General features: G+C 49.9%; 58 protein-coding genes, 1 tRNA gene and 3 pseudogenes (1 of these 62 only partly in view). 49 read left to right on the top strand and 13 right to left on the bottom strand.

The genetic code is table 11. The annotated features are described in order from the left end of the window. On the bottom strand, nucleotides 1-1183 hold the 5' portion of the coding sequence (gene mtaB, locus DW937_RS04225) for a tRNA (N(6)-L-threonylcarbamoyladenosine(37)-C(2))-methylthiotransferase MtaB (protein WP_120120223.1). The gene continues 113 nt to the left of window position 1, outside the view; 1183 of the gene's 1296 nt are visible here — the first part of the coding sequence; its start codon is at nucleotides 1181-1183; the stop codon falls past the left edge of the window. A gap of 177 nt (nucleotides 1184-1360) precedes the next feature. After that, complete coding sequence (locus DW937_RS04220; RefSeq protein ID WP_120120222.1) at nucleotides 1361-1714, bottom strand: twin-arginine translocation signal domain-containing protein; 354 nt, start codon at nucleotides 1712-1714, stop codon at nucleotides 1361-1363. 215 nt (nucleotides 1715-1929) lie between these two features. On the opposite strand from DW937_RS04220, the gene DW937_RS04215 reads away from it, so the two are divergent. The 8 genes from DW937_RS04215 to plsY all read left to right on the top strand — a co-directional run bounded on the left by DW937_RS04215 (nucleotide 1930) and on the right by plsY (nucleotide 9518). Next, nucleotides 1930-3168, top strand: coding sequence for a D-alanyl-D-alanine carboxypeptidase family protein (locus DW937_RS04215; protein WP_120120221.1), 1239 nt, complete (start codon nucleotides 1930-1932; stop codon nucleotides 3166-3168). 213 nt (nucleotides 3169-3381) lie between these two features. After that, nucleotides 3382-4713 carry a glucose-6-phosphate isomerase gene (locus DW937_RS04210; protein ID WP_097775285.1) on the top strand — a complete coding sequence of 444 codons (1332 nt, stop codon included), beginning with the start codon at nucleotides 3382-3384 and terminating at the stop codon, nucleotides 4711-4713. Between the two features lie 63 nt (nucleotides 4714-4776). Then, on the top strand, nucleotides 4777-5181 hold the full coding sequence (locus DW937_RS04205; RefSeq protein ID WP_005944262.1) for a hypothetical protein: 405 nt from the start codon (nucleotides 4777-4779) through the stop codon (nucleotides 5179-5181). 141 nt (nucleotides 5182-5322) lie between these two features. Further along, complete coding sequence (locus DW937_RS04200) at nucleotides 5323-5823, top strand: YceD family protein (RefSeq protein WP_005944260.1); 501 nt, start codon at nucleotides 5323-5325, stop codon at nucleotides 5821-5823. A gap of 26 nt (nucleotides 5824-5849) precedes the next feature. Continuing rightward, nucleotides 5850-6029 (top strand): 50S ribosomal protein L32, encoded by a 180-nt coding sequence (gene rpmF / locus DW937_RS04195; protein WP_005920250.1) that lies wholly within the window; start codon nucleotides 5850-5852, stop codon nucleotides 6027-6029. Between the two features lie 93 nt (nucleotides 6030-6122). After that, complete coding sequence (locus tag DW937_RS04190; protein WP_165852884.1) at nucleotides 6123-7454, top strand: DUF512 domain-containing protein; 1332 nt, start codon at nucleotides 6123-6125, stop codon at nucleotides 7452-7454. Between the two features lie 30 nt (nucleotides 7455-7484). Beyond that, nucleotides 7485-8828: a ribosome biogenesis GTPase Der gene (gene der, locus DW937_RS04185; protein WP_005944256.1), complete on the top strand. Its 1344-nt coding sequence runs from the start codon at nucleotides 7485-7487 to the stop codon at nucleotides 8826-8828. A gap of 27 nt (nucleotides 8829-8855) precedes the next feature. Further along, nucleotides 8856-9518, top strand: a complete 663-nt coding sequence (gene plsY / locus DW937_RS04180) for a glycerol-3-phosphate 1-O-acyltransferase PlsY (RefSeq protein WP_097776575.1) — start codon at nucleotides 8856-8858, stop codon at nucleotides 9516-9518. Nucleotides 9519-9584: 66 nt separating this feature from the next. Here plsY and DW937_RS04175 read toward each other — a convergent pair whose 3' ends face one another. From DW937_RS04175 to DW937_RS04160, 4 genes are all read right to left on the bottom strand, one after another. Next, entirely contained in the window at nucleotides 9585-10190 is a 606-nt protein-coding gene (locus DW937_RS04175; protein WP_242959133.1) for a transporter, read from the bottom strand. A gap of 95 nt (nucleotides 10191-10285) precedes the next feature. Next, nucleotides 10286-11284, bottom strand: a complete 999-nt coding sequence (locus tag DW937_RS04170; RefSeq protein WP_120120219.1) for a substrate-binding domain-containing protein — start codon at nucleotides 11282-11284, stop codon at nucleotides 10286-10288. Nucleotides 11285-11307: 23 nt separating this feature from the next. Further along, entirely contained in the window at nucleotides 11308-12927 is a 1620-nt protein-coding gene (locus tag DW937_RS04165; RefSeq protein ID WP_120120218.1) for a DUF5046 domain-containing protein, read from the bottom strand. A 141-nt stretch (nucleotides 12928-13068) separates the two neighbouring features. Beyond that, a complete protein-coding gene (locus tag DW937_RS04160) occupies nucleotides 13069-14451 on the bottom strand; it encodes an MATE family efflux transporter (protein WP_120120217.1) in 1383 nt (460 codons plus the stop codon). Nucleotides 14452-14824: 373 nt separating this feature from the next. Between DW937_RS04160 and DW937_RS04155 the strand changes: the two genes are divergently transcribed. After that, a complete protein-coding gene (locus DW937_RS04155) occupies nucleotides 14825-15619 on the top strand; it encodes an RICIN domain-containing protein (RefSeq protein ID WP_120120216.1) in 795 nt (264 codons plus the stop codon). Nucleotides 15620-15690: 71 nt separating this feature from the next. On the opposite strand, the gene DW937_RS04150 is transcribed toward DW937_RS04155, so the two are convergent. After that, nucleotides 15691-16341 (bottom strand): Crp/Fnr family transcriptional regulator, encoded by a 651-nt coding sequence (locus DW937_RS04150; protein WP_120120215.1) that lies wholly within the window; start codon nucleotides 16339-16341, stop codon nucleotides 15691-15693. An 86-nt stretch (nucleotides 16342-16427) separates the two neighbouring features. On the opposite strand from DW937_RS04150, the gene DW937_RS04145 reads away from it, so the two are divergent. Beyond that, nucleotides 16428-17156: a 4Fe-4S dicluster domain-containing protein gene (locus DW937_RS04145; protein WP_097775294.1), complete on the top strand. Its 729-nt coding sequence runs from the start codon at nucleotides 16428-16430 to the stop codon at nucleotides 17154-17156. Between the two features lie 63 nt (nucleotides 17157-17219). Here DW937_RS04145 and DW937_RS04140 read toward each other — a convergent pair whose 3' ends face one another. Next, complete coding sequence (locus DW937_RS04140) at nucleotides 17220-18095, bottom strand: hypothetical protein (protein WP_165852883.1); 876 nt, start codon at nucleotides 18093-18095, stop codon at nucleotides 17220-17222. 117 nt (nucleotides 18096-18212) lie between these two features. After that, nucleotides 18213-18304, bottom strand: a tRNA-Ser gene (locus DW937_RS04135). 258 nt (nucleotides 18305-18562) lie between these two features. Here DW937_RS04135 and DW937_RS04130 point away from each other — a divergent pair. Next, entirely contained in the window at nucleotides 18563-19582 is a 1020-nt protein-coding gene (locus DW937_RS04130) for an alpha-hydroxy-acid oxidizing protein (RefSeq protein ID WP_120120213.1), read from the top strand. Between the two features lie 53 nt (nucleotides 19583-19635). Here the strand turns inward: DW937_RS04130 and spoIID are convergent, their stop codons facing one another. After that, complete coding sequence (gene spoIID, locus DW937_RS04125) at nucleotides 19636-20640, bottom strand: stage II sporulation protein D (RefSeq protein ID WP_120120212.1); 1005 nt, start codon at nucleotides 20638-20640, stop codon at nucleotides 19636-19638. Between the two features lie 245 nt (nucleotides 20641-20885). Here spoIID and DW937_RS04120 point away from each other — a divergent pair, with 245 nt between their 5' ends. The 24 genes and pseudogenes from DW937_RS04120 to DW937_RS04005 all read left to right on the top strand — a co-directional run bounded on the left by DW937_RS04120 (nucleotide 20886) and on the right by DW937_RS04005 (nucleotide 45168). After that, the gene (locus DW937_RS04120; RefSeq protein WP_118526256.1) at nucleotides 20886-22256 is read left to right on the top strand and encodes a citrate synthase; all 1371 of its coding nucleotides are present in this window, start codon (nucleotides 20886-20888) and stop codon (nucleotides 22254-22256) included. Continuing rightward, entirely contained in the window at nucleotides 22256-23041 is a 786-nt protein-coding gene (locus DW937_RS04115) for a hypothetical protein (protein WP_118526254.1), read from the top strand. The genes DW937_RS04120 and DW937_RS04115 overlap by 1 nt, the downstream gene beginning before the upstream one ends. A 198-nt stretch (nucleotides 23042-23239) precedes the next feature. After that, complete coding sequence (gap, locus tag DW937_RS04110) at nucleotides 23240-24271, top strand: type I glyceraldehyde-3-phosphate dehydrogenase (RefSeq protein ID WP_005945602.1); 1032 nt, start codon at nucleotides 23240-23242, stop codon at nucleotides 24269-24271. A gap of 502 nt (nucleotides 24272-24773) precedes the next feature. Next, entirely contained in the window at nucleotides 24774-25172 is a 399-nt protein-coding gene (locus DW937_RS15465) for a hypothetical protein (RefSeq protein WP_207666631.1), read from the top strand. 127 nt (nucleotides 25173-25299) lie between these two features. Continuing rightward, nucleotides 25300-26076, top strand: a pseudogene (locus DW937_RS04100) (nucleotide sugar dehydrogenase); the annotation flags it as partial. Between the two features lie 378 nt (nucleotides 26077-26454). Continuing rightward, the gene (locus DW937_RS04095; protein WP_120020564.1) at nucleotides 26455-27585 is read left to right on the top strand and encodes a glycosyltransferase family 4 protein; all 1131 of its coding nucleotides are present in this window, start codon (nucleotides 26455-26457) and stop codon (nucleotides 27583-27585) included. Beyond that, nucleotides 27582-28787 carry a glycosyltransferase gene (locus DW937_RS04090; protein ID WP_120120211.1) on the top strand — a complete coding sequence of 402 codons (1206 nt, stop codon included), beginning with the start codon at nucleotides 27582-27584 and terminating at the stop codon, nucleotides 28785-28787. The genes DW937_RS04095 and DW937_RS04090 overlap by 4 nt, the downstream gene beginning before the upstream one ends. A gap of 20 nt (nucleotides 28788-28807) precedes the next feature. Further along, nucleotides 28808-29311: a glycosyltransferase gene (locus DW937_RS04085; RefSeq protein WP_347561883.1), complete on the top strand. Its 504-nt coding sequence runs from the start codon at nucleotides 28808-28810 to the stop codon at nucleotides 29309-29311. Continuing rightward, nucleotides 29308-30276, top strand: coding sequence for a glycosyltransferase (locus tag DW937_RS04080; RefSeq protein WP_120120210.1), 969 nt, complete (start codon nucleotides 29308-29310; stop codon nucleotides 30274-30276). The genes DW937_RS04085 and DW937_RS04080 overlap by 4 nt, the downstream gene beginning before the upstream one ends. Next, nucleotides 30273-31136, top strand: a complete 864-nt coding sequence (locus DW937_RS04075; protein WP_243111422.1) for an acyltransferase family protein — start codon at nucleotides 30273-30275, stop codon at nucleotides 31134-31136. Before DW937_RS04080 ends, DW937_RS04075 begins: the two co-directional genes overlap by 4 nt. 174 nt (nucleotides 31137-31310) lie before the next feature. Continuing rightward, entirely contained in the window at nucleotides 31311-32492 is a 1182-nt protein-coding gene (locus DW937_RS04070) for a radical SAM protein (protein ID WP_120020562.1), read from the top strand. After that, nucleotides 32492-33502 carry an acyltransferase gene (locus DW937_RS04065; protein WP_120120209.1) on the top strand — a complete coding sequence of 337 codons (1011 nt, stop codon included), beginning with the start codon at nucleotides 32492-32494 and terminating at the stop codon, nucleotides 33500-33502. Before DW937_RS04070 ends, DW937_RS04065 begins: the two co-directional genes overlap by 1 nt. 184 nt (nucleotides 33503-33686) lie before the next feature. Next, nucleotides 33687-34037, top strand: a complete 351-nt coding sequence (locus DW937_RS04060) for an acyltransferase (protein WP_165852890.1) — start codon at nucleotides 33687-33689, stop codon at nucleotides 34035-34037. Between the two features lie 19 nt (nucleotides 34038-34056). Then, the gene (locus DW937_RS04055; protein WP_120120208.1) at nucleotides 34057-35088 is read left to right on the top strand and encodes a glycosyltransferase family 2 protein; all 1032 of its coding nucleotides are present in this window, start codon (nucleotides 34057-34059) and stop codon (nucleotides 35086-35088) included. Between the two features lie 16 nt (nucleotides 35089-35104). Beyond that, the gene (locus DW937_RS04050; protein WP_120020557.1) at nucleotides 35105-36367 is read left to right on the top strand and encodes an O-antigen ligase family protein; all 1263 of its coding nucleotides are present in this window, start codon (nucleotides 35105-35107) and stop codon (nucleotides 36365-36367) included. Further along, nucleotides 36357-37055 (top strand): acyltransferase, encoded by a 699-nt coding sequence (locus DW937_RS15395; protein WP_120020556.1) that lies wholly within the window; start codon nucleotides 36357-36359, stop codon nucleotides 37053-37055. Before DW937_RS04050 ends, DW937_RS15395 begins: the two co-directional genes overlap by 11 nt. Nucleotides 37056-37065: 10 nt before the next feature. Beyond that, nucleotides 37066-38466 (top strand): oligosaccharide flippase family protein, encoded by a 1401-nt coding sequence (locus DW937_RS04040; RefSeq protein ID WP_120120207.1) that lies wholly within the window; start codon nucleotides 37066-37068, stop codon nucleotides 38464-38466. A 13-nt stretch (nucleotides 38467-38479) separates the two neighbouring features. Next, nucleotides 38480-39184, top strand: a complete 705-nt coding sequence (locus tag DW937_RS04035; protein ID WP_165852882.1) for a LicD family protein — start codon at nucleotides 38480-38482, stop codon at nucleotides 39182-39184. A 39-nt stretch (nucleotides 39185-39223) separates the two neighbouring features. Then, complete coding sequence (locus DW937_RS04030) at nucleotides 39224-39934, top strand: IspD/TarI family cytidylyltransferase (protein WP_120020553.1); 711 nt, start codon at nucleotides 39224-39226, stop codon at nucleotides 39932-39934. Nucleotides 39935-39945: 11 nt separating this feature from the next. Further along, the gene (locus tag DW937_RS04025) at nucleotides 39946-40989 is read left to right on the top strand and encodes an NAD-dependent epimerase/dehydratase family protein (protein WP_120120206.1); all 1044 of its coding nucleotides are present in this window, start codon (nucleotides 39946-39948) and stop codon (nucleotides 40987-40989) included. Nucleotides 40990-40992: 3 nt separating this feature from the next. Next, entirely contained in the window at nucleotides 40993-41688 is a 696-nt protein-coding gene (locus tag DW937_RS04020; RefSeq protein WP_120020551.1) for an L-ribulose-5-phosphate 4-epimerase, read from the top strand. A 144-nt stretch (nucleotides 41689-41832) separates the two neighbouring features. Further along, on the top strand, nucleotides 41833-43218 hold the full coding sequence (gene glmM / locus DW937_RS04015; protein WP_120120205.1) for a phosphoglucosamine mutase: 1386 nt from the start codon (nucleotides 41833-41835) through the stop codon (nucleotides 43216-43218). A 327-nt stretch (nucleotides 43219-43545) separates the two neighbouring features. After that, nucleotides 43546-44523 (top strand): alpha/beta hydrolase, encoded by a 978-nt coding sequence (locus tag DW937_RS04010; RefSeq protein WP_165852881.1) that lies wholly within the window; start codon nucleotides 43546-43548, stop codon nucleotides 44521-44523. A 315-nt stretch (nucleotides 44524-44838) separates the two neighbouring features. Further along, complete coding sequence (locus DW937_RS04005) at nucleotides 44839-45168, top strand: hypothetical protein (protein ID WP_120120204.1); 330 nt, start codon at nucleotides 44839-44841, stop codon at nucleotides 45166-45168. 71 nt (nucleotides 45169-45239) lie between these two features. On the opposite strand, the gene DW937_RS04000 is transcribed toward DW937_RS04005, so the two are convergent. Beyond that, complete coding sequence (locus tag DW937_RS04000; protein ID WP_120120203.1) at nucleotides 45240-45794, bottom strand: ImmA/IrrE family metallo-endopeptidase; 555 nt, start codon at nucleotides 45792-45794, stop codon at nucleotides 45240-45242. 45 nt (nucleotides 45795-45839) lie between these two features. Further along, the gene (locus DW937_RS03995) at nucleotides 45840-46241 is read right to left on the bottom strand and encodes a helix-turn-helix transcriptional regulator (RefSeq protein WP_055185268.1); all 402 of its coding nucleotides are present in this window, start codon (nucleotides 46239-46241) and stop codon (nucleotides 45840-45842) included. Nucleotides 46242-46525: 284 nt separating this feature from the next. Between DW937_RS03995 and DW937_RS03990 the strand changes: the two genes are divergently transcribed. The 11 genes and pseudogenes from DW937_RS03990 to DW937_RS03950 all read left to right on the top strand — a co-directional run bounded on the left by DW937_RS03990 (nucleotide 46526) and on the right by DW937_RS03950 (nucleotide 54342). Then, nucleotides 46526-46732 (top strand): hypothetical protein, encoded by a 207-nt coding sequence (locus DW937_RS03990; protein WP_120120202.1) that lies wholly within the window; start codon nucleotides 46526-46528, stop codon nucleotides 46730-46732. Nucleotides 46733-47130: 398 nt separating this feature from the next. Next, nucleotides 47131-47793, top strand: coding sequence for a sigma-70 family RNA polymerase sigma factor (locus tag DW937_RS03985; protein WP_120120201.1), 663 nt, complete (start codon nucleotides 47131-47133; stop codon nucleotides 47791-47793). After that, entirely contained in the window at nucleotides 47790-47963 is a 174-nt protein-coding gene (locus tag DW937_RS14870; protein ID WP_165852880.1) for a hypothetical protein, read from the top strand. Before DW937_RS03985 ends, DW937_RS14870 begins: the two co-directional genes overlap by 4 nt. A gap of 372 nt (nucleotides 47964-48335) precedes the next feature. Then, nucleotides 48336-49217: a DUF6017 domain-containing protein gene (locus DW937_RS03980; protein WP_120120200.1), complete on the top strand. Its 882-nt coding sequence runs from the start codon at nucleotides 48336-48338 to the stop codon at nucleotides 49215-49217. Nucleotides 49218-49229: 12 nt separating this feature from the next. Beyond that, a complete protein-coding gene (locus DW937_RS03975; RefSeq protein WP_120120199.1) occupies nucleotides 49230-49892 on the top strand; it encodes a phage antirepressor KilAC domain-containing protein in 663 nt (220 codons plus the stop codon). 4 nt (nucleotides 49893-49896) lie between these two features. Beyond that, entirely contained in the window at nucleotides 49897-50082 is a 186-nt protein-coding gene (locus DW937_RS03970) for a hypothetical protein (protein ID WP_120120198.1), read from the top strand. 31 nt (nucleotides 50083-50113) lie between these two features. Continuing rightward, entirely contained in the window at nucleotides 50114-50611 is a 498-nt protein-coding gene (locus DW937_RS03965) for a PcfB family protein (RefSeq protein ID WP_120120197.1), read from the top strand. A 101-nt stretch (nucleotides 50612-50712) separates the two neighbouring features. Then, nucleotides 50713-51675: pseudogene (locus DW937_RS15165) on the top strand (type IV secretory system conjugative DNA transfer family protein); the annotation flags it as partial. A 90-nt stretch (nucleotides 51676-51765) separates the two neighbouring features. Next, entirely contained in the window at nucleotides 51766-53646 is a 1881-nt protein-coding gene (locus DW937_RS15160) for a DUF4368 domain-containing protein (RefSeq protein ID WP_243030884.1), read from the top strand. 26 nt (nucleotides 53647-53672) lie between these two features. Continuing rightward, entirely contained in the window at nucleotides 53673-54026 is a 354-nt protein-coding gene (locus DW937_RS03955; protein WP_035394338.1) for a TnpV protein, read from the top strand. A gap of 16 nt (nucleotides 54027-54042) precedes the next feature. Continuing rightward, nucleotides 54043-54342: a hypothetical protein gene (locus DW937_RS03950; RefSeq protein WP_005933668.1), complete on the top strand. Its 300-nt coding sequence runs from the start codon at nucleotides 54043-54045 to the stop codon at nucleotides 54340-54342. 27 nt (nucleotides 54343-54369) lie between these two features. On the opposite strand, the gene DW937_RS03945 is transcribed toward DW937_RS03950, so the two are convergent. Next, the gene (locus tag DW937_RS03945; protein WP_005933665.1) at nucleotides 54370-54738 is read right to left on the bottom strand and encodes a helix-turn-helix transcriptional regulator; all 369 of its coding nucleotides are present in this window, start codon (nucleotides 54736-54738) and stop codon (nucleotides 54370-54372) included. Nucleotides 54739-54882: 144 nt separating this feature from the next. Here DW937_RS03945 and DW937_RS03940 point away from each other — a divergent pair, with 144 nt between their 5' ends. From DW937_RS03940 to DW937_RS15155, 3 genes and pseudogenes are all read left to right on the top strand, one after another. Further along, on the top strand, nucleotides 54883-55071 hold the full coding sequence (locus DW937_RS03940; RefSeq protein WP_005933662.1) for a helix-turn-helix domain-containing protein: 189 nt from the start codon (nucleotides 54883-54885) through the stop codon (nucleotides 55069-55071). Continuing rightward, nucleotides 55064-55756: a response regulator transcription factor gene (locus tag DW937_RS03935; protein WP_007037412.1), complete on the top strand. Its 693-nt coding sequence runs from the start codon at nucleotides 55064-55066 to the stop codon at nucleotides 55754-55756. Before DW937_RS03940 ends, DW937_RS03935 begins: the two co-directional genes overlap by 8 nt. 5 nt (nucleotides 55757-55761) lie before the next feature. Beyond that, nucleotides 55762-55969 (top strand): annotated as a pseudogene (locus DW937_RS15155) (sensor histidine kinase); the annotation flags it as partial.

Raw genomic sequence — 55969 nt, 5'->3', positions numbered from 1 at the left:
TGTAGCCAGTGAACAGCGTGCCGGAAAGCGGGGTCTCCAGCAGCACATCATCCTCGGTGCCAACATAGGCGGCCAGCACTTCGCGGCGTACCTCCTCAGCAATGGCGTTCATCACGCGGCTGCGCTCCTGCTTTTCCCGCTCGTGCACCTGCTCCGGAAAATCGTAGGCCGGGGTGCCGCTGCGGCGGGAGTAGGGGAACACATGTACCTTGAGAAAGCCGATTTTCTTGAGGAATTCGCAGCTCTCTTCAAAATCGGCCTGCGTCTCGCCGGGGAAGCCACAGATGCAGTCGGTGGTAAAGCTGACCGGGCGCTCCCCGTAGGCGGCGCGCAGCTGGTCCACCACCTGTGCATACTGCTCGGCAGTGTAAACGCGGCGCATCCGGCGCAGGGTGGCAGTGCAGCCGCTCTGCAGGCTCAGGTGGAACTGCGGGCAGAGCTTTTCCACAGCGGCAAGGCGGGTGATGAACTCCGGCGTGAGCATATCCGGGTCCAGACTGCCCAGACGGATGCGCTGGATGCCCTCCACCTGAGCGCAGTGCTCCACCAGCTCCACAAGGTTGGTGCCGGTGTCCAGACCATAGCTGGGCAGGGAGATGGCACTGAGCACCACCTCGCGGTAGCCGGAAGCCGCCAGCTGGCGCAGTTCGGCAAGGATGCTGGCTTCGTCGCGGCTGCGCACCGGGCCGCGGGCCCGGGGGATGACGCAGTAGGCGCACTGACGGTTGCAGCCGTCCTCTACCTTGATAAAGGCGCGGGTGTGGGTCTCGAACCGCTCCACGGGCAGCTCTTCAAACTTTTCGCCGCGCTGGTGGGGCGTGATGGCCACAATGCGCTCGTGGCCGTCCAGCAGCTTGAGAACGTTATCTAAAATGGCCTTGCGGTCGCCGTTGCCGCATACAAGGTCGGCCTCGGTGAACTGGGCGGCTTCCTCCGGGAAAGCCTGCGGGTAGCAGCCGGTAAGCACCGTGACCGCGCCGGGGTTCTCGCGCTTTTTGCGGCGCAGCCACTTGCGGCTTTTCTGGTCGCCAAAGTTGGTCACGGTGCAGCTGTTCACAATAAAAACATCCGCAGGCTCGTTCTCCTGCGCAATGGTAAAGCCGTTGGCGCGGAACATCTGTTCCAACGCGCCGGTCTCATTCAGGTTGACCTTACAGCCAAGGGTATAAAAACAAACTCGCATGAGGGGATATCCTTTCGACAAAAAACGGGGTGGTGTTTGCATTGCTCTTTATTATATATCACAGCGGCGGTGCGGCGCAAGAGCGGATACACAGCAGCAGGCACTTTTTTGCTGGAAAGCGGGCAAAACAAAAAGAGACGGGCAAACGCCCGTCTCTCGTATGGAACTTCTGGGTAATCAGGATGCAGCCTTGACGTAAACGACCAGCTTGCCCTTGTTTTCGCCCTCGGTGGCAACCTTGTAAGTGGTCTTGCCCTCGTCGGTATCAACGACCAGACCGGTGCCCTTCAGGTAGCTGCTAACAAAGCCCTTTGCGTAGTCGGTGCTGGACATGAACGGGATGTACGTGGTCTTGGTCTTGTCCTTGTTCAGGTTTTCGACCTTGGTCTTGATGCCGGCGTCAGTGCCCTCATAGATGTAAACGATGGTAACGGGCTTCAGGCTGCCGCAGCCGGTGAACATGGAAGCACTTGCAGCAGCAACGGTAGTCAGACCAGCGAGCTTCAGGAAAGAACGACGAGAAATATTCATAATAGTATCCTCCTAAAAAAATAATTCCACAAATGAAGCAATACGGCCTTTTTGGGCCATCTCCAATTTACACGATAGGGTGGGCAAAAGTCAAGCCCTTTTGTAGAAAAAGACAAAATAAAAAATGCGGGCTGCGGTGCGGGCGCAGGATATTCTAAACAAAAAGGCCCCTGCATACTCTCTCAGCAAGAGACATTGCGCAGGGAGGGACCGAAATGGAGCGGAAAAACTTGGCGCTTTTGTGTGCAGGGGTGGTGTGCTTCTGGCTGTTTGCGCTGGCCTTTGGCACGGCGCAGGGCAATGGGCTGCGGCAGCAAAACCCGGCGGTGCAGGCGGCTGCAGACCAGACCCAGCCGGTGCAGCCCGCGGCGGCACAGCCTGCCTTGGAGCTGCCCTGCCGCGCCGCCTGCCTGATCGACCAGCAGACGGGCACTATATTATATGAAAAGAACGCCGACCAGCAGATGCCCATTGCATCCATTACCAAGGTGATGACCCTGCTGCTCACCTTTGAAGCCGTGCACGACGGCCGCATTGCCATGGACACGCTGGTGCCGGTAAGTGAACACGCCTACCACATGGGCGGCAGTCAGATCTGGCTGGAGCCGGGGGAGCAGTTCACGCTGGACGAGATGATCAAAGCCATTTGTGTGTCCTCTGCCAATGATGCCGCTGTGGCTGTGGCAGAGCTGGTGGGCGGCAGCGAGCCGGGCTTTGTGCAGATGATGAACGCCCGCGCCGCAGAGCTGGGCATGGTGAACACCACCTTCCACAATGCCTGCGGGCTGGACACCGAAGGGCATCTTTCCACCGCCCACGATGTTGCCATCATGAGCCGCGAGATTTTGAACACCTGCCCGGAGGTGCTGCACTATACCGGCATCTGGACGGATACCCTGCGCGGCGGTGCCACCCAGCTGGTGAACACCAACAAGCTGCTCAAGCGCTACAACGGCATCACCGGCCTGAAAACCGGCACCACCAGCGGCGCGGGCGTGTGCATCAGCGCCAGCGCCACCCGCGACGGGCTGGACCTGATCGCCGTGGTGCTGGGGTCGCTCTCCAGCTCGGAGCGGTTCACAGCGGCCACCACCCTGCTGGACTACGGCTTTGCGGCCTACGCTGCCGTGCCGCTGCCCGCCATGGAGGACCGGCCTCTTCTTATAAAAATAAAGGGCAGTGCAGAGGAAAGCGTACCGCTGGACTACACCGCTCTGCCCGAAACGCTGCTGATGCCCAAGGAAAACGCCGCCGCCCTCACCGCGCAGCTGGATCTGCCGCAGGAGCTGGAAGCACCGGTGCAGCTGGGCCAGACCGTTGGCACGGTGCGCATCCTGAGCGGGGAGACCCAGCTGGGCGAGTACGAGGTGCGCGCCGCTGCCGATGCTGAAAAAATGGACTTTGGCACCGCATTCGGCCTGTTGTGGGACGCTTTGACTGGCTGCGAAAGCTGAATGCACGCTTCAGCGTACAAAAGCGCGCTGCGGTAAGCTGCGTGGAACTGTCTGTGTGAACAATTCTGGATGAAGAAACAAAAAAACACTATTAAAATTGTATGAAATCCAAGGATTTTGACCTTGACTTTGCCCGGAGGGAACGGTACACTTATACCAAGATATTTCCTCGCAGGGCAAGGGCCCGGCAAATCGTTTGGAGGTTATAATAAAATGAGTGTCGCACTGAACACAAAACACCTCTCCAGCTTTATCAGCGAAGAGGAATATGCAGCCATCTATCCGCAGGTGGAAGCTGCCCATAACCAGCTGGAAGCAAAGTCCGGCCCGGGCAATGATTTCCTCGGCTGGATGTATCTGCCCCGTGATTATGATAAGGAAGAGTTCGCCCGCATCAAGGAAGCCGCCGCAAAGATCCGCGAGGATTCCGATGTGCTGGTGGTGGCCGGCATTGGCGGCAGCTATCTGGGCGCACGCGCTGTCATCGAGGCCGTCAAGGGCCAGTTCCACAACGAGCTGGAAAATGGCCCCAAGATCTACTTCTGCGGCAACAGCATCAGCCCCACCTACCTGAACAACATCATCAGCCTGTGCAAGGGCAAGCGCTTCTCCATCAACGTCATTTCCAAGTCCGGCACTACCACCGAGACTTCTCTGGCATTCCGCGTGCTGCGTGAACTGCTGGAAAAGGAGATGGGCGTGGAAGAAGCCAACAAGCGCATCTACGCCACCACCGACCGTGCCAAGGGCACCCTGAAGCAGCTGGCCGACGCACAGGGCTGGCCCACCTTCGTGGTCCCCGACGACGTGGGCGGCCGCTACTCCGTGCTGAGCGCTGTGGGCCTGCTGCCCATTGCTGCTGCCGGTATCAGCATCGACGACCTGATGAAGGGCGCTGCCGATTCCATGGAGCGCTTCTCCGTTCTGAGCAAGGACAACGACGCTTACAAGTATGCTGCCATCCGCAACATCCTGTACCGCAAGGGCAAGAGCGTTGAAATTCTGGAGTGCTACGAGCCGGACTTCGCCCTGATGAACGAGTGGTACAAGCAGCTGTTCGGCGAGAGCGAGGGCAAGGACAACAAGGGCCTGTTCCCTGCAAGCTGCATCTTCTCCACCGATCTGCACTCCATGGGTCAGTTCATTCAGGAAGGCTCCCGCACCATGTTCGAGACCATCGTGGACGTGAAGAAGCCTGCACAGGATCTGTTCATCGACCCGCTGGAAGGCAATTTTGACGGCCTGAACTTCCTGGCAAACCAGAACATGAGCGTTGTCAACCGCAAGGCCATGGAGGGTACCATCCTCGCCCACACCGACGGCGGCGTGCCCGAAGTGCTGATCGAGGTGGACGACCTGACCGCTTACAATGTGGGCTACCTGATCTACTTCTTCTGGCGTGCATGTGCCTGCAGCGGTTATCTGCTCAGCGTTAATCCCTTCAACCAGCCGGGCGTTGAGAGCTATAAAAAGAATATGTTTGCTCTGCTGGGCAAGCCGGGCTACGAAGGCCTGACCGCCGAGCTGGAAGCAAAGCTGAAGTAAATAAAGAAGTAAATAAAAATGATCTCCCGCCGCAAGGCGTGGAAAATACAGGAGGACTGAACTATGATTAAACTGATTGTTGGTACCAAGGGCTCCGGCAAGACCAAGGCTATGATCGACCAGATCAATGATGCGGTCAAGACCTCCAAGGGCAACGTGGTCGTCGTTGAAAAGGGCATGAAGCTCACCTACGACATCGCTCCTGCTGCACGTCTGATCGACCTGGACGAGTACAAGATCTCCGGCGGCGAAATGCTGTACGGCTTTGTTGCCGGCCTGATGGCAAGCAACTACGATATCACCGACCTGTACATCGACGGCATCCTGAAGGTGCTGGATCACGACATCAACCGTCTGGGCGTTGTGCTGGACGAGATGGCAGCCATTGCAGGCGACAGCGTGAAGGTGACCGTTACCGTCAGCGCTGACGAGGCTGCACTGCCCCACGATGTGAAGAAGTACCTGTAATTCCGGAAAATCGGGATCTGAACCACTTTGAACAGGCAGAGAACCGGGAAATTTAAATTTTTTCGGTTTTCTGCCTGTTTTGGTGTTGACAAAGGGCTGCGTTGGCGCTATACTAACAAAGCAGCCTTTTAGAGGTGTACTATGCAATTTGACCTGAGAAAGTTTATCGCCACCGGCAGACAACCCTATCATGCAGAGTTTCAGTGTGATTTATCTGCACATGATTATGCCGGGGCAAGGATCCCGCAGCCGGTCACCGTTGTTTTTGAAGCGGAGACGGACGGCGACGAGGTCCGGATGACACTGCGGGCAAACGCATCGGTGCACGGAGAGTGCGCCCGCTGTCTGGACCCGGTCATTCGGGAGGAGACGGTCGATACGGAGTGGACGGTAAAGGAACGGGATCTGGATGACCCGGATTTTGACCTTCCGCTGGACGAAAAAGGACATCTGGATGTAGATGAATGGCTCAATCAGGAGTTTATGTTCCAGATTCCCACGGTGCTGCTTTGCAGTGCCGACTGCGCCGGGCTTTGCCCCGTGTGCGGCAAAAAGAAGGCGGAGTGCACCTGCCAGCCGGCAGAGCATGCCGAAGCTCCCGTAGACACAAGGCTCGCAATCCTTAAATCACTGCTGAACTGATAAACCCATCAAGGAGGTGCAAAAATATGGCAGTACCTAAGAGACATCTTTCCAAGGCCCGCCGCGACAAGCGTCGCAGCAATGTTTGGAAGCTGGAGGCCCCCGCACTGGTCAAGTGCAGCAACTGCGGCTCTCTGAAGCTCCCCCACCAGGCATGTGGCAACTGCGGTTACTACAAGGGCGAGGAAGTCATCAAGAAGGCCTAATTTGCGCGTAATTGGTGGCATAATGGTGTTATGTACAGAAGGGGAGGGCGCATGCCTTCCCCTTCTTGTTCTGTCTGAAAGGAGGTGGATGCGGTGGCAATGAAGATCGCACGGGTGGAACCCGGCAGCGAAGCGGAAGCGCTGGGCCTTGGCCCGGGTGACGAGCTTTTGAGCGTGGATGAGAACGAGCTGAACGACAGCCTGGACTACGATTTCTACACCGACAGCAAAAGCTTTCACCTGAAAGCAAGGGTGGCAGACGGCATCCGCGAGTGGGACGTGCAGCGCACGGAGCACGGCTCCTTTGGCTGCGATTTCCAGACCTATCTGGGCGATCAGAAACACTCCTGCTCCAACCACTGCATGTTCTGCTTCATCGACCAGCTGCCCCCCGGTATGCGCGAGAGCCTTTACTTCAAGGACGATGACGAGCGACTTTCCTTTTTGTTCGGCAACTATATCACCATGACGAACATGCAGGACCACGAGATCGACCGCATCATCAAGATGCACATTTCGCCCATCAACATTTCAGTGCACACCACGAACCCGCAGCTCCGTGTGCGGATGCTGGCCAACAAGCGCGGCGGCGAGGTGCTCAAGTATCTGCCCCGTCTGGTGGAGGGCGGCATCGCCGTCAACTGTCAGCTGGTGCTGTGCCGCGGCATCAACGACGGCGACGAGCTGCGCCGTACCCTCTCCGACCTTTTGGAGCTGACCCCTATGGTGCAGAGCATCGCTGCGGTGCCCTGCGGTGTGACGGACTACCGCGAGAAGCTGTTCAAGCAGACACCGTATGATGCAAAAACAAGTGCCGAGGTCATCGACATCATGGAAGAATTCGGCGATGAGTGCAAGCGCCGCCACGGCAAGCGCATCATTTATCCCAGTGATGAATGGTACCTCAAGGCAGGCAGGCCCATCCCGCCGGAAGAGTTCTACGAGGACTTCGACCAGCTGGAAAACGGCGTGGGCATGATGCGCCTGTATGCCTCGGAATTTCTGGCGGAGCTGGAAAAGCCCCACCGCATCTATGGCACCAAAAAGATGGACGTGGTCACAGGCGAAATGGCTTCGCCGCTCATCCACCAGATGATGGCTGAGCTGCACCGCCAGTACCCCATGGTCGAGGTGACGGTGCACACCATCAAGAACAAATTCTTCGGCGGCAATGTGGGTGTGGCCGGGCTTGTAACGGCGACCGATATCATTGCTCAGTGCGAGGGCAAGCTGACCAGCGGCACGCTGGGCGTGCCCGCCGTGATGCTGCGGGAGGAAAAAGACACCTTTCTGGACGACATCACCACCGACCAGCTGGCCCAGCGCCTTGGCGTGAAGGTGGAGGTGCTGCCGACCTCTGGCGGCGACGAAGCCCGCGCCCTGCTGCGCAGCGGCCTGCACATTGCAAGGAGAAGAAGAGCATAAAACCTTTTGTTATAGAAAGGAGGAACCCCTATGAGCAAACCGATCGTAGCAGTGGTGGGCCGCCCTAACGTGGGCAAATCCACCCTGTTCAACAAGCTGTGCGGTCAGCGCCTTGCCATTGTGGAGGACACGCCGGGCATTACCCGTGACCGCATTTTTGCCAACTGCGAGTGGAACGGCCATGACTTCCTGCTGGTGGACACCGGCGGTATTGAGCCCAAGGCTACCGAGGGCATTCTGGCCCACATGCGAGAGCAGGCCCAGATCGCCATTGACACTGCAGACTGCATCATCATGGTGGTGGACGTGCGCGACGGCCTGACCGCCGCGGACGAGGATGTGGCCCACATGCTGCGCCGCAGCCACAAGCCCATCATTCTGGCCGTGAACAAGTGCGACAAGGTGGGCGATGCCCCCATGGAGATGTACGAGTTCTACAACCTCGGCTTTGACGAGGTGATGCCCATTTCGTCCGTGCACGGCCACGGCACCGGCGACCTGCTGGACGCTGTGTGCGCCCATCTGGACTTCAGCGAGACGGTGGTGGAAGAGGACCGCATCCCGGTTGCCATCATCGGCCGCCCGAATGTGGGCAAGTCCAGCCTGACCAACCGCATTCTGGGCGAGAACCGCATGATCGTGGCAAACGAGGCGGGCACCACCCGTGATGCCATTGACACCCCGGTGGACAACGCTTACGGCAAGTTCATCTTTACCGATACCGCCGGTCTGCGCAAGCGCAGCAACATCACCGACGGTCTGGAGCGTTATATGGTAGTGCGCGCACTGGCCGCTGTGGAGCGCAGCCGCGTGGCGCTGATCCTTGTGGATGCCACCGTCGGCTTTACCGAGCAGGACAGCAAGGTGGCCGGTTATGCCCACGATCAGGGCAAGGCGTGCATCATCGTCGTCAACAAGTGGGACGCGGTGGAAGGCAAGGAGACCAACACCATGGAGCTGCAGCGCCGCGATTATGCCGAGTGCTTCAGCTTTATGGGCTATGCTCCTATCATCTTCATCTCGGCTCAGACCGGCTACAACGTGAACAAGCTCATGCAGCTGATCCGCGATGTGGACAGCCAGAACGGTGCCCGCGTGCCCACCGGCGTGCTGAACGAGATGCTGGCCCGCGCCACAGCCCGGATGCAGCCGCCCAGCGACAAGGGCCGCCGCCTGAAGATCTTCTATCTGACTCAGGCATCCACCCGCCCGCCCACGTTCGTGGCCTTTGTGAATTCGAAGCAGCTGTTCCATTTCAGCTACCAGCGGTATCTGATCAACCAGATCCGCGAGAACTTTGGTCTGGAACACACCCCCATCCGTCTGGTGATCCGCGAGCGCGGCTCCGGCGAAGTGGGCGCAAAGGACGTGTAAGCGCCCGCAAAGGAGGCATCCGTTTCTATGATGAAAGCGATCCTGATCGCCGCAGCCACCATCCTGCAGGCGTACCTGCTGGGCAGTGTGGATACCGGCATCCTCGTCAGCAAATTCGTATATCATGACGATGTGCGCAATCATGGCAGCGGTGCGGCCGGCATGACCAACATGCTGCGCACCTTTGGCAAGAAAGCTGCCGCCATGACCGCGACAGGCGATGTGCTCAAGGGCGTGCTGGCCGTGTGCATCGGCCGGTGGCTGTTCCACATGCTGCCCGCCGATACCGGCGTTTCGCCGTATCTGGGTGTCTATCTGGCCGCTATCTTTGCAGTGCTGGGCCATCTGTACCCGCTGTACTTCGGGTTCAAAGGCGGCAAGGGCGTGCTGGTGGCAGCTGGTGCCATTCTGGCCATCCAGCCGGTGCTGCTGCCGTTTCTGGCCATTATCTTTCTGGTGTGCCTGATCCCCACCGGCATGGTGTCGCTGGGCAGCGTGGCCATGGCAGCACTCTACCCGGTGCTGACCATCATTTACGGTTCCCTGCAGGGCTATGCCGCCGGTGATATGCTGGTGTGCGCCATTGGCTCCGGCTTTATGTCCGGCATGGTGATCTATATGCACCGCGCCAATATCCAGCGCATCCGCGAGGGCAAAGAGTACCGCTTCGGAAAGCACAATAAAAAATAAAAGCATTATAAAATGCCCCGCAGCCTGCTGGTTTTCCGGCAGTGCTGCGGGGCATATTTGTTTATGTTATTTTGGTTCCGGGGCGGCCTGCTCAAAATCGTACTCGTCAAAAGTCTCTTCTTCGGAAGGAATGGCCTCGGCCGCCTCGGCCTTGGCGCGGTCTTTCAGACGGGAGATAAACTCCTCTGCCGGGATGCCGCTCTGCTTTGGAGAAAGATCCGGTGCCGGATGGCCGTCCGGCAGGTGGGCACCAAAGGCTGGCACAAAGAAGAACTTGCGCACAATAAAGATCAGGGCGATGGCTCCCACGCTGAGCAGGTTTTCCAGTGCGGAGTCGTGGCCCACTACCAGATGGCGGGCAATGGCATACAGCAAAACCTCCAGACTGCTGCCGGGGCTGTGCTTGGCCAGCATTTTGATGAACTCAATGCCGATCACGATATCAAGGCTGCGTTCCAGAAAGCTGCGGATCTCCACCTCGTTGCCGTAGAACAAAAGGCCTGGCATCCATTTGATGAGAGGCACGGCGCTGAACAGCAGACCAATGAGTACAAGGCCGGACAGCAGGATCTCCAGCAGGCTGGATGCCTGAATGATGCGGTTGCGCAGCTGGGTGCGCCAGTGGCTTTCCACATGGTTTACGGTAGAAGAGTGCTCTGCAGGGTGTTCCATACAATGGTCTTCCTTTCGGTAAACTGCTGCAAAACTTTTGACAGAAGTTTTTCTTTATTGTAGCAGAAACGCAGAAAGGTGTCAATTCAGCAGGATCAATCCACCGTGGTTCCTGTGGCGGGTGCCACCGCTACATAGCCGGATTTTTTGATGCAGTCCTGTCCGGCGGCGGTATCCAGCCAGTCGTAAAGCTGGCGTTCCGGGCTGTCGGCGGCAGCGTCCGCATGGAGAACGGCATAGAACTCGTTGCACAGCGGGTAGCTTTCGCTGGCGATGGTGTCGTTGGAAGGGGTCACGCCGTCCACGGCCAGCAGACGCAGGCCGGGCTGGGAGTACATCTGGTCGATGTAGTAGTAGACCGAGAAGCCGATGGCATTGGCGCTGTTGTTGTAGGCGGCGATGCTGTCCACCAGCTCACCCATGGCAGCGGGAGCCAGCTCGGTGGGCGGGTCCATCAGTTCGCCGCCCTGAATGAGCAGCTTGCGGAACAGGGTCTGGCTACCGGAGTCTTCGCCCCGCTGGAAGGGCACGATGGCAAGATCCTCGCCGCCCACTTCCTTCCAGTTGGTGATCTTACCGGCATAGATGTCCTTCAGCTGCTGCCGGGTCAGGCTCTTGACCGGATTGTTCTCGTTCACGATGAACACCAGTGCGTCCCGGCCAATGGGTTTCTGTTCCAGCTGGGCGTTTGCTTCTTTCAGCTCTTCCTTTACGTAGTCCGGCGCTTCGTAGACCACCAGCATCCTGGCAGTGTATTCCTCATCCGGGTACAGGCCGAAGTTTTCCCACGCATAGGCCGTGGTGCTGACCGAAATGCCGCTCTGGGCTACTTCCAGATCGATGCCGGTGGTATCGGCCATCATCTGGGCCATCAGCGGGATGCAGGCAGTGCTGCCATCCAGCTTGGGAAAATCTTCCACGGTAAACAGCCCGATGGGTTCAAGCTCGCTCACGGAAGAGGCGGGGGCTTCCGGCAAGGTGGAAGCGCTGCTGGCGGGGGTGTCATCCCCCTTGCAGGCAGTGAGAATGCCTGCGGCAGAGCAGGCGGCAAGGCCAAGCAGAAAGCTGCGGCGGGAAATTTTAGCATTTTTCATAAGGCGTTCCTCCAAAGTATGGCTCAGTAGCCCATTTCATCGTCGGCGTTTATGGAAGAGAAGATGCTTTGGCAGTAAAGCCATTTGCCGTTCGTATCCATCCAGCCGTAGTAAAAGCCGCGTTTTGCAACGAACACGTGTTCTGGCAGCTGGTTCAGGCTGTTGTCGTAGTAGCTGTAGCAGCTGCCAAGGCCATAGAACACAATGTTGCCGTTTTCATCCAGCACGTCACACATTGAGCCGTTGCTGCTGGGCGCATTGGCGTTGCCACAGTACAGCGGCCTGCCCTCCGGTGTGGTGATGAGATAGTTCAGGGCATAATACTTGTCCTGCAGATGGGTCAGGTCGGAGACAAGGCCCTCGGGGCCGTACACGCGGGTGGCGGTGGTCTCAAAGTTATCGTTATCCCGCAGCTCCAGCCAGACGTAGCCGTCACCCTTGTTATCCATCATCACGCTTTGCTGGCCCTCCACTGGCTCCACGGTGGTATCAGTGATCAAATCGCCGGTTTCGGTGTCGAACACCTTCAACCGTCCGTCCTCATAGTAAAGGGCGATGGTGTCGCTCATGACGCTGGAAGCGTACAGCGGTGTCACCTCACCGGTAACAAGGTCGTGCAGATCATAGCCGAAGCCGCCGCTCGTGCGCCATGTGACCACATAGCCCGGGAAATAATAGCTGGGCTGGTCGTCGAAGGTGCCAATAAGGGTGCGGTCCACGGTGGTGAGATCCCGCAGCTCGTAGCGGCCATCGCTGGTCTCGCAGCAGGCGGTGTCGCTGCCGCATACCTGTCGGAAGCCGGTAAAGCTTTCGCCGGTGGCGGGGTTATAGAGCGTTTCGTCCGTTGGCTCGCCGCTGGCGTGGCAGGTGTCCAGCTCTACCCAGTCGTTCAGAACGTCCGGTGCATAGGAAAGGCTTATGGCAGTAGTGGCATCTGCGCCGTAAGTCTGTGTACCGTCCTTCGTCTGTATAATGACCCAGCTGTGCAGGGCGGGTTCATCGTCCCATGCGTCCTCGGCAAGGTCTGCTGGGCGGGCATAGCAGGTGAACACCAGCCTGTCCCCGCACACGATGCAGCGGTATGCGCCATCCGGCACCGGCAGGCTCTCGCCGGTGGAAAGGTCGATCACCTGACAGGTGCCGTAATCGTCGTAGCCGTTTTCGTAGCTGCCGTTTACGGCGTGGGCTTCCTGCAGCACCAGCAGACCGTTCTGCATGGAGGCGTTCTGCTCCCCTTCAAAAGTCATGACTTCATTGCCGTTTTTGTCAAACAGTCCGCTGCGCCGTCCGCAATAAGCGTCCGGGTCGGCCCAGGTGCGGAACCAGTAGTTGGTCTCACCGGTCACGATGTCCTGCAAAAGGTTCACGTTCTCGCTGCGGAAGGACTGGTACAGCACCTTGCTGCCGCACAGAACGGTGCAGGCACTGCCGGAATTGTCGTAACCGTAAAGAATCCGCAGCTTTCCGTCGTCCAGCCGGGAGCTGTCGTAAAGCGGATCCCCATGTGCATCGGTGGGCACTGAGGAAGCAGGAGCAGCAGGCTTGCCGGAAGCGGGCGGCAGTACGCTGCAGCTGCAGCCAAGGGTAAGGCACAGGGCAGCGCATACAGCAGCGCTGCCTATGCGGCAAACGTTACGCTTCATAAAGATCACTCCTTACAGTATGGAAAGGAACAAAGTTTAAAAGAAAGCCGGAAAGGTTTTCCAGTTCAATTATAATACGAAACAGCCGCGCATTCCATTGCAGGAAAACGCGGCTGTTGATTACAGTTTTATGACAGACGTTCAGGACTGTGCTTTGGCTTTTTCAGCATCGTCCATCCGGTCCAGCTGCTTGAGGAAGGCCAGCAGGAACGGCAGGGAAACAATAAAGGTGAGCGCATCCGCAATGGGCTGGCAGATCTCTACGCCCACAAGGCCGAAAGTGCGGGGCAGAATGAGGATGAGCGGAATGAAGAACACGCCCTGACGGCAACAGGCCAGAAAGGTGGCGCGCCCGGCTTTGCCCACGCTCTGGAAGGTCATGTTTGCCACCACAATGACCGGCTGCAGCAGAATGGCAAGGCACTGATAGTGGAAGGCGGGCAGAGCCACGGCGGTAACCTCCGGGTCGTCGCGGAACAGGCGGATGAGGGCATCACTGTTGACCCAGCACAGGCTCACCAGCACCACCAGCATACAAAAGGCTGCACCCATGGTAAAAACTGCAGCTTTTTGTACCCGGCGGAATTTGCGCGCACCGTAGTTGAACGCGGCCACCGGCTGCAGGCCCTGCCCAACGCCAATGGCTACCGAGATGATGAACATGAAAATGCGGGAAACGATGCTCATGCCGGCCACAGCGGCATCGCCATAGCTGCGGGCGGCAATGTTCAGCAGCATGCCGCCGATGCTCTGCAGGCCCTGACGGCCAAAGCTGGGCGCGCCGCCCACCAGGATCATGCCGAACTCCCACGCTTCACGGGTGACGGCAGTAATACGGAACTGACTGACGGTTTTGCCCCGCAGGAACATGGACAGCAGGATGCAGAAGCTGATGCTTTGGCTGAGAGCCGTAGCAATGCCTGCACCGGCGGTGCCAAGGCCCAAGCCGAACATCAAGATGGGATCCAGCACAATGTTCAGCACGCCGCCGGTCACAAGGCCGATCATGGCAAAGTTCGCCTTGCCCTCATAGCGCAGGATGTTGTTCATCACAAGGCTGGAGATCATAAGCGGGGCTGCAATGAGGATGGGCCGTGCATAAGCGCAGGCGTGGGGCAGAATGGTCTCGGTGCTGCCCAGCAGCATCATGAAGCTGGGCAGAGTGGCAAGGCCCACAACGGCCAGCACCACGCCAGCGGCCAGAGCAGTAAAAAAGCTGGTGGAAGCAAAGCGGGTGGCGGCATCGGTGTTCCGGCTGCCAAGGCTGCGGCTGATGATGGTGCCGGAGCCGTGGCCCAGTGTAAAGCCAAGCGCCTGAATAATGGCCATCAGGCTGGAAACAATGCCCACCGCACCGGAAGCGCTGGTGGAGATCTGGCCCACAAAAAAGGTATCGGCCAAGTTGTAGATGCTGGTGATGAGCATACTTAAAATGGTAGGGGCGGCAAGACCGAGGATCAGCTTTGGAATGGGTGTCTCGGTCATTTTTTTGTATTGCTGAATGTTGAGCTCGTCTGCTGACATGAAAAAACCTCCTTTTATCATAAGGAATAGGTCAAGAAAAGCCGCCCAGCAGCAGAGCGGCGGATAATTTAAATGTGTGCACGGGATGCACGTTCCATAGTATAACGCAGCTGCGGCAAAAAGTCGAGAGCCGAACCGGCACAGAATGGTGCCTGAAATGCCCATGGAGCGGGAGAAAAACGGACGGAAAGCTTGACTGTTTTTGTCTGTTTTGCTAAAGGCTGGTCGAATTGCTTGTAGAAAATCACGATATGTGGTATCATTTACCATGAGGGAAACAAAAGAGCCTGTGCATCTGTACAGGCTGCATACAAAATACAAGCGGCAGCCGCAGGCAGAGCCGGGCGGCTGCGATCCATAGGAGGAACAAACCATGAAAACTGTTGCACAGACCGTGATCGAAGCCGATCACTTTTACACCATTGCCGCGCACACCGGCAACGTCATTCAGGCCGTGGAGGGCACCAAGGAAGCCGGTACCGTCCGTCTGGGCAAGTACGAGCATAAGCCTGAGCAGGAGTGGAGCTTTATCCGCGTGGGTGACGGCGTTTACCGCATCCGCAACCGCGCATCCGGCAAGCTGCTGGACCTGACCATGACCGGCACCGCCAACGGCACCTGGCTGCACCTGTGGGAGGATGTGGGCGGTACCTCTCAGATGTGGACCGTTCAGCCCACCCCGGAAGGAACTGTGCGCCTGCGCTCTTCCTGGGCCGGCGGCAAGTGCGTGGACACCGTTGGCATGGGCGCTGCGGTTGGCACCGTGCTGCAGATCTGGCAGGAGGTGTCCGGCGCAGATGACCAGCTGTGGACCATTGCCGAGGTGAAGGAGCGCGCAAAGCGTGCCGCAAAAAAGGCCGAGGCGCCTGCTGTGGAGGCTGCCGCTGAAGCTGCACCCGCTGCAGAAAAGGCACCGGCCAAGAAGACTGCGGCCCGCAAGCCCCGCACCACCAAAAAGGCGGCTGCCGCCAAGGCAGAAGCTGCAGAAGAGGGGAAGACAGAGACCGCAGCACCGGCAGAAAAGCCCGCAAAGCCTGCCCGTAAGACCGCCGCCAAGGCTGCCGAAAAAGCAGAGCCTGCAAAGGCAGAAGTATCTGCAGAGGAAAAGCCCGCTGCGGAGAAACCCAAGCGCAAGTGCGCACCCCGCAAGAAGAAGGAGACGGTCTGATCTCGTTCTATTGACCTGTTAAAATGAAAGCGCCCGCCGGAGGTCCAGCCCTGCCCGGCGGGCGCTTTTGGTTATTCTGGAAGCTGCTTTAAAACAAAGCGGTTTTTATCAAATTCAAGCAAACCTTCGTCCCGCATTTTGCACAGCTCTTTGGAGAGGGCGCTGCGGTCCAGATTGAGGTAGTCGGCCATCTGCTGGCGGTTGAAGGGCACCTCGAACGCCATCCTGCCGCAGCGTGCTACCTGTGCGGAAAAATAGGTCAGCAGCCGTCCGCGCACAGTCTTGGGCGTTGTGCAGAAGATGCGCTGCGAAAGGCTGAGGTTCTTGCGCATGGACACCGCCAGCAGGCGGCGCAGCAGCTTGTCCTGCAGCGCTGGCTCGATCCGCGCATCGGTAAAGGCGGCAGTGTGCAGGAACAGTATTTCGCAATGTTCGGCCGCAACAGCATCCACCATCAAGGCCTCGCCGCAAAAGGCGTAGGTCTCGGCAAAGGCCTGCCCGGCACCTGCGCTGCTCAGGATGCTTTTGGTGCCCCAGAGATCCAGATTTTCAATGTGCACGGAACCACGCAGCACAATGCCGATCTCCCGCACGCAGCTTCCGGCGCGGAAGATGACCTCGTGCTTTGCAAACTGCCGGGTGCGCAGGTGCCCGGCAGCGGCAAGGGTATCCAGCTCGGCTTCTGAAAGATCCTGAAACAGGGGCGACGCGATCTTTTTCATAAAAATCCTCTTTCTGTGGTTATAACAACCGAAAGCACGGTCTGATTATAGTATACTCAGAACATCAAAGCAAGGAGGATTTTTCCATGATCCGCAAAATCATTCATATAGACGAAGAAAAATGCAACGGCTGCGGTGCCTGCGTCACCGCCTGCCATGAGGGTGCCATCGGCCTTGTGAACGGCAAGGCTAAGCTGATGCGGGACGACTACTGCGACGGCTTTGGCGACTGCCTGCCCGGATGCCCCACCGGTGCCATCACCTTTACCGAGCGCGAAGCCGCCGCTTATGACGAGCAGGCTGTGCTGGAAAACAAGCAGAAAAAGGCCGCTGCCGCCCAGCAGCAGGCGCAGCCCGCTGCACCGGCGTTCCATGGCTGCCCGGGCAGCATGATGAAACAGTTCCACCGTGAGCAGACCGCACCTGCCGCAGCCGCAGTGCCCATGCAGTCCCAGCTGGCACAGTGGCCTTGCCAGATCAAGCTGGTGCCGGTGAACGCGCCCTACTTTGACGGTGCCAAGCTGCTGATCGCCGCCGACTGCACCGCCTATGCCTACGCCAATATCCACGAGGAGTTCATGAGGGGCCATGTGACCATCATCGGCTGCCCGAAGCTGGATGCTGTGGATTACAGCGAAAAGCTGACCGAGATCATCCGCAGCAATGATATCAAGAGCGTGACCGTGCTGCGCATGGAGGTGCCCTGCTGCGGCGGGCTGGAGCACGCTGCCATCACTGCTCTGAAGAACAGCGGCAAGTTCATCCCGTGGAATGTAGTCACCTTCTCCACCGATGGCCGCATCCTCGACCGGTAAAATGACAGAACAAAAGCCAGAAACGACTGCTGCCGTTTCTGGCTTTTGATGTTTGCGGAAAGATCAGCCCGCGTTCTGTACGCTGTTGGCAGCGGTCTGCACGAACTGCAGCACGCTCTGGATGGTATCGCGGATCTGCACCAGTGTCTGGATGTCTTCGTCCTTCATGCGGGATGTGGGCGCAGTGAGCACCACGGTCTGGGCACTCACGGTGCCAGTGAGCTGGATGCTGACCCCGTGTTCCGGGATGGTGAGCAGGATGTGCACCGGGATGGCATCCGCAAAGAACCTGCTCTTTTCCAGCCCGATAACAAGTACCGGTGCATTGGCGCTGGCATCACCGGTATCCAGCTGAAAATAAAGGTAGCCGTCCTTTGCGTTTTCCGGCTGTACGCGCTGCAGTTTTTTCTGCGGCAGCTCAAACTCGGTCATGTCCTGCAGGCTGGTGGCTGTGGCGTCCACACCCAGCAGGCTTGCCAGCTGGGCCTGCGAGATATAACTGCCAAGGCTCCAGTCCGGCAGCAGAAGGCTCGCCAACGGGTAGCTGTCGGTGATGGAAGAGCGGATATTTTTGTACAGCTGCCCGACATCGTATAAGGTCTCGCTGCTGCTGATATACACCCGAGTGAGCGGGCCTGCCGGGATAACGGCATCCGGGGCCGAGATGCTCAGCTGCAGTGCGTCCGGCGCATACAGGCCGTTGACGGTGCCCTTGGTGGAGCCTGTCTTTTGCAGGATGGTGTAAAGGGCAGGGGAATCGGCTGTGGATGTGATCTCATAATCAAAGGTAAAGGCCGCGCCTGCCTGCAGCGCTTTCACCCGGCGGGCTACCAGACTGTACCCGGTTGCAGCGGCCACGGCTGCAAGCAGTACAAGAATGAGCACTGCGATCAGGACCACATAGCCCGCGCCGTGCTTTTTCCGTTTGGAAGATGCCATAAAAAATCCTCCCTCAGATGTTTTATTCAGCATAGCGGAACGGCGGACAAAAGTCAAGGAGGAACAGAGAAGCGCTGAAAAAAACAAAAAATCCGAAACCGTAAGGTTTCGGATTTCTGGCGGAAAGATGGGGATTCGAACCCCAGAACGCTTTTGACACGTTACACGATTTCCAGTCGTGCGCCTTAGACCAACTCAGCCATCTTTCCATATTCGGTTCTGCGTTTTGGGCCGTGGCCCTCAGCGCTCCACTATAATACCTGAAAGAAGCACTTTTGTCAAGGATTTTTTTGAAAAAAATTGTATTTTTTCAAAAAGCACGTGCCTGCGTTTCTGGCCTCCGAACTTTGCACTGAAAACCGTGCAAAACCCTTGACGACGACTGAAAACCGGGCTATGATGGGGGCAGAGAGTGCTGCGGAGAGAGTTTGCCCTGCAGAAAAGGAATAAAAGGAGGATATTTTATTATGACTTATCCTGAAGTGCTGGCGAATGCGCGTGAGTGCATCGGAAAATACTGCAAGGCCTGCCCGGTGTGCAACGGCGTGGCCTGCAAAAACCAGATCCCCGGCCCCGGTGCCAAGGGCGTGGGCGATACGGCCATCCGCAATTATAATAAGTGGGCCGAGATCCGCGTGAACATGGACACCCTGTGCGAGGGCGGCACCCCGGACACCCATATTGAGCTGTTTGGCAAGAGCTTCAAGTACCCGTTCTTTGCAGGCCCGGTGGGTGCTGTGAACCTGCACTACTCCGAAGCCTATACCGATATGACCTATAATGATGTGCTGGTGCGCGCCTGTGCAGAGAACGGCATCGCTGCCTTTACCGGCGACGGCACCAACCCCACCGTTATGGAGATGGCCACCAAGGCCATTGGCGCAGCAAACGGTTGCGGCGTGCCCACCATCAAGCCCTGGAACATTGATACCATTAAGGAAAAGATGGCCGAGGCCAAGGCCAGCGGCTGCTTTGCCGTAGCAATGGATGTGGATGCAGCCGGTCTGCCCTTCCTGAAGAACATGACTCCGCCCGCAGGCAGCAAGAGCGTGGCAGAGCTTGCCGAGATCGTCAAGCTGGCCGAGCGCCCCTTCATCGTCAAGGGCGTTATGACCGTTAAAGGCGCACTGAAGGCAAAGGAAGCCGGTGCGGCTGCTATCGTGGTGTCCAACCACGGCGGCCGCGTGCTGGATCAGTGCCCGGCCACTGCCGAGGTGCTACCGGAGATCGCAGCAGCCCTCAAGGGCACCGGCGTGAAGATCCTGGTGGACGGCGGCATCCGCACCGGTGTGGATATGTTCAAAGCACTGGCACTGGGTGCAGACGGCGTGCTGATCTGCCGCCCGTTCGTCACGGCTGTGTATGGCGGCGGCGAGGAAGGTGTGAAGTGCTACATTGATAAGCTGGCCGGTGAGCTGGCTGACACCATGCAGATGTGCGGTGCGCATTCTCTGGCCGAGATCACCCCGGATATGGTGCGGGTATAAGAAAAAGAGTGAATAGAAAAGCGGTCTGTGCCTTTGCGGTGCGGGCCGCTTTTTCATCCTTGCAGCTGCGTGCCGGGGTAGTAGTGTGCCAGAATATCGGCATAGCTTTTGCCCTGCTCCGCCATGGCCTTTGTGCCCCACTGGCTCAGGCCCACACCGTGGCCGTAACCCCGGGTGACAAAGCTGAAATTCCCGCTCTGGTACTGTACCGTAAAGCATGTGCTGCGCAGGCCCAGCGCCCGGCGCAGGGTCGTGCCGGAAACGGTCTGCCCGCAGACCGTGACGGTTTTTGTGTATCCGGCGCTGGTCAGCTCTGCCGGGCCGAACCAGACCTCCGGCGCGACGAGATCGGCAGAAATGCCAAGGCCTGCAAGGGCCTGCTGCACCTGCTCTGCGGAAAAGGTGACGGTGTATTCGTAGTTGTCAGCGGAACGGTCGGTGCTGCTGTCCACTGAAATGAGGTAGGGCAGGGCGGAACCCCATACATTTTCGCTGGCCTCGGTCTGCCCATTGGAAATGGCAAAGTAGCTAGCGCAGGCAGGAACATTCTCGTAATAAAGTATCTCATCCAAGACCTCGTCCACAAGGGCGGAGAGGCGGGCGTAATTCTGCTCGTAGGCGGTGCCCCAGTAGCTGCGCAGCACCGGCTCGGTCAGGCAGCCCTGCCGCCGGGCTGGGTCGGCAGTGAGCCAGGCGCCGCTTTGCAGGGTGGTGTGGTCCCGGCAGTAGAGCGCATAGCTGTGGGCGGCAACGGCCTGTGCCTTGAGCGCTTCGTCCGGCCAGCTCACCGGCATCTCGGCGGCGACAGCACCCAGAACGTATTCCTGACGGGAAAGCTCCAACACCTGTCCGGTGGCCTGATCCTCCACCAGAAAGGTCTCGGCATCCGCAGAAGGCACGGCACCTGGCGGCTGCGCAGATGCTGCAGGCGAAGATACGGCAGAAGATGCGGGCTCTGCCCCACTGAGCACGGCGCGTGTGATCCGGTAGGCAGCCAGCGGCAGAATGCTGCCCAGCACCAGCAGGACCGCAAAGATTGGCAGAAAAAACTTTTTCATAGTCCCAAACCCTCCGACAGCGGTGTTTTTTTAATCAGAATACCGGATATACCCTGAAAAAAGATGCGAAACAGGGAAAAAGCCTTTTGTGGTGCAAGCGCAAAAAGCATCAAACCGGCTTTTTGTGCGCTGAACGGTGCAGTTGATGCTTGAATTTACTCGTCAAAAGCGATAATATAGAATTATACCCATCATTGAGGGTGGGCGGGAAAGTATATAAATAGGATGAAAGGAGAATTCCCCTTATGAATTTTGCACATTCGGAGGTGGCAACGCTGGACCCGAACACAATGCGGACTTTGTGTGAGGAATATGTTGCCAACAACTACATCGATCCGGAGACGAGCGAACGTCTGGGGGTCAAGCGCGGCCTGCGCAACCCGGATGGCACTGGTGTGCTGGCCGGCCTGACCAACGTCTGCGACGTTGTGGGTTATAAAAAGGATCAGGAAGGCCATGTGATCCCCACTCCCGGCAAGCTGATCTACCGCGGTGTGAACATCAACGAGATCGTGGACGAGGCCTACCGCAATGACCGCTTTGTGTTTGAAGAGGTGATCTGGCTGCTGCTGTTCGGCAGTCTGCCCAACCGGGAGCAGCTGGACGATTTCTGTGAGATCCTGGCAGAGCACCGCGCCCTGCCGGAAGGCTTCATGGACACCATGAACGCCCCCTCGCCCAATATCATGAATAAGCTGCAGCGCTGCGTGCTGGGCCTTTACTCTTACGATGAGCACGCCGAGGATCTGAGTCTGGAGAACATCCTGAGCCAGAGCATCAATCTGATCGCCAGCATGCCCACCATGATGGTGAACGCTTACCAGATGAAACGCCGCTACTACGATAAGCAGAGCATGTTCTTCCACCTGCCCAAGCCCGGCCAGAGCACGGCAGAGCACATCCTCAGCACCTACCGTCCGGACCAGAAGTTCACCCACGAGGAAGCAAAGCTGCTGGATATGTGCCTGCTGGTGCACGCCGACCACGGCGGCGGCAACTGCTCCACCTTTACCACCCGTGTGCTGTCCTCCTCCGGCACCGATACCTACTCCGCAATCGCGGCGGCCATCGGTGCACTGAAGGGCCCCAAGCACGGCGGTGCCAACCTGATGGTGAACCGTCAGCTGAAGGATATCCTCAAGCATGTGGAAAACCCCGAGGACGACGATGAGGTGCGCGAGTATCTGCGCCGCATCCTGCGCAAGCAGGCGGGCGATGGCTCCGGCCTGATCTACGGCATGGGCCACGCGGTGTACACCATCAGCGACCCTCGTGAGGTGATCCTGAAGCAGCGCGCCCGCCATCTGGCCTACGACAAAGGCTTTGAGGAAGAGTATAATATGCTGTGCAGCATCGAACGGCTGGCCCCCGGCATCTTTGCCGAGGAAAAGGGCAGCACCAAGCCGGTGTGCGCCAACGTGGACCTGTTCAGCGGCCTGATCTACAACATGCTGGGCATCTCTGAGGATATTTACACCCCGCTGTTCGCCATTGCCCGTGTGCCCGGCTGGTGTGCACACCGCGTGGAAGAGGTGGTATTCGCCAACCGTATCATTCGTCCCGCTTACAAGTATCTGGGCGTGCGCCAGAAATATAAGCCGATTGAGGAACGCTGATGAATCCTTCTGTTTTGTTCGTTTTTATCCTGAGCATTCTGCTGGGCGTGCTGCGCGCGGCAGACCTTGCCTTTGGCACCGATGCCGTCACCGGTTTGTGCGTGGTCGGCTCGGTGTGGTGGCGCTATCTGGCACTGGGTATCGTGGTGCTGGCTGCAGTGCTTGTGGGCCGTACACAGCCTTCCCGCTCGGAAGCGGTGCGTAGCCGCAGGCCGCTGGCCGGTATTCTGGCTTTTGTCGGTGCAGTATGTTTTCTGGCCGCAGCGGGTGCACAGATCGCGCTGGGCGCAGCTTCCGGTCTGGGCGGCTTTGTGCGGTGCATTCTGGAATGCCTGTGCTCCGCGTGGCTCAGCACCATAGGCCGCTGCTGGCTCAGCCCCAACGAGTGGAAAAAGCCCTTTGGCGGGCTGTATCTGGCCGTGGCGGGCAGTCTGCTGTTCTACTGGAACGTGCTGCTGCGCTTTATGGAGAACAGCTCCAGCTGGCACCGCGTGACCCCTACAGCGGCGGTGTGGCAGGCGCTTGCGGCACTGGTGTTTTTGGCAGCGCTGGCCCGGGCGCTGCATGTCCCGCAGCCGGGCAATGGCAAAACACTGTGCGCAGCCGGGCTTGCCGCATTTGCACTTTGCCTGTGCTGGCAGCTGCCCTACGTACTGGTTTTGATGAGCGGCCTGAGCTGGGCCACACCGGCTGTCTGGCCGGAGATCTTTGCCGGACTGGGCCTTTGCTGCGTGGGCGGCATTGGCGGAGCGTGCGCTGCAGCCTGCTTGAACGGGGAGAGCTGACAAAAATGTTGGCACTCTGTTGGCGCAATTGCCGAAAAGCAGGGAATGAAAGGAATTAAAATCGTACAAAAGCAAAAAATGCAGTGAATGTCTTGTTAATTTTTTGGCAGATACTTGAAACTTTCTGCGTTTTGGTCTAAAATAAAGATACCGTGATTTATCCGATTATGGGTAAAATAATTAGGAGGTACTATTAACATGGCTGTTAGAGTTGCTATCAATGGTTTCGGTCGTATTGGTCGTCTGGCTTTCCGTCAGATGTTTGATGCTGAGGGTTACGAGGTCGTCGCAATCAACGACCTGACCAGCCCCAAGATGCTGGCTCACCTGCTGAAGTACGATACTGCTCAGGGTTCTTTCTGCGGCAAGATCGGCGAGGGCAAGCACACCGTCGAGGCTACCGAGGACTCCATCATTGTTGACGGCAAGGAGATCAAGATCTACGCTGTTAAGGACGCAAAGGACGCTCCCTGGGGCGAACTGAACGTTGATGTTGTTCTGGAGTGCACCGGCTTCTACACCAGCAAGGAGAAGAGCATGGCTCACATTCAGGCTGGCGCAAAGAAGGTCGTTATCTCTGCTCCCGCAGGCAACGATCTGAAGACCATTGTCTTCTCCGTCAACGAGAAGACCCTGACCGCTGAGGATCAGGTCATTTCTGCTGCTTCCTGCACCACCAACTGCCTGGCTCCCATGGCTAACACCCTGAACAAGACCTACCCCATCGTCTCCGGTATCATGACCACTGTTCATGCTTACACCGGCGACCAGATGATCCTGGATGGTCCTCAGCGCAAGGGCGATCTGCGCCGTGCTCGTGCTGGCGCACAGAACATCGTTCCCAACACCACCGGCGCTGCTAAGGCTATCGGCCTGGTCATCCCCGAGCTGAACGGCAAGCTGATCGGTTCTGCTCAGCGTGTGCCTGTTCCCACCGGCTCTACCACCATTCTGGTTGCTGTCGTCAAGGGCAAGGATGTCACCAAGGAGTCCATCAATGCTGCTATGAAGGCTGCTACTTCTGAGTCCTTCGGCTACAACGAGGATCAGATCGTTTCTTCCGATGTCATCGGCATGCGTTACGGCTCTCTGTTCGATGCTACCCAGACCATGGTCGCTAAGATCGACGACGACACCTATCAGGTTCAGGTCGTGTCTTGGTACGACAACGAGAACTCCTACACCTCTCAGATGGTCCGTACCATTAAGTACTTCGCTGAGAACTGCTAATCATAGCTCTACGCTCAAAAGCGCTTGAGGTGCCGTGCTGAATAACAGTTGATACCGGCTTTGCCGGTACGAACATGCTGTGATTGGCATGACAACAGGATATTGAGTTCAACACCCTTCCTTTTGCGGGTTTCCGTGAGGGGAAGGGTGTTTTTTTGCTGAAAAAAGCAATGGAACGAGTTTCTTTCCAAAATGAATATGTTGCAACAAAAAGACGGAATAAAGTACGGAAATCTTAGCCATGAAGCAGGCAATGATACAGCTGAAAAGTATTGTATCCCAAAGGAAAAAATGGTAAAATGTTTTTAGTGTCGATAAATACATTTACGAAATTGATATTGATGATTCTGGAAATAAAATGTCAATGAATTGCGGCGTAAATCAGTCAAAAACCTGGGCGTAAATGCGTCCGGGCTTTTTGTGATGTAAAGGAAACCGGGCCGGAGTTTGGCACGGTATGGGGATGAGATCCCTAAATGGGGAAAGCGACGGGAAAGGGAAAATGAAAGAGAAATTGAGGCTTGCTGTTTTTGGCCACAAAAGGTGGTCGAGAGAGGGCGGCGTGGAGATCGTGGTAAAAGAGCTGTGCACACGGATGGCGCAGCAGGGCTGTCAGGTGACATGTTACAACAGATCGGGACATCATGTGAGCGGTGCGGAATATGATGATGCCAGTAAAATTGAATACGCTGGAATCTGCCAGAAATATGTTCCGACCATTCAGCGGAGAGGGGATGGAGATATAATACGCGGCTGTCATAATAGGGACAAGGGTGCGGCAGAGAATGAAAGGCTCCGCAACCCAAAGTTCATATTTTCTTACCCGAAGAATGAACGACTGATCTTTTTGAGCGGCAGAAATGCCGCGCAGGAAGAAATCTCGACCATGAGGGTGGGGTGACAGCCAGCGGACAGGTGTACGAGCCTATCCGCTCTTTGTGTTGTCTGGAAATATATTGGTTTGATGTGAAAATAGATGAGAAAAACGTTTTAACGAATAGATTTTAAAAGCGTAGGAGGAGAAAAAGGTGGAAAATTATAAGATTGCTGTTGCGGGTACAGGCTATGTTGGTTTGTCGATTGCGACCCTGCTTTCCCAGCATCATCATGTGACCGCTGTGGATATTATCCCGGAGAAGGTCGAGATGATTAATAACCGGAAGTCTCCGATTCAGGATGACTATATTGAAAAATATCTGGCAGAAAAGGATCTGGATCTGACTGCAACCCTCGATGCAAAGGCTGCATACTCGAATGCGGATTTTGTTGTGATTGCGGCCCCCACAAATTACGATAGCCACACCCAACACTTTGACACATCTGCCGTCGAGGCTGTGATCAAGCTGGTCATGGAGTATAACCCGAACGCTATCATGGTTATCAAGTCTACGATTCCTGTGGGCTATACGGCAAGTGTAAGAGAAAAGTTCAACAGCAAAAATATCATTTTCAGCCCGGAATTCCTGCGTGAATCCAAGGCCCTCTACGATAACCTGTATCCTTCCCGCATTATCGTTGGAACTGACCTGAACGATGAGCGTCTGGTAGAAGCTGCTCATGAGTTTGCCGGTCTGTTGCAGGAAGGTGCAATCAAAGAGAACATTGACACGCTGTTCATGGGCTTCACTGAGGCCGAGGCGGTCAAGCTGTTCGCAAATACCTATCTGGCTCTGCGTGTTGCTTACTTCAATGAACTGGATACCTATGCAGAAAGTAAGGGTCTGAACACCCAGCAGATCATTGACGGTGTTTGCCTTGATCCTCGTATCGGCAGCCACTACAACAATCCGAGCTTTGGCTATGGGGAGTGTGAAATAATATGGGCAACCAGAGAAAAGGCTGATTTCATGCGGGTTTACGCGGCTTGACCTTTTCACCTCAACCTGTTTCTGCCTGTCATGGTGCGTTACAGCAAGCGTGATTTCAGGTGCTAATGGCTTCTGGTTGCGCTCTATACTTAACCCACCACAGCGAAAGCTGATAGAGCAGAAAACAGAATAAGGAGGTACGAAGGCGAGCCTGCGTATAGATTGCTACTGCAATCTGTATACAGGCTTGTTGTCGTGCAATAAAGGATGCAAGGTGAATAGTGAAAGAACGAGCATGACAATTTGAGGATAAGAACTACTTGGATTGTGCATAAGGCAAAGATAAAAGCATGAAATAGCGGTTGGAGAGAAGTAATGGAAGGAAAAATCAGACTTGCGGTTTTCGGACAAAAACGTCTTTCTCGTGAAGGCGGGATAGAGATTGTTGTAAAAGAACTATGCACCCGAATGGCACAGAATGGCTGTGATATAACTTGCTACAATAGAGCAGGTCATCATGTGAGCGGTGCAGAGTATGACAAAACAATTGAATATGATGGTATCCGTCAAAAGGTTGTTCCGACCATTGAGAAAAAGGGACTTGCGGCGGTAAGCTCTTCCTTTTTCGCAGCACTTTATAGTGCATTTGGAAGATACGATGTGGTGCATATCCATGCAGAAGGTCCTGCCTTTTTCTGCTGGATACCAAAACTTTTTGGCAAGCGTGTAGTCAACACTATCCACGGTTTGGACTGGGATCGCGAGAAGTGGCGCGGAAGCGTTGCATCCAAGTTCATTCGTGGCGGCGAAAAAAACGCCGTGAAATATGCGGACGAAATCATCGTTCTAAGCAAAGGCGTTCAGAAGTACTTCATGGATACGTACGGGAGGGAGACGCATTTTATCCCTAATGGTGTCAATCGGCCAGAGGTTCGGGAAGCAAATCTGATCAAGGATCATTTTGGATTGGAAAAGGATTCCTACATATTGTTCCTCGGTCGTCTGGTGCCGGAGAAGGGCATTCGATATCTGGTTGAGGCCTTCAAGAATGTCAAGACAGATAAAAAACTGGTCATCGCAGGTGGCTCCAGCGATACGGATTCCTTTATGGAGGAATTGAAAGACCTGGCGAAGGGCGACGATCGGATTCTCTTTACCGGGTTTGTGCAGGGAGCAATGCTGGATGAACTGTACAGTAACGCCTATATCTATACTCTGCCGTCTGATTTGGAAGGAATGCCGCTAAGTCTACTGGAAGCAATGAGCTACGGCAACTGCTGTTTGGTTTCGGATATTCCGGAGTGCGCAGAGGTTGTGGAAGATAAGGCATTGATTTTCAAAAAGTCAGATGTGGAGGACTTGCGAGAAAAATTGCAAGATGCCTGTGACCATCCAGAAATGGTTATGAAAATGAAGAATCAGGCAGCTGATTTTATCTGCGAGAAATATAACTGGGATGAAGTTGTAAAGGAAACGATGAAACTGTACAGGAGAAATAATAGATGAGAGTATTGATAATAAATAAATTTTTATATCCAAACGGTGGATCAGAAACCTACATATTTAAGCTGGGTGAGGCGCTAGAGCAGCACGGACATGAGGTTCAGTACTTCGGTATGGAGCATGAAGGCCGCTGCGTGGGCAACCGGGTCAATGCTTATACATCTGGTATGGACTTCCACGGCGGCAGCAAACTGAGCAAGCTGACCTACCCGATCAAGACGATTTACAGCAAGGAAGCAAGAGTACAGCTGCGGAAAGTGCTGGACGACTTCAAGCCGGATGTCTGTCACCTGAACAACTTCAACTACCAGCTGACACCTTCCATCATTCTGGAAATCGTGAAGTGGCGCAAGGAGACCGGAAGAGATTGTAAGATCATCTTCACGGCACATGACTACCAGTTGGTCTGCCCGAACCATCAATTAAAGAACCCTATCACACATGAGAACTGTGAGAAGTGCCTCGGCGGTCATTTCATGAATTGTGTAAAGGGAAAATGTGTTCACGATTCTACTGCAAAATCTATCGTTGGCATGATGGAGGCAGAGTTCTGGAAGTGGAACGGAGCATACAAGTACATTGACAAAATCATCTGTTGCTCGGAGTTCCTGAAAACTAAGATGGACACCAATCCGCTGTTTGCAACCAAGACGATTGCAATGCACAACTTCGTGGAGAAGGTAGAACCTAAAGACGTTGAGAAGAAAGACTACGTCCTCTATTTCGGCCGTTTCTCCGAGGAGAAGGGAATCAACACACTGGTTGAGACTTGCAACCTGTTGCCGGATATTCAGTTTATTTTTGCTGGTTCCGGCCCACTGGAAAACAAGGTCAATCAGCTGAAAAATGTTAAGAATGTAGGTTTCCAGACGGGTGGCGCACTGGACAAATTGATTCGAGAAGCAAAGTTCTCTATCTGTCCTTCGGAAGTCTATGAAAACTGTCCGTTCTCCGTTATGGAGAGTCAGCAGCGCGGCACGCCTGTCATCGGCGCAAATATTGGTGGTATTCCTGAGTTGATCACAGATGGTGTGGATGGACGGTTGTTCACAAGCCGAGATTCCAAGCAGCTGGCCTCGATTATCAGGGAACTTTGGAACAATCCGGAAGAGACGGATAACTATGCAAAGGCGTGTCTGAACCTTGAACGAGACGACCTTGAGGCTTACTGCGACAAACTCGTCCCGATTTATCTGGGGGGGTAACCCTTTGTAAGTATCAGCAAATGGACTATGCGCTGTACTTTGGCCGCTTCTCCGAGGAGAAAGGCATTGGCACACTCATCAAGGTCTGCAAGGAGTTGCCGGATGTGCAGTTCGTCTTTGCCGGTACTGGACCGCTGGAAGATACCATCAATGGTGTAAGCAACATCAAGAATGTAGAATTCCAGAGGGGTGAGGCACTGGAAAAACTCATCCGTGAGGCACGGTTCTCTATCTATCCGTCTGAGTGGTATGAGAACTGTCCGTTCTCCGTGATGGAATCCCAAATGTACGGCACGCCGGTGCTAGGCTCTGAGATAGGTGGTATCCCGGAACTGATTCAGGTCGGTAAAACTGGTGAACTGTTTGAGAGCGGCAATGCCGAAGACCTGAAAAGGAAGGTCCAGAAGCTCTGGGGTGATAAGAAGCTGTGTGAGCAGTATAGCAAGAACTGCAAAGACATCAGCTTCGATACAATCGATGAGTATTACGAGAAAATTATGAAGGTTTATAGAGGTGAAGCATGATTTATGTTTTATATGATAAACCCAAGAAATTGGAAGATATGTCGTTTTTGACTGCGGCATTTGAAAAAGAGTACAAGGAAATTTATCCCGAGTGGCGCTGCACTTCTATCAAGCAAATGCTCTCAGTGTGCAGTACAACCGTAAAACGTACAAAATCAGGTGACACCATTGTATGCTGGTATGACTTTATGGGAGTGTTGTGTTGGTGGTTGAGTAAACTGACCAACAAGAAAATTAAAGTTATAGCAATCAATATTTTGTTGAAAGATAAAAATACAACGAAAAACAAGGTGGCAAAGTATCTTTATAAAAAGGCGTTGTGTTCAAATTCTTTTGCGGCAACAGTTACGACTGTGGAGTACGGCCGCTATATTAATGAGATTTTGAATACAAAAGTGAATTTTACGCTTTTGCATGATGTCTATCATCAAAATTATACTTTGAATAAGCGAGTAGAAACCAAGGTAAATACGGTTTTTTGTGGTGGTAGAAATGGCCGGGATTGGAAACTGCTATTTGAAGTTGCGAAAAAGCTTCTAAAGGTGACGTTTAATTGTGTTATGCCGAGTGCTCTGAAAGAACAGTTCTTAGGCGCTATGGGGGATAATGTCTGCGTTAAAACGGATATCCCGGAAAGCGAATTTATGGAGTTTTTGTGCGAGTCACAACTTATTGCCATGCCACTGGATACAGAAGCACCGGCAGGATTGACCGTCTATTTTCAGGCGGCTGCAAATAATAAAATGATTATAACATCCGATACGGTTACGACAGAAGGATATTTGTCAGATGGATGCGGAGCCTTATGTAAGAATACCGTAGAGGACTGGGTGGACAAAATTCAGTATTATCTTCTGCATACAAACGATGCAGATATCTGTGCAGCAAAGTTTAAGGATTTCCTTGAGAATGAGTGCTCTGAGGAAAAGTATACCGAAACACTGTGGGGGATGCTTGCGGAATGAAAGAAAGGTATGAAGGAGTAGATGGCTTGAAGGCGTATGCCATTATCGGCATTGCGCTGATGCACATCCTCACAAATGGAGAATATGGGATAGGAGGATTTGTGTTTGAGCAGCTTATTCCGTCTTTCACAAACCTCGTTTTCCTTTTTATGATGGTCAGTGGCTTTGGTATGTGCTGTGGCTATTACCAGAAATTCAAGGATCAGAAAATCAGTGTGGGAGAGTTCTACGCCAAAAGATACAGTAAAATTTGGCCGTACTTCGCATTGCTTTGTGCGCTGGACTTTGTAATGTCACCCAGTAAAAGTGCATTGTATGAGGTCTTTGCAAACCTGACACTTTGTCAGGGTCTTTTGCCGAATATGAACATATCGGTTATCGGTGTAAGTTGGACGTTGGCAGTGATTTTCGTATTTTATCTGTTGTTTCCGTTTTTTTGCTTCCTGCTGGAAAACAAGAAACGCGCGTGGTTGGCACTTGCCTGTGCTGTAATCTACAACTTCGTATGCAGCACATATTTCTTTGATGAAAGCCACATTGCAGATAGAGTGCTAGTGAATTTCAGTGCAAGGACAAACATTCTGTATTGTGCAGTTTATTTCATTGCTGGTGGACTGATCTTCCTCTATCGAAAGGAGTTGTCCGAGCTTGCATCGAAGTACAAAGTTATCGCCGGAATATTTTTGCTGATTGCTACAGTTGTTTATTTTGCAATAGGTAGTTCTACACTTACAATGTTGTTCTTCTGCGTGGCCGCACTGGTCTATACCATCGGATGCAATCGGGGGGGGTACTGGTCAATCCAGTCGCCAAGTTCCTTGGCGGTATCTGCTTCGAGATTTACCTGTGCCACATGGTAATTTATCGTGTGCTTGAAAAGTTACACCTTGTTCATCTGTTTGGAAATGGTCTGCTGGCATATATCTTCACAGCAGTTGCAGTTATTTGTGGCTCGGTTGTGTTCTCGGTGTGTGCCAAGTGGTTCTTAAATAAAATCGAAACATTCTTAAAAGAGAGAGTTAGGAGAGTTAATCATGTCTGAAGAAAAGAAGTTAAATGGTACGGTCATCGTCACTTATCGCTGCAATGCCCGTTGCTCTATGTGTAACCGTTATAAAGCACCTTCCAAACCGGAAGAGGAAATCAGCATCGAAACCATCAAAAAACTGCCGAAGATGTATTTTACGAACATCACCGGCGGTGAGCCGTTCATCCGCTCTGACCTGAAGGATATTGTGCGTGAACTGTATAAGAAATCTGACCGTATCGTTATTTCTACGAATGGTTTCTTTACGGATCGTATCGTTGATCTGTGCAAAGAGTTTCCGCAGATTGGTATTCGTATCTCTATCGAAGGTCTGGAGCAGACCAACAACGAGATCCGTGGCCTGCAGAACGGCTACCAGCGTGGATACGGTACGCTGAAGAAACTGCGTGAGATGGGCATGAAGGATGTCGGTTTTGGTATGACCGTCCAGGACAAGAATGCTCCTGACCTGGTTCCGCTGTACAAGATTTCCAACGAGATGGGTATGGAGTTCGCCACGGCTTCTCTGCATAACAGTTTCTACTTTGTTGAGGCAAAAAATATCATCCATGACCGTCCGATGGTCGCAAAGAATTTCGAGAATCTGGTCAACGAACTGCTCCGCAGCAACAGCCCGAAAAAATGGTTCCGTGCCTACTTTAACCACGGTCTGATCAACTACATTTACGGCCAGAAGCGTCTGCTGCCTTGCGACATGAGTTTTGATACCTTCTTCATCGACCCGTATGGCGATGTTATGCCTTGTAATGGTACCAAGGATAAAGAAGTCATGGGCAACCTGAATACCCAGAGCTGGGACGAACTGTGGAACAGTCCGCAGGCTGAGGAAGTCCGCAAGAAGGTTCGTTGCTGCGACCGTGACTGCTGGATGATTGGCTCTGTCAGCCCTGCTATGCATAAGTACATCTGGAAACCTGCTACCTGGGTTCTGGTTCACAAGTTCAAGGCTTTCTTCACCAAGCATCCGTATAGCATGTACGAACTGAAGATTTGCCGTGACTACCGTGATGGCAAGGTCACTAAGGAAGAACTGGACAAGTGCAGCACCTGCGATATGAATTGTGTGATCAACAACGGTCTGAGTGAGGCTTCCAAAGAACAGCTGAAGCATAAGACCGGCGAGGAAATCGTGGATGCTGATATCGCACAGCAGATGGAGACGAAGTAATGAGTGAAAAGACAGCGGCAAGAACAAGAGAAAAATGGGTCGATGATGTAAAAGTTATTGCCTGTATATTGGTTGTACTGGGCCATTTCTTCCAGAGCATGACGAAGTCAAATATTCTGCCTGAAAATGGTTTATACCAGTGGTTCAATACGACAATTTATTACTTCCATGTGCCGCTGTTCTTTATTTGTAGCGGATACTTGTATCAGAAGTACAGCAAGGTAAACAGTGTGGGTAGTTGGTGCAAGAATGTGGCAAAAAAAGCATTGGCACTCGGCGTACCCTATGCCACTTTTACGACTGCTACGTGGGTGCTGAAAAAGGTGTTCTCAAGTAGTGTTAACGACCAGATTGGTGGTCTCGGTGATACACTGTTCCTCCATCCGACTGCTCCATATTGGTATCTATACGCATTGTTTTTTATCTTTCTGGTCACGCCGACTTTTAGCGATGTGAAAGCATCTGCAGTAGGATTGATAGTTGCACTGGCTGCAAAAGTCTTGATTTTAACTGGGGGGGGGTACAGCATTTACGCTGTATCGACGGTTCTCTCAAACGAAATCTGGTTTGTGCTCGGTATGGGTATTTGCACGTTTAATGTGCAGATGAAGGGCAAAAGAGCACAAGGGACGATATTCGGGTTGCTGTTTATAATTCTGAGCATTGTGGTATATACGGCGGAAATTAGCGGCAGTATGATCTCTTTCATAATGGGATTATTGGCTTGTGTGGCGGTTATCCTGATGGTGGCTGATTTTGAGGAAATGTTCAGTAGGGGTATGGACTTTCTTGCAAAGTACACAATGCCGATTTTTCTGATGCATACATTGTTTGCCGCACCGCTGCGATCTGTTCTACTGAAGGTTGGCGTTACGAATGCTGTGGCACATGTGGTGCTGGGACTTGGAATTAGCTTTGCAGGTCCGATTATAGCTGCATGGATTATGAAGAAAACAAAGTGGATGGAGTTTTTCTTGTACCCGAATAAATTAATTAGAAAGGTATCTTAAGGATGAGACTTAAAGGTAAAGCCAAGGAAATCCTTGGATTGATGCGAGCAAAAATCTTTGGCATAACCGCTGGGCAGAGCGTTTATATTGGTAAGCATTGCAGCCTAAAAGGAAAACACCATATTACCTTGGAAGATTGTGTGACGGTACGTCCATATGCCCAAATCTGGTCGGGGGGGGTACAGTGAGAATTGGCAAAGGCTCCGAAATTGGTGAACGATGCCGAATCTCTATTGCTAATTCTTTGGAAATTGGAGAAAAAGTACTCCTTTCTCCAAACGTGTACATAACCGATTGTGATCATGAGTACCGTGACGTAGATGTTCCAGTGATTGATCAAGGAATTGTACAAAGAGGACAGAAAGTATCCATTGGAGAAGGTTCTTACATTGGAATCAATGCAGTGATTGTAGGCAATGTGAGGATTGGCAGACATTGCGTGGTTGGAGCCAATTCGGTGGTTACTAAAGACGTACCAGATTATTGTGTGGCAGTTGGGAGTCCGGCAAAAGTGATTAAGAACATGAAGAATTGATGTAGCGAGGAATATATAAATGAAAGCAGGATTAGTAAGCATTGTCTTACCAATATACAATGTGGAAAAGTATCTTGATAGATGCATTGAGAGCGTTATAAATCAGACATACAGAAACCTAGAAATCCTTCTTGTAGATGATGGGTCACCGGATGATTGCCCTCAAAAATGCGAAGAGTGGGCTAAGAAAGATGGCCGAATAAAAGTTATCCATAAGGCTAATGCAGGACTTGGATATGCCCGTAATACGGGAATAGAAAATGCTTCTGGAGAATACATTTGCTTTTTTGATAGCGACGATTATATTAATCCAAGTACAATAGAAAAGGCATATAATACCGCACAGAAAAACAATAGTGATATGGTTTTGTTTGGCCACTACGATGTTAATGCACAAGGAAAAATCGTCAGAACGTATATACCTACAATAGATAAAGAAAGCTATGTGAGCTCTGAGGTTCAAGAAGTGCTTTTACCTGATTTGGTTTCTGATAATCCTGCAACAGGGAAGAGTACGAATTTATGGTTAAGCGCATGTTTTTGTATGTATTCTATGAAGTTGATATTAGAAAGCAACTGGAGATTTGCTTCGGAACGGGACATTATATCTGAGGATGTATATTCATTGTTGCGATTGTACAGAAATGTAGAAAAAGTTACTATAATTCCAGAGGCATTCTATTACTATTGTGAGAATAGTACGTCATTGACACATACGTATAAGGCAGATCGATTCAATAGAATAAAGAGATTCTATAATGCCTGCATAGATGCATGTGATGAACTAAATTATAATGATGAGGTAAAAAAACGCTTTTCGGGTCCATTTATTTCTAATACAATTGCTGCAATGAAAATGATTATTCAAGCGGATATGAGTAATGATAAAAAGAAATCGGCGTTCAAAGCTATATGTAAGGATGAACAACTTCATAAAATAATAAATAGCGTGGAAGTCAAAAAAGAAAAATTTACACGAAGATTGTTGATTTGGTTTTTAAAGGCCCGATTATATAGTGTTTGCGAACTGTTGGTTAGATTAAAAGCATAGAGGGGTTTAAGCGTAAATGAAAAGTAGATTAACAGTTAAAAAAACACATTTGCTATGTGCCATAACGCTTTTACTTACCCTATTTTCTGGACAAAGTTCAAAATTGTTTGGAATATCAGGTGGAGCAGCATATCAATTGTTGTATTACTCTAAATATATATCAGCTTTGTTTCTAGTGGCGTATGCATTATCACGCCCAAGAAAGGTTTCCGATTATGAAGTAAAAAGACTTCTGACAATTCTTTTGCCTCTTGTAGTGTTGATGATAGTGGTAGAATGCTTTGCTGTATTTACAAGTCCTGTGCCGGCAATGTATGGCATAAGATATTGGACTAGATCTTTAGCAGCGTTCTTGGATCGATTTTGCATTTATGCAGTTGTTATTGGAATATGGGAACTGTGTGGAGATGAAGCGATAGAGTGTATTACAAATACTTTTATCGTGGATGAAATTCTTATTTTTATAAGTGCTATTTTTCATGTAGGAGTTGCTGGAATCGTTGAGAGCTTTTTAGGCGCTTTTGCATTTAGTGAGGGTGCATCAAATTATTTTGAAGTTCATGAACTGACTTTTGCCATAGGACTGTGCATTATATATTATTTGTTTTTTGCCGAGAGAAAAAAACATAACACAGGGAAATTAGTCTTTCTTGTTATTTCATTCATTTTGGGATCAAAAAGAATAGGTATGGCAGGCATTGCGGCGGCGGGATTGTTTTCCTTGTTTGTACATAAAAAAGGACTGTCTCGTCGTAAATTGCTTACAATTGGAATAGTTGGTGTTTTGGTCTGCTATGGATATTTGTTTATAGTATATAATAATGAATTCTTTGCAATACTGAATGAACATGGCATCAACAATATGGGACGAGATTTGATTTATGCATATTTTGTCCGAAGAACTAAACTCTCACCAACACAAATGGGATGGGGAATGGCAGGCGTTGCAAAAGTTGTGGAAAATATGGATAGAAGCGAAGTTATGTATATGGCAGCGGTGCGAGGCGTTCATAATGACATCCTTAAAATATATATCAATTTTGGATTTGTTGGTTCTTTGATTTGGTATGCTCTTAATTTGATCTATTTTCCGGTTAAATTTATGAATGAATATGGGAAAAAAGCCGCTACAATATATATGGCGTTGATTCTATATCTGTTTATTACCTATTTAACAGATAATACAGAAAGTTACTTTGTTTGCCAAGTGGCTTTGTTATTGATACCGATAACCGAATATTTGAAAGAAAAAAATAGGAGTGTCTATTGTGAAAATTAAGGAAGCAATAAAAAAACTAATTTACCCTAATAAGTACTGTTCTGAGGCTTATGTTAACTTCCTTCGTCGAGGGGGGGCAAAGATAGGAGAAGGAACAATCTTCTATAATCCAATGAATACTGTTGTTGATGAAACTAGCCTTCCATTTATTGAAATTGGAAAGAATTGTAGAATTACAGCAGAAGTTATTATCTTAGCACATGACTATAGTTATGCAGTTTTACGTCCGGAATATCATTGTATGCCAAGAAAGGCTGGAGTTACAAAAGTCGGTGATAATGTTTTTGTTGGGATGAAGTCCATTATTTTGATGGGAAGTCAAATTGGAAATAATGTTATTATCGGGGCAGGTGCTGTTGTATCAGGAAATATTCCTGACAATGTAGTTGTTGCAGGAAATCCGGCTAAAGTTGTTTGTACGTTGGATGATTATTATGAACGTCAGATAAAACGACTTGATAGTTATGCGAAAATATATTATAAGCGGACCAAGTCATATTTGCAAAGAGAACTAACGGAAAATGATATGAATTGGTATAACCAGCTATGGAAATTTGAAGGAAAGGATCAAATCTATGCTGGAATCAAAGTGGATGGAGATAACATTTCAGAAATTATCAGCGATTTAAAGAATGTTAAGCCTATTTATGAAAGCTTTGATGATTTTAAGAGGAGCATAGATACTTAAAGGAACTTCGATGGAGAATAAATTCAAATACTTATTTAAAAATATTGGCGTTTTGATGATAGCAAACTTTTCGTCAAAAATACTGGTATTTTTACTTGTACCTTTATATACAAGCGTTCTTTCTACTACTGAATACGGTTCGTATGATTTAGCAGTTTCAACGGCTACACTTCTTTTCCCAATCTTAACTTTAAATATCGTTGATGCGGTAATGCGGTTCTCTATGGATTGTGCAGTCAATAAAAAAACGATTGCAACAATAGGAATGAAGTTTATTTCTATTAGTGCGATTCTTTTTGGAATATGTATGTGGCTATTGAAGCGTATAAATCTATTGCCCGGGATCAGTGGCCTAGAAATATACATATTCTTATATTATGCCTCCTATGCCGTTAACCAACTCTTAATTCAATTTTCAAAAGGGTTGGAACGTGTTAAAGACATGGGAATAGCAGGGGTAGTTGGGACTTTTGTGACAATAATAACCAATATTCTATTCTTATTGGTTTTAAAGTGGGGATTAATTGGATTCTTTTTCTCAAGTATTCTGGCTCAGATGATTTCGGCTATTTATTTAGCAATTCGTATTAAAGTGTGGGAGTACATTGATGTAACAGAAATTGATAAAAAAACTCAACATGAGATGCTAATGTACTCGGTTCCTTTGATTGCAACTGCTGTTGGATGGTGGATTAATAGCGCAGCTGATAAATATGTAGTTGCCTTTATGTTAGGAGTGGCCTCAAATGGACTGCTGTCCGTGTCATATAAAATTCCACAGATTATAAATACTCTACAAGGAATATTTACACAGGCATGGCAGATATCTGCGGTTAAGGAATATGGCGAAGAGGATACCTCGAAATTTTATGGAAATACATTCTCATCTATTAATTTGCTAATGTGTGCAGCATGTTCATTTTTGATTATTCTGTCAAAACCATTGGCTCATATATTATACGCAAAAGAATTTTATGTTGCCTGGCAGTACGTTCCTTTTCTACTGCTAAGTTCTGTGCTTAATTGTGCTTCTGGTTTGTTAGGACCGATATTGGCAGCAAAGAAAGATTCAAAAGCGATGATGTGGTCCGCTATAATCGGTGCTGCCACAAATATTGTAATGAACATCATTTTGGTTTATTTGATGGGGATTCAAGGAGCTACAATTGCAACAGTGATTTGCTCGTATATTATATATGCGGTAAGAAAAAGGGCTGTAGGTAAAGATATTTGGATTAAAGATTATTTTATAATTATAGTAACGTGGATGCTATTATTTGTTCAGGCGTTTGTGGAAAGCTATTTGTCTATTGTCCCTATTGAAATTGCAATAATGGCAATCCTGATTGTTATTAATGTAAAAGAGTTAAAAAGAATTTTCTTTAAAATAAAGCATGTGTTTATTCACTAAGGGGGAGTTAGTTATGAGGAAACTAAAACAGATATGGCATAAAATAAAAGCGATTCCATTTATTGGCGACAACTATGAAAAACTGGTTGGACAAAAAAAGATAGAAAGAAAAATGCAGCATCAACAGGAAGAAATACAAAATAATGGTGTTAAGTATTTGAACTTAGTTGAAAACACAATGAACACGTCTGGTGGACTGTACTATGCATACGCTGGGACATTACTTGGAATTGTAAGAGATAAAAAACTCATCAAATGGGATTTAGATATTGATTTTGCAGTGGTCATTACAGAAGATTTCTCATGGAGTGATTTACAAAAGGTAATGGCAAAGTCAGGTTTTAGAAAAATAAGAGAATTCGTATTTGAAGGTCTTGTTACTGAGCAGACTTATCAAGTAGATAAGCTGACAATAGATTTCTTTGGTCAGTTCTATGATGGAAATAAGATGATCCAGTATTCGTATGATAAATTGGATGGAGTTAAGTATTCTTCAAATTCAGAGTATAGTGTTTATCTTGTAACACTTCCGAGGGTAGATAAAACAAAGTATATTGAGGCCGATGGAGTAAAAGTATCTGTTCCTTATAATGCTGAGGAAATTTTAGCATCTATTTATAATGAGGATTGGAGAGTTCCTAATCCGAATTGGAAGTCCAATAGTGGAAAATGTAGTACACTATTGAATGGAAAAGTGGGGCATCAGGTGATTAACTGATGCGTTAATAGTGAATAAAATCAAAGGAGATAAAGAATAATGAATATTGCTTTACTTATTGCTGGTGGCTCTGGAGCACGGATGCATCAGAATATCCCGAAACAGTTTCTTACCGTGAATGAGCGACCGGTTATTGTGTATACGCTTGAAGCGTTCCAGCATCACCCGGAGATCGATGAGATTGCAGTTGTTTGCATTGAAGGTTGGGAATCTGTTCTTTGGGCTTATGCAAACCAGTTTAATATTACAAAGTTGAAGTATGTTGTGCCGGGTGGAAAGAATGGTCAGGATTCTATTCGAAATGGTGTCTTTGAATTGGAAAAGCATCATTCTCCGGATGATATAGTCCTAATCCATGATGCAATTCGCCCTATGGTGTCAGCAGAAATCATTTCGGATTGTATTCGAGTAACTCAGCTACATGGTAATGCCATCACGGTCATCCCTTGTGCAGAGGCAATGATGCAGACTGAGGACGGCGTTGTTTCGACGGGAAGCTATCCACGCGATAATTTGAAGAGAACACAGACCCCTCAGGGATTTCCTATTGGTAAAATTTGCGATTTGCACAGAAGAGCATTGAAAGCGGGCATTACAAATTCCGTGGCCTCCTGCACACTGATGATTGAAATGGGAGAACAGGTGTATTTTTCTGCGGGGTCAGAAAAGAACATTAAGCTGACAACAGTAGAAGATATCGATATATTTAAAGCGCTTCTAATTGCAAAAAGATCCGATTGGCTAAAGTAAAGGAGAAAGAGATGAATCTGCATCAGAGTAAGTTATATTTTGAAGATATAGATAGAGCCTTAGATCATGTTGTTGGTATGGAGGCACTGCGAAATAAAAGCATCCTGGTGACAGGAGCAACAGGAACAATTGGCTCTTTTGTGGCTGATGCACTGATTCGATATAGCCAGAAAAATAATGCCGACACCGTTATTTATTTGGGCGGGCGAAATGCTGAAAAACTGAGGCACCAGTTCGGCATTCAAAAGAATGTGGATTTTTTACAGTATGATATGAACGCTCCCATTGGCTTTAATGTTCATGTGGATTATATAATTCATGCGGCTGGGAATGCTCATCCTGCGGCATTTAATGGAAATCCTGTTGGGACAACGATGGGAAATATAGAAAGCACATTTAGATTACTCGAATATCTAAGATTGCATGAAGGAAAAAGACTTTTATATGTGTCGTCAGGTGAGGTTTATGGTCAAGGAGATGTGTCCCTAGATTCCTTTGATGAGTTGTACTCAGGATATCTAGATGTTTTGTCTCCACGTTCATGCTATCCGCTCAGTAAGCGAATGACGGAAAATCTTTGCAGTAGTTACTGGAAGCAATACGGAGTAGAAAGCGTTATTGTGCGCCCGTGCCATACTTATGGACCTTACATGACGGAAACAGACAATCGTGCTCATGCACAGTTTTTCCGCAATGCACTTGACGGAGAAAATATTATCCTGAAAAGTGCAGGAACACAAATGCGTAGCTACAACTATGTGGCTGACTGTGCGGCGGCACTATTGAGTGTGCTTATTCAAGGAATTTCCGGCGAGGCATATAACTTGGCAAACCCGCATTCTAAATTGACTATTGCAGAGTTGGCTAAAAAAATAGCTGTCGCTGGACATAGTAGAGTTGTTTTTGAAATCCCTGATGCGGTAGATTTAGCAAATCAATCCCCTATCCCGAAGCAGGTCTTGAATTCAGCAAAGATTGAAAAGCTTGGTTGGAAACCAACATTTGATGTAGAGGAAGGAATTTGTCATACGTTGAATATTTTGAGAGGATTATAAAATATGTTGGAGAAATTGAAGAAAGCTGTATGCGATGCAAACCTAGATCTTGTAGCTAAGGGCGTGGTAATCTACACGTGGGGCAATGTAAGTGGCATATCTGAAGATAGAAAGTACATGGTAATTAAGCCATCTGGTGTTGACTACGATGGTATGAGTCCTGAGGACATGGTTGTTGTTGATATTGTAAGCGGTGAACGTATAGAGGGTAAATGGAATCCGTCTTCTGATACAAAAACCCATTTGGAACTTTATAGAAAATATAATTCTATAAATGGTATTGTCCATACTCATTCAGTTAATGCTGTTGCTTTCGCACAGGCAGGAATGAAAATTCCTGCTTTAGGGACAACACATGCGGATTATTTCTATGGAGATATTCCATGCACGAGAGAACTTACGAAACAAGAAGTAATGGAAGACTACGAAACGAATACAGGAAAGGTGATTATAGAAACCATTGAGAACGGTAACTATGATCCTATGGCTGTTCCCGGAATCGTTGTGAAAAACCATGGGCCATTTGCATGGGGAAAAAGTCCAGCGAACGCTGTATATAATGCAGTTGTCATGGAAAAGGTAGCGGAAATGGATTTAAAAACATTGTTGCTTAATCCAGATAGCTCGATGGCTCAGTATGTGCTGGATAAGCATTATATGAGGAAGCATGGCCCGAATGCCTATTATGGGCAGAAATAATAAAAAATAGGCCGTGTTTACGCGCATGGATATGTTGCTCAAATATGCTATTTCTCTGTAGGCAATAGAGATGTACCTATTAGCCCTTTGGAAAATAGCATATCTAATTCGTATGCAAGCTCTTAAAAATTGAGGAAAAGAATAATGTCAAAATATTTTGGAACAGATGGCTTCCGTGGTGAAGCCGGAATTACCTTGACAGCCGACCACGCCTACAAGGTAGGCCGGTTCCTCGGCTGGTACTACAATGCTCTTCGTGAGCGCAACGGCAACAACGAGCCCGCCCGCATCGTCATCGGCAAAGACACTCGCCGCAGTTCCTATATGTTCGAGTACAGTCTGGTCGCAGGCTTGACTGCTTCCGGTGCAGATGCCTATCTGCTCCACGTCACTACAACTCCGTCTGTGGCGTATATCGCCCGTGTGGATGACTTTGACTGTGGTATCATGATCTCCGCCAGCCACAATCCGTACTACGATAATGGCATCAAGCTGATCGATTGCTACGGTGAAAAAATGCCGGAGGAGACTCTGCTGCTGGTGGAGGATTACATCGATGGCAAGCTCAATGTGTTCGATAAGGACTGGCCAGAACTGCCTTTTGCTCATCGTGAGCATATCGGCTGTACTGTGGATTACATCTCTGGCCGTAACCGTTACATGGGCTACCTGATCTCTCTGGGTATCTACTCTTTCAAGGGCGTCAAGGTTGGTCTGGACTGCGCCAACGGTAGTTCCTGGAACATCGCCAAGTCTGTGTTCGATGCCCTCGGAGCAGATACCTACGTCATCAATAACCATCCGAATGGTCTGAACATCAACAATAATGCTGGCTCCACTCATATCGAGGGCCTCCAAAAGTTTGTTGTGGAGAAGGGCTTGGATGTCGGTTTTGCATACGATGGCGATGCCGACCGCTGCTTGTGCGTGGATGAGAAAGGCAATGTCATCACTGGCGACCATATCCTTTACATTTACGGTTGCTACATGAAGGAGCGCGGCAAGCTGCTGACTAACACTGTGGTCACGACCGTTATGTCCAATTTTGGTCTGTACAAAGCGTTCGATGAACAGGGCATCGGCTATGCCAAGACCGCTGTGGGCGATAAGTATGTCTACGAGTACATGGCAAAGAACGGCTGCCGTATCGGTGGTGAGCAGAGCGGCCATATCATCTTCTCCAAGTATGCAAGCACTGGCGATGGCATTCTGACCAGTCTGAAGATGATGGAAGTCATGCTGGCGAAGAAGAAGCCGATGAGCGAACTGGCAGCACCGTTGAAGATTTATCCGCAGGTGCTTGAGAATGTCCGTGTGACCGATAAGAAGGCTGCACAGAATGACCATGCCGTGCAGGAAGCCGTGTCTAAAGTTGCTGAGGCACTGGGCGATACTGGCCGTATTCTGGTTCGTGAATCCGGCACTGAGCCAGTCGTGCGTGTTATGGTGGAAGCACCTGACCACGACACCTGCCAGAAGTATGTTGACGAAGTGGTCAACGTGATTTGCGAAAAGGGATATAAGGCGTAAAGTCAAGGACGACTCTGGGCAGTAATCCAGAGCCGTTTTGCATAATAGAGGGAAAGTAAAACAAAGAAGAGAGGGATAAACCTATGTGTGGAATTGTTGGTTTTACAGGAAACCGACAGGCAGCACCGATCCTACTGGATGGACTGTCTAAACTGGAATATAGAGGATATACGTAAAAAAGATTTTGGACAGTTCAAATTGCTGTGTGATAGATGGAGGTATTTATAAATTGTAAATTTGTCAGAAATACCAACTTGAGTTACGAAAATAACTATTTGAACACGAAAAATGAAGCAATAATGTTATGTAAAAGGAATGAAATCAAAAGTGAAGAGAAAAAAAGTATACTTCATAACAGTTGTTGTTGGATTTGCTATATGCATGGTCGGAGTTATATTTGGAAGCCGATTGGTATTTCAGCGAACCTGCGAAAGAAGAACTACTCCATGGTCAGATTTAGGTACTGCAGACGATGATGAATATAGAATTCTCATAGATGCATATAAAATAAAAAATCAATCAAATGAAACTGTTATGATACAAGCATTTGATAATACAAAACTGATAGGTCATTATTATGAAAGAGAAAAAGGTGCGCCTTTAATTGTGTTTTTTCATGGATTGTGGGGGCACAGTTATTTGGATGGCGTGCCAATATATAGAATTACACAAAAACACAATTGGAATCTTCTACTATGTGACTTACGCGCACAGGGAGATAGTGAAGGGGAATTCTCAACATTAGGAGTGCTAGAAAAATATGATTGTCTTGATTGGGTAGAATGGGCACAAAATCGCTTTGGAGATAAAAATCCTATTTTTCTTATGGGAGTTTCAATGGGAGCATCAATTGTGATGATGAGCAGTGATTTGGAGTTGCCTGATTCAGTATATGGAATTATTGATGACTGTGGTTTTACATCTACATTGGACGTGATAAAGCAGAATAATAACAAGCAAATATCAAAATACATACCCAAAAATCTAGTTCCTACTATGCTTAATGTAGGAACAAAGATTTGGGGGAGTTTTGATTTATCAGACGCAGATGCGTGTAAGGCTTTAGCACATACCGATATTCCTCTTTTAATCATTCACGGTGACGAAGATATGAAGGCACCTTTATCTATGGCTTATAAACTATACGATAGTTGTAATGGTGAAAAGCAGTTATATATAGTTCATGGGGCAGATCATACAGAAAATTATAGAAAAGACCCGGGAGGATATGAGAAAATTGTAACAAAGTTTATTGAAGAAAGGCTCCGACAAAAAAAGTGCCAGACCCCTGGTACTAAACCGTAAACGCAAAATGAACAAAATATGTCGTTCGTTCTTTTTGGTGTTCTCTATGCTTCTCGTTGCAACAATTTCCATGGTAATGTTGCGGCTCGAATGAACAGCATCAATGCAAACAAAGATACATTTAAAATGTATACAGATATGTTTTTGACAGAATATATTGTTTTAGCAATCCATCTGAATAGCCAAGGTGCTTTATCGGATATGGTACTGAATAAGGTTAAGGAAAATGCCAATTTGATGGTATGATAGATATTGCTCGTAGACCCGCAGAGTGATATACTTTAGTTATTATAATTGGAAAGAGGTTTGTATCCTATGCCCAGAACAAAAGGTAGCAAGAATAAGCCCAAAACTGTGACTGCTGATTTCGCAACGCAGATTGCAGAAAAGCAGTCCGCAAAGGGAGCGCTCACAGCGGAAATCGCATCTATCACCGCAAACATTGACACTTTGAAGGCTGACCTGAAAGTGAAGAAGACTGCTCTGAAGAAGGCCGAAAAAGAAGTGGCAATGCTGGAAACGAAGAAGGCAAAGGCAGACGCCAAAGCTGCAGAAGAAGCAAAAAAGACAGAAGCGGAGTCCGTTCTGAAAAAGCTGCTGGCCGAAGGCATGAGTGCCGATGAAATCCTCGCAAAACTGAAATAACACGAAAAACCCGTGATGGACAGGCATAACGCACCGTCCATTACGGGTTTTAGAATTATGAGAACATAAGTTCATCCGGCGGCAACATCAAACTGAAAATGTGCCGGAAGGTTGAGCTTTTTGATAAACGCATGGTGCTGGGCGTGGTAGTGACGTAGATCATATCCCAGATGATGCAGTTCCAGCAGCTTCACCAGCACCAGATTGAGGTGGATTCCCTTAGCAGCGGCAATCTGCGCAGCGTCCAGCCCGCTTCGCGTCATTTGATAGACTTCATCACTGTCCAGCATCAGGTGGGATGTGAAAGCGTTATGCTCATAAAGAAGGATGTGCTTATCCTTAATGGTCAGAAACTTGTTCAGGGTATGCAAGTCCATAAGCAGCTGATGCTCCAGATAATGTCCAAGTGCATAGCCGCACACCATCTGCTTTGTCTGTTTGTCCAGCTGGCGATTGATAAGGATCAGTGGCTTATCAAAATAGAGTGAAAGCAAACCCAACATATCTTTAATGCGAGATGTTTCGCTGATGTCCAGACTGCAACTGCGCGCGATCTGTTTGATGTTGCGAGTTCCGGCAGTTTGGACAAGTTCGTTGGCAGCTTGGTGAATAAACGCAGAATCCATAATGTAATCTCCTTCCGGGGATGGCATAGTGAATGGAACCGTGGTTTACAGGTTCATTATTCGTTCCTTTTCTCGTTTTTGTTCTCGGTACTTAAAATAGGCTTTGTGCATTTCATACATGATGCCGTCCATATCCTGCGGGGTCAACTCTCCGCTGGCAAATAGCTCAGTAAGCTCAAATGCGAGATGCTGGGCTTCTATTTTGCCCTTTTTTCCGTAGGCTTCGGCGGCACGTTCGATAAATAAAGACTGATCCGGCTGTAAATAGGTCAAAGGTACATGGAATATATCGGCCATCTTTTCAAGCATTTCAATACTGCGAGGATAGCGGCCATCACGTTCCCATCCGATGATCGTTCGTTTGTTGATACCCAGACATTGTGCCAATTCGTCCTGTGTTAAAGAATGTTTCTTTCGTAGATCGCGAACTTTCTCTCCAAATTTCATGTTTGCAACCTTTCTATGGCGTAGTTATCGTGCTGTAACAATGTGCAACGGAATTTGTAAATATTCGAGCTGAAAGATGCAATGAATTTTCACATTTTCCTCTTGACACGGCGATATGACTTGCTTATAATATATGCTATATTCTATCATCTTTTGGATTATTATACCGTAAAAAGCGCAAATATGCAAGATGAAAAAGGTGAAAAAAGAGCGGAAGTTCAAAAGGTGAAATTGAATAGAAGAAAAGAAGAAACTTAAACCAACACAAAGGAGGCCGTGAGAAGATGAGCAACGGAGAACATGAAATCCGCACCCCAAAGGGGCTGCGGATCGGGAATCGCAGTGTCGTTGATGGAAAGAATATGCTTCAGATCAAGCGTGGTGGCTGTGAAGATTATATTTCTGCTGAATCTCTGGTGGAGTGTATTCACGGCCTTCCCGTGAAGAGTATCGAATTTTTCACAGCAGAGAATCATCGGAAAGAAGCCTGAAGCAGGGAGCTTCATCGGACACTGAAAGCGCAGAGGTGGAATCTTAGGCGGCACGTAGTTAGCCGACCAGCTCCACCAGACGTTCTTTTGGGTCTACAATATAATATCTGTTTGTTAGAGCGATACCGTAGCAATATGTGATATAGGCCGGGACAGAATGAGCGAATGCAGCGCAGTAGTGCGCCTGCAAGTAGTTCATCCTGTTCCGGCTTTTTTATTTTCTCGAAAATCTGTATTCCCAGGTGGCTCTACGGATTCATGTTAGTATAGGGACTTCAAAAAATAGAAAGCAGCAAGAGGAATCTTAGATTCCCGTTAAAAAAAACGGGTGAATCTGAGATGATTTTTGCTGCTTTTTTTCAGTTCACCCAGAGCCGGAAGGCAGAAAGGTGGACAAAATGCTTACATTGAAAAAGGTCAAGGAACTGGTAAACGCACCTGTACACACCAAGCGCGTACCCTCTCCAAAGGTGCTTTTGGAAGAAGGTCGGATTTTTCTGCGTAAAGAATTTGAGCATGGCAGTCATCTGACACTCTATCACAACGGCTATGTTTGGTTTTCTGCTGGAAAGCGCAATACTGTGTTCCATATCCATGACTGCCGTGGGGACTATGCCTACGGTGCATCAAAAGGAAAGGGCGAAGTGATTAAGGAAGAATACTTTGAAAACTGCGAGTGGCATATTCGCGCACTGTTTGAGGGCGAACAGAGAGTGGAGGAATCACAGCTGAAGTGCGAGGGCGTAGGTCAGACCAAAGTGAGTGTGTCATATCATGCCGTGGCGGAAGATTGGGGAGAGATGGCAGACTCTGAAATCAATGTTCTGGATAAATATATTGAGAAGGAAGCACTTCATGCAATGATGGCGGTTCTAACGGAAAAGCAGCGTAACCTGATCTACCAGAATTATGTTCTTGACAAGACCCATCAGGAAATTGCAGATGGTATGGGAATTGCACGCGGGTCGGTTACAAGGTCTGTCAATCAGGCACTTGAACGGATTCGTCGCAAATTTGATTTTGAAGCACATTATGAATTGGCATTGGGAGATTTCACATGAGAGGGAAACAGCAGATGAGCAATAATACCCGGCAAACAGAAAAAGTGGCAAGCGGTTCTCCTTATATCAATCGGTGCGGTGAATATACCATCGAGGCCGAATTTGCAGGCAGTAGTTCATTGGAAAGCTGCATTGCAGCTTATCTCAATGAAAAATATCAAATTGAATAAAGATGAATGCTTCGATAATTCGTTGAAAATGAATGCAGAATAAGTATTTTCAAAAAATCTTTAAGAACTGTATCCCCCAAGGCCCCTTCAAATTCATATTAGTGTAAGGGTTAGAGAAGAGAACCTTACGAAGCTCTTTGAAAACTGAATAAGCCATCCCAGAGAGATACTTCTGGCACTGAATGTGCATCCTGCGCGTCTTACCAGAGAAAACGCCGCTGAAATATGGGGCAGGAACGGGCTGGGGCAGAATGGCAAAGCTCAAATAACAGCAGATACACTGCGGTGGAGCAAGGAAACGTGTTCCACCGTAGGAATGTACTGTTATTTCCAATAGTGCAAATCCAATCCGACAGGGGGTGATGAATTTACATGGTGTACCCGTATTTCAAAGGTCTGGAAGCAGACCGATACAGCTTTTACCGTGTGCCGAAAGCACTGGTCAAGGCTGATCTGTTCCAGAAGATGTCCGGGGACGCCAAGCTGCTGTATGCTGTGCTGCTGGATCGTATGAGCCTTTCCATCAAGAACGGCTGGCAGGACAAGCACGGCAACGCCTACATTATCTGCACGATAGAGGAAGTCATGGACTCTATTCATTGTGCCAGACAAAAGGCGGTCAAACTGCTGGATGAACTGGAACAGGAGTTTCAGCTTATCGAGCGGCGCAGACAAGGACTTGGCAAACCCAATCTGCTGTATGTGAAAGACCTTTATGCGGGGCTTTCGCAATCGAACTACTGGAAGTATGAAAATCATACTTCCGGCGGTTTGAAAAACGAACTTCCGGGAGTTCTAAAATCAAACGGAAGTAATACTGAGAAGATAAATAAGACAGATAATAATAAAACTGATCTTATCTATCCGGCTGAATTGCAGGAAGAAGAACAGTACCGCCGCTATTTCAAGAAAGCTCTGGAACTGAAAATTCTGGAACAGGGCTATCCGGCAGATAAAGCAGTCCTGTATGAGATTCTGGAACTGCTGGTGGAAACCGTCACCAGCAGAAAGAAGTTCCTGCGCATTTGCGGGGAGGATAAGCCGAAGGAGGTGGTGAAAAGCCGCCTGATGAAGCTGGATTCCTCGCATATCCAGTACATATTGGAGTGCTTAAAAGAAAACAGCACTCAGATTCGGAACATCAAGCAATACCTGCTGGCAACACTCTATAACGCACCTGTGACCGTGGATAGCTATTATTCCGCACAGGTTCGGCATGAATTTGGGTGGAGCGGCAGAGTAGATAAGAACTAGGAGGACAACCCCATGAACATCGTATTCATGAGTATGGACACGCTGCCCTCTACGCTGTGGGCGCGTGATCTGTATGACCAGATGCACATTCGCAGCGATTTCCGCAAGTGGTTCCCGCGTATGTGTCAGTATGGTTTCATCGAGGGCCGCGACTACGAGTATATGCCCCGTGTCCGGCTGCAGGATGAGGGCGGGCGCACGGTCCAGAGGTATGTAAAAGACTACCGCATCACGCAGGACATGGCAAAGAAGCTCTGCAAGCTGCACCATACGGCAGTCGGTGCGGCGTACCATCCACAGCCGTTTGACTGGGATGCGCTGCTGGGCCTGCTGCATAAGAAGCCGCCGCGCCGGAGCAGCTACGAAGCGCAGCTGAGCGATTCGGATTCGCTGGTGACGACTACGCAGATCGCCAAAGAGTACGGCTGCGGACCAAAGGTATTCAATCGGCTGCTGCATCTGCACGGCATCCAGTACCGGGCCAACGGCCAGTGGGTGCTGTATTCGGAACACCACGGTAAGGGCTATACGTCCAGCCTGACGTTCCGGCTCCAGCGCAGCGATGGTTCCGAGGTGGAAAAGCTGCACACGGCATGGACGCAGAAAGGTCGGAAGTTCCTTTATCATACGTTGAAGCGGCACGGGGTGCTGCCGCTGGCTGAACAGGGAGGTTAAACCTATGAATTTTACCGATAATCCGTTTGAACGCATGATGCGCCAGCGTCCGGGAACGGACAGCGGCCATCCCTGCAAGCACTGCCGCCACAAATGGGAGTGCGGCTATCTGCTGCACCAGTGCAGAAAGAAGTTCCGCTCGGTGCTGGGCGATACCGCGCCGCCTGCGGCCAGGGCAGTCCGCCCCTGATGCAACGGCAATAGAAGGGAGGTGAGCATCCGTGCAGGAAGAAGTCAACGAGAAAACCATTTCGCTGTGCATCAAAGGAGGAAAAATCACTGCACAGATTTTGAAAGCAGCCCTGATAAAGCTGCTGGCGGAAATGGACAAGAAAAAGCAGCGGGGGAAAGGAGAAAAAAGCCAATGTAGGAAAACAGGTCGGCAGAGCATCAAGAGTCTGCAAAAGAGCGGCGCGCGGATCACGAACATCGTTGTCACAGACAATAATATCAAGTCGTTTGACCGGGTGGCCCGGAAGTATGGCATTGATTACAGTCTGAAAAAGGTGGAACAGGAGGGAAAAACAGAATACCTTGTCTTTTTCAAGGCCAAGGATGTGGATGTTATGACCGCCGCCTTTAAGGAGTACACCAGTGAAACGCTGAAAAAGCAGAAGCGTGAATCGGTGCGCCAGAAGCTGGAAAAGGTAAAAGAGGAACTTTCCAATCACCGTCAACTCAAGAAAGAAAAGAAGAGGGAGCAGGAACCGATACGATGAAAAATCCGAAAACACCTGCCCGTCTGCCGCGCAAAGCACCGTCCAACCAGACGGGCGGCACGGCATGGGGTAAAAAAATGGCTGCAGAGTTCAGCAGGATGATGCAGTCGGCAGACATGAAAAAGCTGATCCTGCTGAATTTTCCGTACATCATCGCCTTTTACATGGTGGAGAAAGCTGCATGGCTCTACCGCCATTGCAATGGCGATTCCGTGGTGGACAGGCTGATGGTTCTTTTTATGAACTTTGGCCTGGCCTACAAAAGTGTCTTACCCAGTTTTCACCCGTTCGACCTGATGGTGGGGCTGGTCGGCGCAGCTGCGCTGAAAGCAGTAATCTACTTCAAAGGGAAGAACGCGAAGAAGTATCGGCAAGGCGAAGAATATGGCTCTGCCCGATGGGGCAACCAGAAGGACATCGAACCTTTTATTGACCCGGTATTCGAGAACAACGTCATCCTCACACAGACCGAACGGCTGATGATGAGTGGTAGACCAAAGCATCCGAAGTACGCTCGCAATAAAAACGTCATTGTGATCGGCGGCAGCGGCAGCGGTAAGACCCGATTTTACGTCAAGCCCAACTTGATGCAGATGCCCCAAAAGGTCAGCTATGTCCTGACCGATCCCAAAGGCACAATTATTGTCGAGTGCGGAAAGATGCTCTCGGATGCCGGGTATAAGATCAAAGTCCTGAACACCATCAACTTCAAAAAATCCATGCGATACAATCCATTCCATTACATCCGCAGTGAGAAGGATATTCTGAAACTGGTCAATACCATCATCGCCAATACAAAGGGGGATGGCGAGAAGTCCGGTGAGGATTTCTGGGTCAAGGCCGAACGCCTGCTCTACTGCGCACTCATCGGCTATATCTACTATGAAGCCCCGGAGGAAGAACAGAACTTCTCCACACTGTTGGAATTTATCAATGCCAGTGAAGCCCGCGAGGATGATGAAACCTTCAAAAATGCCGTAGATGAGCTTTTTGAGGAGCTGGAACAAAAGAAGCCGGAGCATTTTGCAGTCCGCCAGTATAAGAAATACAAGCTGGCTGCCGGTGATATATGCTCTAAGTGACTTCTTAATCATGATTTTGTCATGGTTAGTGAAGCAATCACTTAGAGCATTTTTGTTTCAGGAGGTACAGCCATGAGAAATGAAAAAATTACCCCACTGTACGAGCGCCTGAGCCGGGACGACGAGTTACAGGGCGAGAGCAATTCCATATCCAACCAAAAACAGATGTTAGAGGATTTTGCCCGCCGGAATGGGCTGCCAAACCCTACGCACTTTACAGATGATGGTATCTCAGGCACCCGTTTTGACCGCCCCGGATTTTTGGCGATGATGGAGGAAGTGGAGGCAGGGCGTGTAGAGGCAATCGTCATCAAGGACATGAGCCGGTTGGGGCGCGACTATCTGAAGGTCGGTCAGGTCATGGAGGTTTTGCGGCAACGCGGTGTTCGTCTGATCGCCATCAACGACGGTGTGGACAGTCTGAAAGGCGATGACGATTTTACCCCATTCCGCAACATCATGAATGAATTTTACGCCCGTGATACCAGCAGGAAAATCCGTTCTGTGTTTAAGGCAAAAGGTATGAGCGGCAAGCACCTGACCGGCACTGTGATTTACGGCTACTTATGGGACGAAAAACGGGAGCATTGGCTGGTAGATGAGGAAGCCGCCGAAGTGGTACGCCGTATCTTCTCCCTCACGCTGGAGGGATATGGGCCTTATCAGATTGCCTGCAAATTATCCGCAGATCGGATTGAAATTCCCGTCGTACACCTTGCCCGCTTCAACGAGGGTGTGAACCGTTCAAAGCCGGTCAAAGACCCCTATGGATGGGGGTCATCTACCATCGTGAACATTTTGAAAAAACGAGAGTATTTGGGGCACACCATCAATTTCAAGACCCGCAAGCACTTTAAGGACAAGAAAAGCCACTATGTTTCTGAGGACGAGTGGACGCTCTTTGAGAATACCCATGAAGCCATTATCGACCAGCAGACCTTTGATCTGGTGCAGAAAATCCGCAGCAATGTACGGCGTTATCCAAACGGCTGGGGCGAAGCAGCTCCCCTCACGGGCTTGCTCTATTGTGCAGATTGTGGCGGCAAGATGTATGTCCACCGCACCAACAATGGCAGGCGGATTTCTCAATATACCTGTTCCAATTATACCAAAGTTCCGTGTGGGACACTATGCCCTACACAACACCGTATCAATGAGAGTGCTGTTCTGACATTGGTTTCTGACACGCTCCGGGCTATCGCTGAATATTCCAGAAATGACCGGACGGAATTTATTCACACCGTTCAGGAAACGCAGGTTGCTCAACAGAGTGCCGATATATCGAAAAAGCGCAGGCGTCTGGCCGCTGCTCAAAAGAGAGCCGGAGAACTGGAAAAACTGATTTGCAAAATCTATGAGGACAATGCCCTCGGCAAGCTGCCGGATGCACGATATAGGGCGCTTGATGCACAGTATGCCAAAGAGCAGGACGCACTTGAGATTGAAATTGCGGAGCTGGAAAAGGCTGTGACCGGCTACGAGCAAAGCCAGAAATCAGCGGAGAAATTTATAGCCCTGATTGATAAGTACGAGAATTTTGACACGCTGACAAATACCATGCTCAACGAGTTTGTAGAGAAAATCCTTGTCCATGAACGCTCCCGAAAAGGCAGTCAGGATACCACGCAGGAAATTGAAATTTACTTCAATTTTTTAGGACGCTATATCCCGCCATCCTTACAGCCGGTTCCTTTAACTCCAGAGGAACAGGAAGAATTGCGGAAAAAAGAAGAACGCAAGGACAGGCTCCATCAGAACTATTTGAAGCGGAAAGCCAGCGGCGCACAGAAACGGTATGAGGACAAAATCAAGGCGAAGAAAAAAGCGGAAATGGACGCTAAGAAAGCCCTGATCCGGGCTGAGGATATGAAAAAAGGTGTTTTTTCTACTGTCGGACAGCTACCGAAAGAAGAACCGCGCAAAGGCAGCATAGCAGCCAGCGCAGCAGTCTAATCATCACGGAGCAAAGGAGAATGAATATGAGTAAGTTGACTTACATTCGTTGTGGAGATTATGATATACCCAACCTAAAACTTTCTGAACAGCCGGAAACTTCTATCGGCAAGTACGGCAGGATGCGAAAATCCTACCTGAAGGAACATCGTCCCATTCTCTACAACCAACTGCTGATGAGCGAGAAACTGTATCCGCACCTGTTAGAGATTGATTGGACAGCGCAGGAGCGCGTGGACACCATGTTGCCTCACATGATGGAGGCTGCGGGTGTCACTGAGGAACTGAAAGCCTGTGATCCTATGCGCTGGGTAGGACTGATGAACACATTAACGGCACAGATTGAGGAAATTTTAATCAGGGAACTGATTTGCAGTTGAATGGGAGGTGTGGGAAATGCTGACCTTTGAAAAGGTTCTGGAAGTGTTTCAGGCATATCTGGATGATGATCCTCTGTATGAGGTGGTGCAGACCAGCCACGGTTATACATTGATGGCATGGGAACCTCACCGGAATGACTGGTACAGCGCCGAAATACAGAAAACTCCGGAGGATTTGCGAAACGCCTTGCTGGATACATACGCCAACTTTCTGGAAGATAAGATTACCGGAAATGACCGCGATCTGACTGTGACAGAAACCGGAGAAATCCAGCAGAGGTGCCGGGAACTTTGGGAAAAGTGCCGGGAAACTTGATATAGAAACGCCAGAAGGAGGCCGCGATTATGCGTCCTCCTTCTGCTTCGCAGTCTGTTCCATTTTGAGCGCCCCGTCTATGGCACCTTCGATAATCGGCAGGTATTCTTCAGGGCAAAGCTTCAGCTTGTGGCTGACTCGTTGCCGCTGTTCGCTTTCTTCCCGCATGATCTCCGGGTTAAAATACCGTTCCACGGGAAGTCCGCAGACCTTAATCAACTGGATCATCACAGGCAGGCTCGGAATCGCACCTTGATTCTCAATGTTGGCAAGATACCGCCATTCAATCCCAACCATTTCTGCCAATGTTTTTCGTGCCAGACGCTTTGCCTCTCGTGCGGCTTTGACATCTGCGCCGAAGGTTTCAAAACCGGGACAATCTTCAACTTTCGCCATATAACATCACCTAGTTACATTGTATAATTCATACTTTGCCTGTGGAATGTTGCTATATGCAGGTTGGTTGAAGTTTATAATTCACATTCCGTTTCTTGCATTGTTCGAGAAAGAGAACTATAATGTACTCTGTGGAGGTGCGAAATGGACTATATGACATTGAAAGAGGCCGCCGAGAAATGGGGCGTGACACCTCGTAGGGTAAATTATTATTGTGCCGGTGGGCGTATCCCCGGCGCTGTGAAAATGGCCGGTGTTTGGCTGCTCCCTAAAACTGCGGAGAAGCCGCTTGATGGCCGGACAAAACAAGGAAAGGAACTACGCCATGAATAAAATTTTGATTATAGATGATGACAGAGAACTGTGCGCTTTGATTAAACGCAGCGTACAATCGGAACATATAGAAGCCGATTTTTGTAATACCGGAAAAGAGGGCTTGCAGAAATTAAAAGAGCAGGAGTATCAGCTTGTGGTGCTGGATGTGATGATGCCCGGTATGGATGGCTTTGAAACGCTGGAAGAAATCCGCAAAGAGAACAGCCTGCCGATTTTGATGTTTACATCCAAAAATGACAGCATTTCTAAAGTGCGGGGCTTACGGGCCGGGGCGGACGATTATCTGACAAAACCGTTTGATATGGACGAACTGATTGCCCGTATTGCGTCCCTCATTCGCCGCTACACCCGCTTTAATCATCAAGCCGGAGCTGTGCAAAAACTGGATTTTGATGGATTGCAAATTGACCTTGAAAATCGTTCTGTTACGACGGAAAATGGCACTTTTGAACTTCCACCAAAGGAATTTGATCTGCTCCTGTACTGCGCAAAGCATCAAGGAAAAATTTTGACAAAACAGCAGATTTATGAGGAAGTTTGGGGCGAAGAATATTTCTATGATGACAGTAACATTATGGCGATTATCAGCCGGCTTCGTAAAAAATTAGAAGTCAATCCTTCAAGCCCAAAGTATATCCAAACGGTCAAAGGGATTGGCTACCGCTTTAATAAGGAGGTATAGCCAATATGGAAATCATCGTTTTCTTGTCCATTGTGATTGCTGTTGTGGCTGTGCTGACTTCCATCGTTCTCGTTCGGCGCGTAAAAAAACAAATCGCAGAAATGACCGATGTGCTGGTTGATGTGAAAAACGGAAATGGCAACCGGCGTATTCTGTCTGCAACAAATGAATTGACAGCACCTCTTGCCTATGAAATCAATGAGATTGTTGTGT

The organism is Faecalibacterium sp. AM43-5AT, assembly GCF_003603345.1.
Classification (GTDB): domain Bacteria; phylum Bacillota; class Clostridia; order Oscillospirales; family Ruminococcaceae; genus Faecalibacterium; species Faecalibacterium taiwanense.
Note: the sequence above shows the minus strand (reverse complement) of the source record. Positions and strands in the feature narration are given on the sequence as shown.

What these genes read in the sequence shown, in the direction of transcription:
- DW937_RS04220 (WP_120120222.1), bottom strand. Translation starts at nt 1,714, where the DNA reads ATGAATATTTCTCGTCGTTCTTTCCTGAAGCTCGCTGGTCTGACTACC.
- DW937_RS04215 (WP_120120221.1), top strand. Translation starts at nt 1,930, where the DNA reads ATGGAGCGGAAAAACTTGGCGCTTTTGTGTGCAGGGGTGGTGTGCTTC.
- DW937_RS04210 (WP_097775285.1), top strand. Translation starts at nt 3,382, where the DNA reads ATGAGTGTCGCACTGAACACAAAACACCTCTCCAGCTTTATCAGCGAA.
- DW937_RS04205 (WP_005944262.1), top strand. Translation starts at nt 4,777, where the DNA reads ATGATTAAACTGATTGTTGGTACCAAGGGCTCCGGCAAGACCAAGGCT.
- DW937_RS04200 (WP_005944260.1), top strand. Translation starts at nt 5,323, where the DNA reads ATGCAATTTGACCTGAGAAAGTTTATCGCCACCGGCAGACAACCCTAT.
- rpmF (WP_005920250.1), top strand. Translation starts at nt 5,850, where the DNA reads ATGGCAGTACCTAAGAGACATCTTTCCAAGGCCCGCCGCGACAAGCGT.
- der (WP_005944256.1), top strand. Translation starts at nt 7,485, where the DNA reads ATGAGCAAACCGATCGTAGCAGTGGTGGGCCGCCCTAACGTGGGCAAA.
- plsY (WP_097776575.1), top strand. Translation starts at nt 8,856, where the DNA reads ATGATGAAAGCGATCCTGATCGCCGCAGCCACCATCCTGCAGGCGTAC.
- DW937_RS04175 (WP_242959133.1), bottom strand. Translation starts at nt 10,190, where the DNA reads ATGGAACACCCTGCAGAGCACTCTTCTACCGTAAACCATGTGGAAAGC.
- DW937_RS04170 (WP_120120219.1), bottom strand. Translation starts at nt 11,284, where the DNA reads ATGAAAAATGCTAAAATTTCCCGCCGCAGCTTTCTGCTTGGCCTTGCC.
- DW937_RS04165 (WP_120120218.1), bottom strand. Translation starts at nt 12,927, where the DNA reads ATGAAGCGTAACGTTTGCCGCATAGGCAGCGCTGCTGTATGCGCTGCC.
- DW937_RS04160 (WP_120120217.1), bottom strand. Translation starts at nt 14,451, where the DNA reads ATGTCAGCAGACGAGCTCAACATTCAGCAATACAAAAAAATGACCGAG.
- DW937_RS04155 (WP_120120216.1), top strand. Translation starts at nt 14,825, where the DNA reads ATGAAAACTGTTGCACAGACCGTGATCGAAGCCGATCACTTTTACACC.
- DW937_RS04150 (WP_120120215.1), bottom strand. Translation starts at nt 16,341, where the DNA reads ATGAAAAAGATCGCGTCGCCCCTGTTTCAGGATCTTTCAGAAGCCGAG.
- DW937_RS04145 (WP_097775294.1), top strand. Translation starts at nt 16,428, where the DNA reads ATGATCCGCAAAATCATTCATATAGACGAAGAAAAATGCAACGGCTGC.
- DW937_RS04140 (WP_165852883.1), bottom strand. Translation starts at nt 18,095, where the DNA reads ATGGCATCTTCCAAACGGAAAAAGCACGGCGCGGGCTATGTGGTCCTG.
- DW937_RS04130 (WP_120120213.1), top strand. Translation starts at nt 18,563, where the DNA reads ATGACTTATCCTGAAGTGCTGGCGAATGCGCGTGAGTGCATCGGAAAA.
- spoIID (WP_120120212.1), bottom strand. Translation starts at nt 20,640, where the DNA reads ATGAAAAAGTTTTTTCTGCCAATCTTTGCGGTCCTGCTGGTGCTGGGC.
- DW937_RS04120 (WP_118526256.1), top strand. Translation starts at nt 20,886, where the DNA reads ATGAATTTTGCACATTCGGAGGTGGCAACGCTGGACCCGAACACAATG.
- DW937_RS04115 (WP_118526254.1), top strand. Translation starts at nt 22,256, where the DNA reads ATGAATCCTTCTGTTTTGTTCGTTTTTATCCTGAGCATTCTGCTGGGC.
- gap (WP_005945602.1), top strand. Translation starts at nt 23,240, where the DNA reads ATGGCTGTTAGAGTTGCTATCAATGGTTTCGGTCGTATTGGTCGTCTG.
- DW937_RS15465 (WP_207666631.1), top strand. Translation starts at nt 24,774, where the DNA reads ATGAAAGAGAAATTGAGGCTTGCTGTTTTTGGCCACAAAAGGTGGTCG.
- DW937_RS04095 (WP_120020564.1), top strand. Translation starts at nt 26,455, where the DNA reads ATGGAAGGAAAAATCAGACTTGCGGTTTTCGGACAAAAACGTCTTTCT.
- DW937_RS04090 (WP_120120211.1), top strand. Translation starts at nt 27,582, where the DNA reads ATGAGAGTATTGATAATAAATAAATTTTTATATCCAAACGGTGGATCA.
- DW937_RS04085 (WP_347561883.1), top strand. Translation starts at nt 28,808, where the DNA reads ATGGACTATGCGCTGTACTTTGGCCGCTTCTCCGAGGAGAAAGGCATT.
- DW937_RS04080 (WP_120120210.1), top strand. Translation starts at nt 29,308, where the DNA reads ATGATTTATGTTTTATATGATAAACCCAAGAAATTGGAAGATATGTCG.
- DW937_RS04075 (WP_243111422.1), top strand. Translation starts at nt 30,273, where the DNA reads ATGAAAGAAAGGTATGAAGGAGTAGATGGCTTGAAGGCGTATGCCATT.
- DW937_RS04070 (WP_120020562.1), top strand. Translation starts at nt 31,311, where the DNA reads ATGTCTGAAGAAAAGAAGTTAAATGGTACGGTCATCGTCACTTATCGC.
- DW937_RS04065 (WP_120120209.1), top strand. Translation starts at nt 32,492, where the DNA reads ATGAGTGAAAAGACAGCGGCAAGAACAAGAGAAAAATGGGTCGATGAT.
- DW937_RS04055 (WP_120120208.1), top strand. Translation starts at nt 34,057, where the DNA reads ATGAAAGCAGGATTAGTAAGCATTGTCTTACCAATATACAATGTGGAA.
- DW937_RS04050 (WP_120020557.1), top strand. Translation starts at nt 35,105, where the DNA reads ATGAAAAGTAGATTAACAGTTAAAAAAACACATTTGCTATGTGCCATA.
- DW937_RS04040 (WP_120120207.1), top strand. Translation starts at nt 37,066, where the DNA reads ATGGAGAATAAATTCAAATACTTATTTAAAAATATTGGCGTTTTGATG.
- DW937_RS04035 (WP_165852882.1), top strand. Translation starts at nt 38,480, where the DNA reads ATGAGGAAACTAAAACAGATATGGCATAAAATAAAAGCGATTCCATTT.
- DW937_RS04030 (WP_120020553.1), top strand. Translation starts at nt 39,224, where the DNA reads ATGAATATTGCTTTACTTATTGCTGGTGGCTCTGGAGCACGGATGCAT.
- DW937_RS04025 (WP_120120206.1), top strand. Translation starts at nt 39,946, where the DNA reads ATGAATCTGCATCAGAGTAAGTTATATTTTGAAGATATAGATAGAGCC.
- DW937_RS04020 (WP_120020551.1), top strand. Translation starts at nt 40,993, where the DNA reads ATGTTGGAGAAATTGAAGAAAGCTGTATGCGATGCAAACCTAGATCTT.
- glmM (WP_120120205.1), top strand. Translation starts at nt 41,833, where the DNA reads ATGTCAAAATATTTTGGAACAGATGGCTTCCGTGGTGAAGCCGGAATT.
- DW937_RS04005 (WP_120120204.1), top strand. Translation starts at nt 44,839, where the DNA reads ATGCCCAGAACAAAAGGTAGCAAGAATAAGCCCAAAACTGTGACTGCT.
- DW937_RS04000 (WP_120120203.1), bottom strand. Translation starts at nt 45,794, where the DNA reads ATGGATTCTGCGTTTATTCACCAAGCTGCCAACGAACTTGTCCAAACT.
- DW937_RS03995 (WP_055185268.1), bottom strand. Translation starts at nt 46,241, where the DNA reads ATGAAATTTGGAGAGAAAGTTCGCGATCTACGAAAGAAACATTCTTTA.
- DW937_RS03990 (WP_120120202.1), top strand. Translation starts at nt 46,526, where the DNA reads ATGAGCAACGGAGAACATGAAATCCGCACCCCAAAGGGGCTGCGGATC.
- DW937_RS03985 (WP_120120201.1), top strand. Translation starts at nt 47,131, where the DNA reads ATGCTTACATTGAAAAAGGTCAAGGAACTGGTAAACGCACCTGTACAC.
- DW937_RS14870 (WP_165852880.1), top strand. Translation starts at nt 47,790, where the DNA reads ATGAGAGGGAAACAGCAGATGAGCAATAATACCCGGCAAACAGAAAAA.
- DW937_RS03980 (WP_120120200.1), top strand. Translation starts at nt 48,336, where the DNA reads ATGGTGTACCCGTATTTCAAAGGTCTGGAAGCAGACCGATACAGCTTT.
- DW937_RS03975 (WP_120120199.1), top strand. Translation starts at nt 49,230, where the DNA reads ATGAACATCGTATTCATGAGTATGGACACGCTGCCCTCTACGCTGTGG.
- DW937_RS03970 (WP_120120198.1), top strand. Translation starts at nt 49,897, where the DNA reads ATGAATTTTACCGATAATCCGTTTGAACGCATGATGCGCCAGCGTCCG.
- DW937_RS15160 (WP_243030884.1), top strand. Translation starts at nt 51,766, where the DNA reads ATGAGAAATGAAAAAATTACCCCACTGTACGAGCGCCTGAGCCGGGAC.
- DW937_RS03955 (WP_035394338.1), top strand. Translation starts at nt 53,673, where the DNA reads ATGAGTAAGTTGACTTACATTCGTTGTGGAGATTATGATATACCCAAC.
- DW937_RS03950 (WP_005933668.1), top strand. Translation starts at nt 54,043, where the DNA reads ATGCTGACCTTTGAAAAGGTTCTGGAAGTGTTTCAGGCATATCTGGAT.
- DW937_RS03945 (WP_005933665.1), bottom strand. Translation starts at nt 54,738, where the DNA reads ATGGCGAAAGTTGAAGATTGTCCCGGTTTTGAAACCTTCGGCGCAGAT.
- DW937_RS03940 (WP_005933662.1), top strand. Translation starts at nt 54,883, where the DNA reads ATGGACTATATGACATTGAAAGAGGCCGCCGAGAAATGGGGCGTGACA.
- DW937_RS03935 (WP_007037412.1), top strand. Translation starts at nt 55,064, where the DNA reads ATGAATAAAATTTTGATTATAGATGATGACAGAGAACTGTGCGCTTTG.